Source organism: Kitasatospora sp. MAP5-34, assembly GCF_029894335.1.
Taxonomy (GTDB): Bacteria; Actinomycetota; Actinomycetes; order Streptomycetales; family Streptomycetaceae; genus Kitasatospora.
In genome coordinates this window covers 55,909-112,507 of the sequence record NZ_JARXZC010000024.1, presented here as the reverse complement: position 1 = coordinate 112,507, position 56,599 = coordinate 55,909, and the positions used below count along the sequence as shown (strand labels likewise).

Here is a 56,599-nt window from a genome sequence, read left to right as displayed (position 1 = left end):
ACGACGTCGGCGTTGTAGAACTGGCTGTCCGCGCGGACGATCACCGTTCCGGTCGCGCCGGCCTGCCGGGCGGCCGCGAGGGCCTCGGCGGTGAACGGCCCGGCGCCGCGGGCGTCGGCGGCCTTGCCCCGCCGCAACCGGACGGCCGCGATCACCGGGCGGGCCAGCGGCGTGCTGAGGGTGGCCAGGATCGGGTGCAGCGTCCGCACACCCTTGAACCGCCCGACCTCGGCGCCCCGCTTGGCGCGGCCGTAGACGCGCCGGTGGGTGGGGTCGATGTCGACGAACGCGACCTTGTCCGCGCCGGGCAGCAGTGGCGTGGTCCGGGCCAGGCGGGCGAGGAAGTCCCGGTGCACCGCGTGGAGCTGCCGGTTGTGGCCGTGCGTGAAGGCGCGCAGGAAGGTGCCCAGCGTCGAAGGCGCGCGCACCCCGCCGGACAGCAGGCGCATCGCGCCGTGCCGCAACCGGTCGGTGTCGTCGATGGAGTCCGCCCCGGCGCACATCGCCGCGATCAGCGTCATCGCCTTCGCACCCGGGTGGGCACCGCCGCTGTTGCCCGCGCCCTCGATGCGCAGCCGCTCTGCGACGAGACCGTGCAGGCCGGCGCGTTCGGCCAGGCGAACCAGCGGGACCAGCCCGGCGTCCGCGATCAGGTTCGGCGCGTCGAACGCGACGGAAACCGCTCGCGGCGGCATGAGAGACTGCATCCCGGAGATGCCCCTCCAGATCAGTTGGATGTAACCCTAGACAAGTCACATCTTCCCTGGTCAGGGGGCATCTCCGCTTTCATGTCCGGACCCTGGACCGGCTATTGACCGGTGGATTCGGGCTGAGCCGGTCCACGACAGGCCGACGCAGAACAGCCGGAGCCCTGGCAGGGCTCCGGCTGTTCCAGCTGTCCCGCTCAATTCCCCTTGGCCGGTCGATACACAGCCACCCGGTCACGGATTTCTCGAACTTCCTGATCGCTGAATCGGGCGGCTGCCCGCAAGGGCAGCTCGCGGCCATCCGTAAAGTGCAGAACGAGCATCGAGAACTTGGCTCCAGCATTTCCGCTGCCCCGGGTGACCGTCAGCTCCTTGACCTCTTGCCAGGCCACCCGGCGGGTTCGCCCCAGCGATCTCTCGGAAATTCCCTGCTGATCCACCGTCAAGCCGAGACGGGCACCTCGGTAGCACCACCACAGGGACGCCACGAGAATAGCGCCGTAAAAGATTCGCGCCGCCACCGAGCCCCGCATCATGGACGCGGAACTGATCAGGAGAAACCCCACCCCCACGGCGACGAGGGCTACTCTCTGACCCTTCGGATAGATCCTCATCTGCTTCTTCAAGGTTGATCCTCACCGAGTACTGTGCGGGCTGCCAATCGCCTGTCCTACAGCTGTGCAAATCGAGAACAGTCGGCCGATGCCCGGTCCAGGCTGATTCCTTTCGCGGAGCATCGGCCGACTGCGGACCGACTACCTCAGATCAGCTTACGGCAGGGAGGCCGCCCACCCCAGACCAGCCCCCACGGGAGTAGTCATGAAGGTCTTGACGCTGGAGGCTACCTGCGGAACCCGCCCTTCGTACTTTCGAACCTGATTCAGGACGGTCGGCGCAATGGTGGCCACCTTTATCGACCATTTTGCCACCGGCAAATTGTCGACCGCTTGCCAGTTGGCGGTTTCGCCAACATTCCAGAGGTTCTTGACGCCTCCGACAATCCCGGGAGCAGCTTTGCCGGTAGCTTGTGTGAGCGTCAGAGCCGAACCGTATTTGGCCACCGATACCGCGCCGCTGATTCCGAGAGTCCCCGCCGTGAGCACGCCGTCCAGCAGGATGGAACTCGAGTTCTTGTCCCATCCGCCATCGTCTGCGATCGTCTGCTGTGTCCGGACTCCGTACGCCAGCGCTTGAAGGCCGGCACATGCGGCCCAGCCGACTGCGGGGACAAAGCATCCTGCCGTGGCGACCACGGTCGCCAGCATTCCTCGGTGGTCATCAATCCAGCTTCCGGTCGCCTCGGCATAGTGCCCGGCGCAGCCCCAGAAACCATGGCACCCCGACTTCTTGTGCTTGGACTGATCAGTCTTGCCACCACCGCCACCACCGCCGTCGTCGCTGCTCGTGGTGCAGGTGAAGCACGGCGCCGGATCCTGGTAGTCAGGGTTCGACCTGGTCTTGTTGACCGCGTCCTGCAGTTGCTGCGTCGTCCCACCAGTGTCACCGGTCTCGGGGTCGTAGAGCATCAGGCCGGTGGGGTCGCTGCCGGTGACGGGGTTGCTGCCTGCGTAGTTGTAGCCGCCGAGTTGGCGGGCGTCAGCGGCCTCGAAGACCGGGTCGACGCTCAGGAAGCGGCCGATGGTCGAGTCGTACTGGCGGACGCCCAGGGTGGTGAAGCCGGTGCTGGTGTCGGTCGGGGCGTTGAGGAAGGTGCGGTTGTCGGACCAGGTGGTGGCCGTTCCGCGTGCGGCGCCGTAGGGGGTGAACTGGCGCCAGGTCGGGGTCTGGCAGGTCGAGTCCAGGGCCAGGCCGGCGGTGCCGTGCTGGTCGGGGATCTCGAAGGTGTAGGTGGAGGTGGGGCCGCCGAGGGTGCCGGTGCGGACTGCGGTGCCGCCTCCCGGGAGGGTGTAGTAGCGGGTGCCGCTGAGGGCGCCGGTGGAGGTGAGGGTGAGCTGCTCGCCCGGGAGGTAGAGGGTGGTGGCGGTGGGGTCCTTCTGGAGGAGGACGGTGCCGTCGGCGCCGTAGACGTAGTTGGTGGGCCCGGCCGTGCCGCCGGTGACGCCGGTGAGGCGGTCGGCGTCGTCCCAGGACAGGGTCTGGGTGCCGCCGGCGGGGGTGGTGCGCTGGGTGGTGTTGCCGGCGGTGTCGTACTGGTAGGAGGTGGCGGCCGGCGAGCCGCCGGTGGCGGTGGTGGAGGTCAGGGTGTGGGCCTGGCCGGTGCCGTTGCCGTTGTAGGTGTAGCTGGTGCTGGTGTCGGTGCCGCCGGTGGTCGAGTGGTCGACCTGGCTGGTGCGGTTGCCGAGGGCGTCGAACGACCAGTTGGTCCAGTACGCGCCGCCGCTGACGCCGTCGCCGACGTTGGAGTGGGCGGCGGCGGTGGGTGTGGCCGCGCAGGAGTCGGAGGCCGTCCACGCCTGGGAGAGGCGGTCGAGGGTGTCGTACTGGTAGCACTGGGTCTCGACCGTGCTGGTCGAGCCGAGGCGGGTGGAGATCTGCTTGGTGATGTTGCCGGAGAGGTCGTAGGTGTATGCCTGCTCGTCGACGTTGGTCGGGGTGGCGAGCTGGCGGGTGACCAGCTGGTCGGTCAGCCGACCGGTGTGCAGGTCGTACTGGTCGGTGATGTACCCCTCGCTGGTGGCCGATCCGATGGTCTGCTGCTGGACCCGGCCGTAGGCGTCGTGGATCACGCCCTGGGCGTAGCCGTACGTGCTGCCGAGCGAGTTGGGCAGGTCGAGGTTGCCCGCGTAGCCGTGGGTCACGACCTCGGGCGGCAGGCCCGCGCCGCCCTGGTAGACGTCGCGGAACGGCAGGCCGGTGGTGCTGGTGTAACTGTGCGTGAAGGTGTAGCTGGTGCCGAGCGTCGAGCCCTCGGTGCTGGCCGGGATGGTGACGGTCTGTCCGAGCGGCTCGCCGAAGACGTTGAAGCCCTTCTCCTGCGTCTGGTACGCCGCGCCGTTGCTGTAGCTGGTGGTCGTGGTCAGGTGGCCGACCGGGTTCGTCACGCCGGGCACGCCGTTGGAGTTGTCGTAAGCCCAGCCCGCCAGCTGGTTGCCGCTGGTCTGGCCGGTGCTCGGGGCGTCGTACGAGGCGGTCTTGCGGTCCAGCGCGTCGTACGTGTAGCTGACGGTCTTGCCGCGCGAGTCGACCGCCTGGGTGAGCAGGCCGCCGGCGTCGTACTGCATGGCGCTGTGGCCCGCGTCCGGGTCGACCTTGTCGGTGACCTGGCCGAGCAGGTTGTACGTGGTGGTCCAGGTGGAACCGCCCGCGTTGACCTGGTTCTGCTTGCCGCGGTTGTCGTAGCCGTAGGTGATGGGCTGCGTGGTGCCGCCGCTGACGGTGTACGTCCCGGCGAAGGTGTCGGCCGGGGTGTTGAGGGTCGGCGGGGTGGTGTAGTCGTCGAGCTCGACCGTGCGGCCGAGCGGGTCGGTCACCGTCGTCTTGGGCGTGCTGCCGGTCGGCGGGAGGACGGTGGTGCGGTCACCGTTGTAGACGGTGGTCGTGGTGGAGACGACCAGGTTGTTCTGCTCGGACTGGTCGACGGTGACGCGGCCCTGGCCGTCGTACGTCAGGTAGTCCTGGTTCGGCACCTGGTCCTTGAGGCTGGTCGCCGACACCAGGGTGGTGTTCGGCAGGGTCGCCGAGTCCCACCAGCCGTTGTAGGTGGACGTGGACCACCCGTGGGTGTCGTAGAAGGTGTCGGTGACCATGCGCCCGCTCTGCGGCGTCGGGTTCTGGGTCTGACGCGGGCGGAGCAGCGCGTCGTAGATCACCGTGCTGACCTGGTAGGCGGCCTCGTCGTTCATCTTGCTGGTGGTGACCGCCGTGACACCCGTGTTGGAGACCGTGTAGGCGAAGACGTAGTTGGCCGGGTTCGTCGCGGGGGCCCGCGAGGCCAGCCAGACGCCGGTGGTGCGGCCCAGCGTGTCGTACTGGTTGGTGGTGACCACCAGGTTGGCGTCGGTCGCGGTGAGCACCGAGCCGCGTGTCGGGTCGACGGTGCTGGTGGTCTTCTGGCCCAGCGGGTTGGTGACCGTGACGCCGGTCGGGTTGCCGGCCGAGTCGGACGCGTAGTCGGTGTGGGTCTTGGCGCCCTTGGCGTCGTACACGTCCTGCGGCCGGCCGAGCGAGTCACGGACCTGGGTGCTGGTGGTGACGTACGTCAGCGCGCCGCCCGACGCGCCGTTGGCCGTCTGGACCACGGAGGGGTCGCCGAGGGTCGGCGCACCGGTCTGCGGGAAGGTCGGGGCGGCCGGCTGCGGCCAGGTGGCGGCCGTGGTCGGGTCGTCATAGAAGATCCGGCCGGCCGTGACCACCTGGTCGGGACGGGTGACGCTCGTGGGCGCGACCACCGTGTTGACCGAACCCGGGACACTGCTCGGGCTGCCCTGGGTGAAGCCACCGCAGGCGACGGAGTCGGTCTCGGTGCTCGCAGCCAGGCCGACCAGGTTCAGCGTGGTGTTCGGCTGCGCGTACGCCGTGGTGGCGCACTGGTCGTACGCCGTGTTGACCGGCACGGTGTGGGTGTAGGTGGCCGCAGCCAGGCCGAAGTCGGGGTCGGTGGTGTCCGTCACGTAGGACTTGTCGGTCTCGTTGATCCGCCAGGTGGTCGCGCCGGTGCCGGTCAGCGCCTGACGCTTCCAGCTCTCCACCGGCTCGATCGCGTTGGCCGTCAGGTCGGGCAGCCCGGTGCGCGAGCGGGTGGCGGTGGCCGCCGAGACCCAGTAGGACGTGATGTCCGAGTGGTCGACGCTGCCGCCCTTGCCGGTCCAGGTCGTCTCCTCGAGCGGCTTGCCGGAGAGCTGGCTCAGGTCCTCGTGGGCGCCGCCCTGGGAGTCCGTCAGCATCCTGGTGCCGGAGCCGTTGTCGTTGGACATGCCCTGGTAGTAGACCGACTCGCTCTCGGTCTGCCTGTCGTTGACGCCGTCGCCCGTGTACGTCCTGACGTCGCCGTAGCCGCGCGACTGGCCGTACGTGCGGTACTTGGACTGCACGACCTCGTTGTCGTCGTAGTGCCAGGCCGCGTTGAAGTAGTCGTACGAGGTCGCCTTGACCGGCGCTCCGCCCGTCGGGTCGGTCTGCGTGACCTTCTGCACCACGTACTTGTTGAACCAGTCGAGGATCTGGCTGGTGTAGCCGCTCGGCGTCCAGTAGACGGGGTAGCAGGACGAGGTGTTGGCGGCGGGGTTGATGGTCACCGGCGCTGTACACGGGGTCGGCTGGGTGTACTGCACGCCGATAGCGGACCCGGTCTCGGTGGTGATCGAGCTGACGCGGAAGCGGTAGAGCGGGGGCAGCCCGTCCGTGGTGGAGTCGACCCGGTTCTGCAGGTCCAGCTTGCCGAAGGTGATCGGCGGGAGGGTGAGCGCGGTGGTGTTTCCGCCGCCCTTGAGGTCGTTGCCCGTACGGGTGATCGAGTCGAGCCAGAGGGTGGCTCCGCCGTCACCGTTGGTCGGCATGCTCTCGCTCAACGCCCAGGTGTCGACCGGCTTGTAGCTCGTCGACGCGGGGTCGTACTGCTGGGTGGCGATCGAGGCCAGGCGGACCGTCGAGAAGAACGACGGGCTCTGCGCAGTGCAGGTCGCACCGGAGGCGCAGACCATGTCGAACGGGACGTCGGGCCAGCTGGAGCTGGTGGCCGCAGTCAGCGGACCGCACCCGGTGGTGTTGCAGCGGTTGCCGGGGGTGAAGGCGACCCGGTCGGGGGCGGTGCCGTACGCGTTGCCGTCGGTGAAGCCGTAGTCGATGTGGTTGAGGTGCGAGTCACGGATGTACGAGACGTTGCTCGCACCCTTGTTCTCGCCGTAGTAGTTGGTGTCCTGGTCGTAGTAGTAGGACATCGCGTTGCCGCGCACGTCCTTGACGTAGTCGAGGTTCCACCGGTACGCCATGGTGCAGACGGAGGACGAGAAGCCGGACGAGTTGTAGCACGGGTCGCCCGCGTGGGCGGAGTAGACCGGCACGGAGTCCACCGAGTTGGTGGTGGCCTTCCCGGAGCCCCAGCCCGGCAGCTCGTTGCGGCCGAACGAGAACGCGGTGCCCGTGCGGTCGGTCACCGTCCAGTAGTCGGTGTTGTAAGTGCCCGAGCCGTTGGACGAGTTGGTGACGTGCGTGACCACCGCACCGCTGTCGTCCGCCGCCTTGTAGACGTTCTTGGCGGCGTCGTAGACCAGGGAGGTCGAGGCGCCGTTCAGCGAGATGGTGAGCACCTCGCCGCCGTAGCACTCGTCGTACGTCGCGGACGGGGAGGCCGAGCCCTCGGGGCTGTCCGCGCACGGGACGTAGGTGCGCTCGATGTACGACTGCGGCATGCTCCAGCCGTCACCGACCCAGGACGACTGCGACTGGGAGGCGGAGGTCTGGCCGTCCACCGAGCCCGAGTCGTAGTCCAGCGAGAGCTTCGGCGCCAGGGCGGACGGGGCCGGCGGCACCGCGAGCGGGTATCCGTAGGTGAAGGAGCCGGTCGAACCGCCGGTGGCCCAACTGCCGGAAGCACTCAGCGTGGTGGCTGAGTACGTACCAGACGGGCCGCCGCCGTCGGCGGGCGAGCCGGCGGTGGCCGCGAGGACCATCGGCACGGCAGCCACTGCGGACTGCTGGTTCTGCAGCAGCGACTTCCCCTTGACGGACGGGATGCTCGCTGCCAGCTGGACCTGTGCCGAAACGGTCTTCCTGGTGGGGTTGTTGGTGGAGCTGAGCGGGGTCCGGGTACGGCAGGAGGCCAGTTCGGGCGTGGTCAGCGCGCAGGCTGGCAGCTGCACGAGCTGGAGGCGGGAGCCGAAGTCACCGCCGTTCGCCTGCGCGAAGGCCGAGTAGTCGAGGCTGACCTGAGCCGCCCCCTGGCCGGCCTTGGTCGGCGTGAGCGTGAACAGGACCCCGGCGATGCCGGCCTTGGCGGCGGCCGTCCGGTCCTTGACACTGACCTCGGCGGCGGCCGGGCCGGCGTACGAGGCGCCCTTAGGCGGTGCAGCCTTCAGTGACACCGGCACACTCGGGCCGGTCGCGGCCGCCGACAGCGTCGGCGCGCCCTGAACGACCGCCACGGTGGCGGTCGCGGGCTGCGGGAAAGCGACCTTCGTCGGCCGGTAGGCCGGCGCGGACTGGTCGGCAGCCTTCCCGAAGTGGCTCCCGACCGCCGAGACGCCCTTCACGGCAGGCGTCTTCCCGAGCTTCGGAGCGCCCGCGTGCACCGGCGCAGCCGCCCGCAGTGCCAGTGCCGGAGCCGCGCCCATCGACGACGCCATCACCGTCGCGCACGCCAGCGTGACCGTCAACAACCTTGCTATTCGGCGATCTCGCCGTTTTCCACCCAGTGTTTCCATCGCCCTGTCTCTCTCACTCCATGAGTTATGAGCACCCCGCCCGCAGGCCTGACTGGGCGGCCGAAGCCGGGCCCAGCGAAGCGACGATTCCAGTTGGTTCCATCCGGAGTGGCAAAGAGATGGCCAAAAGATCAAGATCGAATCTCGGAATATCGCGACAAAGCCCGATAAATTCGAGCGTGATCTGTGCCACAGGACGCCGAAGTGCCAGAACGGATGCCTAACGTGACCGTTGATCAGGGCCAGGGGGCCCTGGGGGCCCTCAACCAAAGGTCATGACCAGATGTCAACTTCTCCACCCGGACGACGGCACAGAGCGATACGCGGCGTCAGCGCCGCAGCCACACTGGCCGTCGTACTCACCGGCGCGGCGGTCCTGCCGGCCCACGCCGCAGTCACCGCCGCCCCGCACGCCGTCAGCCCGCCGGCCGACTCGCCACTCTCCCTGAGCCAGGCCCAGGTCAGGGCCGCGTCCAGCAACCAGGACGTCCTGGCGACCGCCGCGACCACCGACACCGAGACCCTGACCGCGCACCCGAACGGCACGTTCACCATCGCGCAGTCGCTCGCCCCGGTACGCAAGCGCGTGAACGGCACATGGGCCGACCTGGACCCGAACCTTCACAAGAACCCGGACGGCACCATCTCCCCTGCCGTCACGAGCAGCTCGCTGACCCTCTCGGGAGGTGGCAAGGGCCCGCTGGCGACCATGGCGGCACCGGGCGGCAAGCTGGCCGTGAGCCTGCCGGTGGACCTGCCGGCGCCCACGCTGAGCGGACCGACCGCCATGTACGCCAACGTTCTCGACGGTGTCGACCTCAAGGTCACGACGGACTCCCGGGGCACCTTCTCCGAGGTCCTGATCGTCAAGAACGCCAAGGCAGCGGCCAACCCCGCGCTGAAGCAGCTGCGGCTCGCCACCAAGACCGACGGCGTGACGCTGAGCGCCGACAAGGGCGGCAACATCACCGCCAAGGACCGGCTCGGCCGCGCGGTGTTCACCGCTCCGGCCCCGCAGATGTGGGACTCGGCCGCAGCCGGCGTCACCGCTCAGGCTCAGACGAAGACGGTCAAGGACCCGCGCACCGGACAGGCCGTCAATGCCCGGACCGGAAACTCCGTCAACTCCTCCGAGGCCGGTCCGGGCGAGAGCGCACACCTCGCACGCATCGCCACGAAGGTCGACGGCGGCGGGATCGACCTCACCCCGGACCCCTCCCTGCTGACCGGGCCGATCACCTCGTACCCGCTGTACATCGACCCGACGTTCTACGCGCCGTCGGCGTCCAGCTCCCGGCAGGGCTGGGCCTGGATCGGCAGCGCGTTCCCCAATCAGGCGTTTTACGACACCAGCGACCAGCTGAAGATGGGCGACAACACCTGGCAGGCGCCGTACTACGTCGCCCGCTCGTACATGCAGATCAGCGTGGACCCGAGCAGCTACGACTCGCAGGTGATCAGCTCACAGCTCAACTTCACCGGGGCCTGGTCGGCGGACTGCACGCAGACCAACACCGAACTGTGGCTCACGCCTGCGGGCTCGACCATCGGCAACGGCACCACCTGGAGCAACTCACCGCAGCCGCAGACGTACATCGCCAGCGACAACAAGGTGTTCTGGGGCACGAGCCTCCCGTGCGCACGGCAGGGCGTGGGCTTCGACATCACCGGCGTGATGGGCAACGCCGCCTCGCAGCACACCTCGAGCCTGCTGTTCGTCCTCAAGGCGCAGGACGAGTCGAACTCGGACAGCTGGAAGAGGTACGAGAACACCGTCTCGGTGTCGACGACCTACGACCACGCGCCGGACAGGTCCACCGGCCTGTACACCTCGCCGGCCACCTCCTGCGGCGGCGGCACCTACGCGGGTGACGGCGACGTCTGGCTCTACGCCGGCGTCTCGGACCGTGACGGCGGCACGCTCGGAGCCACCTTCCACGTCTGGAAGGACGGCACCGGCACGACCATCGTCCCGGACAGCGACCCGAACCAGCTCACCGCCCAGTCCGGTTCGACGCTCGCCTTCAAGCTACCCAAGTCCACGCTGGAGGCCATCGCGGGCAATCAGCTGCTGAAGATCGACTGGACCGTCACCACCACGGACTTCTACCTGTCCGGCCCGACGTCGACGACGTGCACGTTCACGTTCGACAACTCCCGGCCGGGCGCACCGACCGTGGCCCTCCCGGCCAACGGCAACAACCTCGGTACCGTCGGCACCGCCGTCAGCCTCGCGATCAGCCCGCAGTGCGGCAGCACCTGCCCGGCCGGATCGATCCCGAGCAGCTACCAGTACCAGCTCAACGGGGGTGCCCCGCTCACCGTCACCGCGAGCGCCACGGGCACCGCGTCGATCACCGTCACACCGACCCGGCGGACCAACCTGTTGAGCGTCGTCAGCATGTCGCCGAGCGGGAACATGGGGCAGCAGTCCTTCGGCGGTTACTTCAACTCGAAGGCCGCGGCACCCGCAGCCGACGGGGACCTGACCGGTGACGGCCAGCCCGACCTGCTCACCGTCGGCGGCAAGAACGGCCTGCCCTCCGGCCTCTGGCTCGGCCGGGGCCGTGGTGACGCAGCCGCCCGCGCTATCAGCGCCGCGAACAACATCGGGGCGTACGGCAACGGCTACAACGGCGACAACCTACCCTCCGACTTCGACGGAGCGCAGGCCGTGGTCGGCCACTTCACCGACAACAACTTCCAGGACGTACTGGCCTACTACCCGGCCACCGGCCGCGCTTCGATCCTGGAAGGCAGCGGCGACGGCTCGCCGATCCAGGCGCAGCTGAACGGTAACCAGATCAACGTCACGAAGGACACGCTCGCAGACATCAACGGCAACAAGCCGATCCAGCTGGCCGCAGCCGGCTCGGCCACGAACGGCCCGTCCAGCTACGCCGACCTGATCGGCACCAGTGGCAACACCGCCCAGGGCTTCACCCTGGACTTCTACCAGGCGCAGGGCACGGCGGCCAACTACGTCCCGATGGCCACCAACACCATCAACTCCCCTGACGGGAAGCCGGACTGGGACCAGTGGACGATCGCCACCTGCCAGCTCCCCACCGCTGCGGGCCCCAGGACCGCGATGTACCTGTGGAACCAGAGCTCCGGTGAACTCGACCTCTGGACGAACCTCAACCTCGACGCGACGGGCACTCTGAACTACACCTCGTTCCAGATGTCCACCAACTGGAGCAAGGACCCGTCCCTGAGCCTGCAGGCCGCCGACATCGACGGGAACGGCAATCCGGACCTCTGGACCGTCGGCTCCGGCGGCGCGGTCACGGCGTACCTGTCCCCGGTGGACCTGACCAAGTCCACCACGTTCGCCAAGGGCACCGACACGCTCGTCGCACCGACCCACGCCTGGGTCCTGAACAGCGGCACCAGCGGCGCGATCACCACCGCGACCGACACCGCCGGCGGCCAGCCGCTCGGCACGACGGTCACGACGGTCACGACCCCGCCGACCGGCCCGGTCTGGAACACCGGCGACATGTTCGACCCGGACGCCCGGTTCGACACCAAGGGCGCGCTGGTGTCCGCCGCCGGCCAGAGTGCGATCACGCCGACGGCCGACTTCAGCGTCTCGGCCTGGGTGAAGGCGGACACCCTCAGCACCGGCGGCGCCTCGGGGAGCGTCGTGCTCAGCCAGGACGGCTCCAAGGCGAGCAGCTTCGCCCTGTGGGCGGACTCGCAGGACAAGACCTGGCGTTTCCAGATGCCGCAGAGCGACACCGCGACTCCGGCGCAGGACGTCGTGACGTCCGGCAACACGCCCGCACAGGTCGGGGTCTGGACGCACCTCACGGCCACCTACCAGGTGTCCACGGGCCTGCAGACCCTTTACGTGAACGGCGTGCCGGTCGGCACGGGCACGCACGCGAAGGCCGCCTGGGCGACCAACGGCAGCTTCAGCGTGGGTTCGTACCTGTACAACGGCGGGCGCAGCCTGCTGTTCAACGGTCAGATCGCCAACGTCCAGACGTGGCAGCAGGCTCTGACCAGCAGTCAGGTCGGCGCTCTGGTCGACCTTCCGCCGTCACCGTCAGAGCTGCAGCTGACGACTCTGGACAGCACCGGGAACCTGGACCACACGGTCCGGGCCATCAACGGCACCTTCACGCCCTGGGACGCCGTCCCGGACATGGCGTACGTCCCCATGGGTACCAACTCCGCCACGCAGGCCGAGTACCAGGGGACCACGTACATCGCCAAGATGAGCAGCGCGCTGGAGTTCCAGGTGCGACCGTTCGGGTCGTCGACGTGGGGCTCGCCGACAGGGACGAGCGCACCGCTTCCGTCGACGGTCGGCAGCACCACGGTGTCCATCACCGCGGTCGACGCGTCCGCCATCGTCAACGGCGATTTCGACCTGATCGGCACCGGCAGTGACGGGCACCTGTACGAGGCGCTCCGCCACCCGAACGGCGTGTGGGTGAGCTGGAGCGATCTCACCGCGCAGATCAGTGCCGCCGGAATCGGTGGCAGCCTGGGCACCGTCCAGGAGGTGGCCGCAGCCACCACGACCGGCGGAGACCTGCAGGTCCTGGTGATCGCCGGGGGCAAGCTGTACCACGCGGTTCGCGGCGCGGCGGGCGGCACCTGGAGCGGCTGGGGCGACGTGTACGCCAATTCCAGCAACCCCGGCACGCCGAACCACGTGTCTGCCGCCGGTGTGGCGGGCGCTCTCCAGGTGATGGTGAGCACCAACAACGGCTCCGGCCTCTACCACTCGATTCGCGACACCACCGGGCACTGGGGGGCCTTCGGTGACGTGGAGGCGGCCACGGCTACCAACCCCGGCACGGTGGTCAGCATCGGCATGAGCTGTGTCGGCACCGGCGCGTCGAGCATGATGCAGGTCGCGATCGTCAACAGCGCGGGGACGATCTACCACACGATCCGCTACCCGAGCGCGTCCTGGGCGACCATGGGCAACGTCACGTCCTACGTCCAAGGCACCCTGTACGGCACCCCGAAGACGATCACCGTCGCCGGTGACTGATCTCCGTAGGTGAGCAAACGAGTGGGCCCCGGCAGCTGCCGGGGCCCACTCGTTTGTGGCGGTACGTCAGCCTCCGTACGTCAGATCTCCGTGCGGCGGAGCGCGAAGAGGATGTTGTTGCGCTTCGGCGGGACGCGGGTCTCGCAGACCACGGAGAGGCCGGGCAGGGCACGGCCGACGGTGGCGAGCAGCTGGTCGCGGTCGGCGAAGGCGACGTTCTTGTCGCCGGAGACGTAACGGTCGGAGGTGTAGGCCATCAGGTGGGCGAGGTCCTGGCGGCGCTCCCACTCCTTGACGATCAGGGTGCCACCCGGGGCGAGCATCGCCTCGGCGTCGTGCAGGAGGGCGTCGCGCTGGGCGGACGGGACGTGGTGGAGGACGTCCACGACCAGGACGAGGTCGAAGAGGGCGGGCTCTTCGGCGCGCAGGTCATGGGAGTAGACGGAGCGGAACTCGGCGCGGCTGCGGTCACCACGGAAGAGGCGGCCCGGCTCGGCCATGACGTCGATTCCGACGTACTCGGCGTCCGGAAGCGCGCCGACCAGCCGCTCGGCGACCGCGCCGTCGCCGCAGCCGATCTCCAGGATGCGCTTCGGCTGACTGAGGCTCAGCAGCGTGGTGGCCATGTCGTCGAGGTCGATGAACACCGAACGGTAGAGCTCGGCTGCCGGTATCTCGTACTTGCCAAGGCGACGGCGGACGGCGGTGGTGATTCCCATGCGATCTCTCCGAGACATTCGGCGTGCTCCTGACCGAGGAAGTCTCGCAGTCGGCGTACGGGAGATCTGCGGCGGGGGGTGGTGCGGCCGTCGCCCGGAAGGCTGAGCTGCTACGGCGCGTGATTGTCCAAGGTGGGCGTCCGGCGTGGCCAAGGGATGCACACGAGCGCCGGCTCGCCCCGATCGCTCAAGAGGCGCGTACCGCAGGAGCCTGCTGCGCTGCCGAGGTGTCGTCCGAGCGGGTGGCCGATGCGGCGCGACGGGTGAGGGCCCACAGCATGGCGAGCGCGGTGGTCGCGGTGCCGGCGGTGAAGGCGACGGTCACCCGGATCGCGATGCCTCCCGGGAGGAAGGTCGTCCCGCAGAGCACCGCTGTACCGACCAGCCAGCTGGCGAGCTGCGCACGGTGGCGGTGCTGCACGATCAGCCCCTGGCCGAGCACCTGGGCCAGGAGGTAGCAGAGCGTGCCGAGCGAGAGCCAGAGGAAGTCCACCCGGGTCAGGACGTCAGGCGCGGCGAACAGGAGGTGGATCAGCCACGGCCCGATGAGCACGGCCGGTACGCCGCCGCAGCACGAGAGCAGGGTCACCACCAGGCAGGCCTTGCGGAGCATCTGGCGAAAGCCCCCGTGGTCTCCGGCCGCCACCGCGCTGGCGAGCCCTGAGAGCAGTGAGGCCTGCAGGGCGGCGAAGACGAAGAGCGGTACGCGGGCCAGGACGAGCGCGTTGAGCAGGGCCGCGACCAGGGCCACTTCGGTGGGCGCCAACAGCTGCGTGCTCACCACCACGGCGTTGACCATCATCTGCGCCAACAGGGTGCTGCCGATCAACGGGCCGAATCCACGGACCAGGTCGGGCCAGCTGATCGGTGGGCCGGGCAGTGAGGCGCGCACGGTGGTGGGGAGGGTGACCGCAAAGGCGACCAGCGGGGCGATCACGAGGATCAGGCTGAACGCAAGCGCTGAGTGCAGTCCGGCGATGCCGCAGACGAGCGCCAGCAGTATCCGCAGGCCGCCGTCGATGGCCAGCTGGGCGCCGTACGCGTTGAAGCGGCCCAGACCCGCGAGCACACCTCGGGTCATGAAGGTGAGCGCCAGCCCGACGAAGGCTCCGCCGAGCGCCCAGACGAGCTGGAGATCCCCATGGAAGAAACGGTCCGCCAGCGGCCGGGCCAGCCCTGCCACCAGACCGAGCACGACCGCGAGGAACCCGCAGGTCAGCACAGCCGCGCGGCGAAGTACCGGAGCAGCCCCTTCGCCATGGACGGCTCGCGCCGCGACGATCCGCGTGAGCTCCTGCTCCAACGGGAAGAAGAGGCCCATCCCGATCGACATGACTATCGTCCACAGGACGGAGAGCCCCGCCATGTCCTTGGTCGAGAGACTGTGACCGGCCACTGCCAGGTGGACGTACGAGGCGGCGCCGAGCACCACCGTGCCGGCCGCGACGAGTTTGATACCTGGCGGCAGAGCTCTGCCGAGCTTGGTCATGGGGTTCATCGCGGGTCTTTCAGGTGGGCGGGGTTCGGTCAGCGGGTCGCGTGCCGGAGCATCGCGGAGAGGCCGGGGCGGCCCGCGTGGCGTACGGCGCCGGGGAGCAGGGTGAGGGCGTGCAGCCGGGAGGAGAGGTGCAGGCGGGCGACTCCGGCGGCCTGCGGCCAGCCGAACGCCTCCAGGCGGTCGGCGGTCTCCAGGAAGAAGCGTTTGGCCTCCTCGAAGCGGTCGCCGGTGAACGCCTTGGCCGAGGACTCGCTTCCGGCGTGCCTACGGTAGCTGAAGCAGATTTCGGGGGTGGTGGCCAGGGACTCCCCCGCGACGAGCAGGTCGATGACCAGGGCGAGGTCCTGGATCACGCCGAGGTCGGCCCGGAAGCCGAACCGCCGGACGGCCCCGGTGCGCCAGCAGATGGCGGGGAAGTAGAGCCAGTCGCCGCGCAGCAGGCTGACGGCGAGCGGCTCGCCGGTGTGCAGGGCCCGGGCGGCGCCCTTCGGTGCGTACAGCCTGCGCTTGGTGCGGTCGGCCAGGGTGTCGTACGGGCGGCCGTCGCCGCCGATCACCGCGACGCCGGGCTGGATCATCGCGGCCCCGGGTTCGCGGTCGGCGGCCTCCCGGACGACGGTGAGGTAGTCGCGGTGCATCAGGTCGTCACAGCCCATCAGGACGACGTACTCGTACTCGGCGAGGTCGAGGCAGCGGTTGAAGTTGCCGGTGACGCCGAGGTTCCGGTCGTTGCGGTAGTACCGGACCCGGGGGTCGTCGAGCGCGGCGAACCACTCGGGCACGCCGGGCTCGCGGCCGTCGTCGACGACGGTGAGCCGCCAGTCGTCGCCGTCCTGGGCGAGGACGCTGTGGACGGCGTCCTTCATCAGCCGGACCTCGCCGTAGTACGGCAGCATGATCTCGAAGCGGGACACCAGGGTCTCCTAGGCCTCGGCCTCGGCCACGTACTCGGCCGGGTACGGGTGACGTACCGGTCGGGCGGCGAAGGCGGTGTAGTAAGGGGAGCCGGGGGCCAGGTTCTTCAGCTCGCGGGGCATCCGGCGGATCATCGCGAGCAGCAGCACCAGGCCGGCCCGGACCAGGTAGATCATGGCCTTCGCCGGTGAGGCGCTCGGCCGACCGGTGGTGCGGACGCGTATGGCGACCGGGACCTGGCGGACGGTGAACCCGCAGCGGGCCGCGCCGACCAGGCTCTCCACGGTGTCGCCGAGGTACTCGACCGGGTACCAGCGGGCGAAGAACTCGATCAGCGGCCGGTTGCAGGCGCGGAAGCCGGAGGTGGTGTCGGTGAGCCGGGTGCCGGTGATCCAGGAGAGCACCAGCGAGAGCAGCCCCATCGCCCAGCGGCGCGGACCGCGCACCTGGTAGTCGCCCTCGCCGTCGAAGCGGGCGCCGATCACCAGATCGGCCTCACGGAGGCCCGCCAGCAGCGACGGGACGTACGCGGGGTCGTGCTGCCCGTCCGCGTCGACCTGGACGGCGACGTCGTAGCCGTTCTGCTGCGCGTAGCGGTAGCCGAGCCGCATCGCCCCGCCGACGCCGAGGTTGAACGGCAGCCGGGCGACGGCGGAGCCGGTCGCGGCGGCGACCTCGGCCGTCCGGTCGGTGGAGCCGTCGTCCACCACCAGGGTGTCCACGTACGGCAGTTGACGCTTGATCTCGCCGAGGACGGCGGGCAGGCCGTCGGCCTCGTTCCAGGCCGGGAGGATGATCAGGATGCGGCGGCCGTCGGGCGCGGGGTGGGCCGTGCGGTCGGTGACGCCGTCGGCCAGGCCGTCGCTCACGGGCCGGCCTCCCCTTCGTCGACCGGCGCCGCCGAAGGGGCGGGCGGGGTGCCGGGCGGGGTGCCCTGCTTCGCGAGCTGGGCCCGGATCAGCGCGACGTCCTCGGCGAGCGTCCGGGTCTCGGCCTCCAGCCGACTGGACTCCCAGCTGAGGTGGAGGCTGACCAGCAGGACCAGCACGAAGCCCACGAACAGCACCAGACTCGCCCCCGACGCCACGCCCAGCCTGCGGGCGGTGGAATCCAGCAGATCCGGGAAGAAACCGAGCGGAGCGATCACCACCCCTATGCTCAGCCAGATCGCCGCGTACTTCTCGCGGAGCTGCTGCCTGCGCAGCAGCTCCAGGATGTAGCCGAGCAGAACGATTCCGGTGATCGACGTCAGGATGGAGAGTTGCACTGACGGTGGCGCCTTCCGTGCGCGGGGCGGCCCTCGCGGAGGCCGTGGTGTGCCTGGTGTGCCGGTATGCCTGGTGCGACGCTGTCCGAGTTGTCTCTTCTGGGTGGGAATGCCGTGGTTCAACAGCGTAGAGCAGTCACCGGCCCGGACGGCTTACCGTTCCCTGCTCCCCTACTACGCGTCCTTCGGGGCGAGGGCGGTGAAGGCCGGGCGGCCGAGCGCCTCGGCGAGCGACTCGCGCCAGTCCGGCAGCGGGGGCAGTCCGGCGGTGGCCCAGCGGTCGTGGCCGAGGACGCTGTACGCGGGCCGGACGGCCGGGCGGACGAAGGCCGCCGAGTTGGTGGGGCGGATCCGCTCCGGGTCGAGACCGCTCAACTCGTAGGCAGCGCGGGCGAGTCCGTACCAGGTGGTCCGTCCGGAGGCGGTGCCGTGGTAGACCCCGGCGGGGGCCTCGGGGGCGCGGCCGAGGGCGACGAGCCGCTGCGCCAGTGCGTACGACCAGGTGGGCTGGCCCTGCTGGTCGTCGACCACGTCTAGGGTCTCGCGCTGGGCGGCGAGCTTCAGCATGGTGGCGACGAAGTTGCCGCCGTGCTCGCCGTAGAGCCAGGCGGTGCGGACGATGTAGCCGTGCTCGGGCAGCAGTTCGGCGACGGCGCGCTCGCCGGCCAGCTTGCTGCGGCCGTACGCGTTGACCGGGCCAGTGGCGGCGTCCTCCGGGTACGGGTGCCCGGCGTCGCCGGGCAGTACGTAGTCGGTGGAGACGTGCAGCAGGCGGGCGCCCGTCTCGGCGCAGGCGGCGGCGAGGTGACGGACGCCCGTGCCGTTGACGGCAGTGGCGGCCTCCTCGGCGGTCTCGGCGCCGTCGACGTCCGTCCAGGCCGCGCAGTTGACGACCACCGAATGCCCGGCGACGGCGGCGCGGACGGCCGCCGGGTCGGTGATGTCGAGGGCGGCACGGTCGAGCGCGGTGACCTGCTCCCCCGCGAGGACGGTCAGCAGGTCCCGCCCGAGCATGCCGCCCGAGCCGGTCACCAGCCAGCCCGGCGTCATGCCTGCGCCTGCGCCGTCTGGGCCTTGAGGCCGTCCTTGAGCGGTTCCCACCAGGCGCGGTTCTCCCGGTACCAGGCGACGGTCGCGGCCAGGCCGTCCGCGAAGGCGATCCGCGGCTCGTAGCCGAGCTCGGTGCGGATCTTGCTGATGTCGAGCGAGTACCGCAGGTCGTGGCCCTTGCGGTCGGTGACGTGCTCGACCCGCTCCCAGCCGGTGCCGGTGGCCTCCAGCAGCAGGCCGGTGAGCTCCTTGTTGGTGACCTCGGTGCCGCCGCCGATGTTGTAGACCTCACCGGCCCGGCCACCGCGCATCACCAGCTCGATGCCCCGGCAGTGGTCGGAGACGTGCAGCCAGTCGCGGATGTTGCCGCCGTCGCCGTACAGCGGCACGTTCCGGCCGTCGATCAGGTTGGTGGTGAAGAGCGGGATGACCTTCTCGGGGAACTGGTGGTGCCCGTAGTTGTTGGAGCAGCGGGTGACCACCACGTCCATGCCGTGCGTGCGGTGGTAGGCGAGCGCCAGCAGGTCGGAGGCCGCCTTCGAGGCGGAGTACGGGGAGTTGGGCGCGAGCGGCCACTCCTCCGTCCAGGAGCCTTCGGTGATCGAGCCGTACACCTCGTCGGTGGAGACGTGCACGAAGCGGCCGATCCCGTGCTTGCGGGCGGCGTCCAGCAGGACCTGGGTGCCGACCACGTTGGTCTGCACGAACGGCCCCGCGCCCTCGATCGACCGGTCCACGTGGGACTCGGCGGCGAAGTGCACCACCACGTCGTGACCGGGCATCAGGGCGTCGACGGTGTCCACGTCGCAGATGTCGCCACGGACGAAGGTGTAGCCGGGGTGGTCCGCCACCGGCGCGAGGTTGACCTCGACCCCCGAATAGGTGAGCTTGTCGAGGACGGTGATCCGGGCCGAGGCGTCTGCGCCCAGCAGCGAACGGACGAACTCCGAACCGATGAAGCCGGCACCGCCGGTCACAAGGATGTTCATAGTGCGCGAAGTGTACCGCCGTCGTACGCCTTTCCGGGGCGATCCGGCCACGGAGCGTCAGCGCTCGCATAGGGTGCTGCCATGCGAGGAATTCTGCTGGCCGGCGGCACCGGATCACGACTGTGGCCGCTGACCCGTGCGGTGTCGAAGCAACTGCTCCCGGTGTTCGACAAGCCGATGATCTACTACCCGCTGTCGACCCTGGTGATGGCCGGCATCAGCGAAATCCTGATCATCACCACGCCGGAGGACCAGTCCCAGTTCCAACGGCTGCTCGGCGACGGCTCCCAGCTCGGGCTCCGGCTGGAGTACGCCGTCCAGCAACGCCCGGAGGGGATCGCCCAGGCCTTCGTGCTGGGCGCCGAGTTCATCGGGGACGAACCGGTCGCGCTGATCCTCGGCGACAACATCTTCCACGGCAGCGGGCTCGGCACCCGGCTCGCCCAGCACTCCGGCGCGAAGGGCGGTCGGGTCTTCGCGTACCCGGTGGCGGACCCGACGGCGTACGGGGTGGTCGAGTTCGACGAGACCGGCCAGGTGATCTCCATCGAGGAGAAGCCGGCCAACCCGAAGTCCCGGTACGCGGTGCCCGGGCTGTACTTCTACGACAACCGGGTGGTGGAGATCGCCCGGGGTCTGCGGCCCAGCGCCCGGGGCGAGTTGGAGATCACCGCCGTCAACGAGGCGTACCTGCGCGAGGGCGAGTTGCACGTCACCAAGCTCGACCGGGGCACCGCCTGGCTGGACACCGGCACCTTCGTCTCGATGGTGCAGGCGTCGGAGTTCGTCCGGGTGATCGAGGAGCGCCAAGGCTTCAAGATCGGCTGCATCGAGGAGGCCGCCTGGCGGGCCGGCCTGATCGGCTCCGCCCAACTACGGGCACTGGCCGAGCCGTTGCTCAAGAGCGGGTACGGGCGGTACCTGCTGGACCTACTGGACGAGACCGGGCCCGCCTAGACCACCCGGCCCGCCGAGAGCACCCGGGCCACTGAGACCACCGAGACTACCGAGGAGAGAGACGCAGTGAAGTTCCGCGAGCTGGCGATCGAGGGCGCCTTCGAGATCACCCCGCAGCTGCACGGCGACCCGCGCGGCCTGTTCACCGAGTGGTACCGCTTCGACCGGCTGGCCGAGGTGGTCGGGCACCCGTTGCGGCTCGCCCAGGGCAACCTGTCCGTCTCGGCGCGCGGCGTCGTACGCGGCATCCACTTCGCCGACGTGCCGCCCGGCCAGGCGAAGTACGTGAGCTGCATCCGGGGCGCGGTGCTGGACGTGATCGTGGACCTGCGGGTCGGCTCCCCCACCTTCGGACGGTGGGAGGGCGTGCGACTGGACGATGTGGACCGGCGGGCGGTGTACATCCCCGAGGGCCTCGGGCACGGCTTCTGCGCACTGACCGACGACGCCACCCTGACGTACATCTGCTCGGAGACGTACAACCCGTCGGGCGAGCACGGGGTGCACCCGCTCGACCCGGACCTGGGCATCGAGTGGCCAGCCGACGTCCCGCAGCTCTCCGCCCGGGACGACGTGGCACCGTCGCTGGCGGAGGCCCTCGCGGGTGGGCTGCTGCCCTCGTACGAGGCGTGCAAGGCGTACGGGGCTTCGCTAAGCGTGTAGCGGCGGGGTTGGCCGGGGGCAGAGGACAGAGGACTAATAACAGGTGACGGCTGACAGATTTTGAAATCTGTCAGCCGTTTTCTGCCCCCGCCATCCGTTAGCCGCACACCACCACCAGCCACCCGTCACCCGTCAACGCGAAAAGGCCCGCCCTCCCCGTCCATACGGACGAAGAGAGCGGGCCTTCAGCTTGAGCCTGTCGCTACGACAGCTCAGGTCGGACCATCAAGAATTACTTGAGGATCTTGGTGACCTGGCCGGCGCCGACGGTGCGGCCACCCTCACGGATGGCGAACTTGAGGCCCTCCTCCATGGCGATCGGCTGGATCAGCACGACGTTCATGGCGGTGTTGTCGCCCGGCATGACCATCTCGGTGCCCTCGGGGAGGGTCACGACGCCGGTCACGTCCGTGGTACGGAAGTAGAACTGCGGGCGGTAGTTGTTGAAGAAGGGGGTGTGACGGCCACCCTCGTCCTTCGACAGGATGTAGGCCTGGGCCTCGAACTCGGTGTGCGGCGTGACCGAACCCGGCTTGATGATGACCTGGCCGCGCTCGACGTCCTCGCGCTTGATGCCACGGAGGAGCAGACCGACGTTCTCGCCCGCCTGGCCCTCGTCGAGCAGCTTGCGGAACATCTCGATGCCGGTGACCGTGGTGGTGGTCTTGGTCTGCTTGATGCCGATGATGTCGACAGTCTCGTTGACCTTGAGGACACCACGCTCGATACGACCGGTGACGACGGTGCCACGACCGGTGATCGTGAAGACGTCCTCGACCGGCATCAGGAACGGCTGGTCGGTGGCGCGCGGGGGGGTCGGGATGAACTCGTCCACCGCGGTCATGAGGCCGAGAAGCTTCTCGCCCCACTCCTTGTCGCCCTCGAGCGCCTTCAGCGCCGAGACGCGGACGACCGGAAGGTCGTCGCCCGGGAAGTCGTACTCGGAGAGCAGCTCGCGGACCTCGAGCTCGACGAGCTCCAGGATCTCCTCGTCGTCCACCATGTCGGACTTGTTCAGAGCCACGACGATGGAGGGGACGCCGACCTGGCGGGCCAGGAGCACGTGCTCCTTGGTCTGCGGCATCGGGCCGTCGGTGGCGGCGACGACGAGAATCGCACCGTCCATCTGGGCCGCACCGGTGATCATGTTCTTGATGTAGTCCGCGTGACCCGGGCAGTCGACGTGGGCGTAGTGACGCGCCTCGGTCTGGTACTCGACGTGCGCGATCGAGATGGTGATACCGCGCTGACGCTCCTCCGGTGCCTTGTCGATCTGGTCGAACGGCGTGAAGGGGTTGATGTCGGGGTACGCGTCGTGCAGCACCTTGGTGATGGCCGCGGTAAGGGTCGTCTTACCGTGGTCAATGTGACCGATGGTGCCGATGTTGACGTGGGGCTTCGTCCGCTCGAACTTCGCCTTCGCCACTGCAGTCCTCCTGAGGACAGTTCTGTACGCCGTGCTGACGTCAGTTGGTCTTTGATCGGGTTGGGTACGGGGTGCGCGTTCGCACTCCATGCCGTCCCGCGGGTGGGGCGGAGGAGTCCCGGGGGGATCTGGGTAGATCCCCCCGGTTCGCCTCCTAATAGCCTAAGGGTTCCGAAACGTCCCGATATGCGGGAGCCCGGACCTTGGCAAGGAACCAGCCGAGGCCAGTTCCTTACTCGCCCTTGGCCTTGGCGATGATGTCGTCCGCCACGTTCCGCGGAACCTCGGCGTACGAGTCGAACTGCATCGAGTAGCTCGCGCGACCAGAGGTCTTGCTGCGCAGGTCACCGACGTAGCCGAACATCTCGGAGAGCGGCACCAGCGCCTTGACGACGCGAGCACCGTGACGCTCCTCCATGGCCTGGATCTGGCCACGGCGGGAGTTGATGTCGCCGATCACATCGCCCATGTAGTCCTCGGGCGTGGTGACCTCGACGGCCATCATCGGCTCGAGCAGAGCCGGGGACGCCTTGCGAGCGCCCTCCTTGAAGGCCATCGATCCGGCGATCTTGAACGCCAGCTCGGAGGAGTCGACGTCGTGCGCCGCACCGTCGAGCAGCGTCACGCGGACACCCTGAAGGGCGTAGCCCGCGAGGACACCGAACTCCATGGCCTCCTGGCAACCGGCGTCGACCGACGGGATGTACTCGCGCGGAACGCGGCCACCGGTGACCTTGTTCACGAACTCGTAGCCCTCGCCGGACTCCAGCGGCTCGATCGCGATCTGGATCTTCGCGAACTGGCCGGAACCACCGGTCTGCTTCTTGTGCGTGTAGTCGATACGCTCGACGGCCTTGCGGATCGTCTCGCGGTACGCGACCTGCGGCTTGCCGACGTTGGCCTCGACCTTGAACTCACGCTTCATACGGTCGACCAGCACCTCGAGGTGCAGCTCGCCCATACCCGCGATGATGGTCTGGCCGGTCTCCTCGTCCGTGTTGACCTGGAAGGAGGGGTCCTCCTCCGCGAGGCGCTGAATAGCGACGCCCAGCTTCTCCTGGTCGGACTTGGTCTTCGGCTCGATCGCGACGCGGATGACCGGGGCCGGGAAGTCCATGGACTCCAGGATGACCGGGTGCTTGTCGTCGGACAGGGTCTCGCCGGTGGTGGTCTGCTTGAGACCCATGACGGCGACGATGTCGCCGGCGCCCACCGAGTCGATCTCCTCACGCTTGTTCGCGTGCATGCGGTAGATCTTGCCGATGCGCTCCTTCTTGCCCTTCACCGAGTTGAGGACGGCGGTGCCGGCCTCAAGACGCCCGGAGTAGACGCGAACGAAGGTGAGCTTGCCCAGGTGCGGGTCGGACATGATCTTGAACGCAAGTGCCGACAGCGGCTCCTCGTCGGAGGCCTGACGGGTGATCTCCACCGACTCGTCGCCGGGCTTGTGGCCCTTGATGCCCTCGATGTCGAGCGGCGACGGCAGGTACTTGACGACCGCGTCGAGCAGGGGCTGAACGCCCTTGTTCTTGAACGCGGTGCCACAGAAGATCGGGGTGAACGCAGAGGACAGGGTGCCGCGGCGAATACCCGCGACCAGCTGCTCCTCGGTGGGCTCGGTGCCCTCGAGGAACATCTCCATGAGCTCGTCGTCGCCCTCAGCGGCCGTCTCCAGCAGCTGCGCGCGGTACATCTCCGCCTGGTCGACCAGGTCGGCCGGGATGTCGACGACGTCGTACATCTCGCCCTTGAGCGCCTCGGCGGACCAGACCAGTGCCTTCATGCGGACCAGGTCCACAACGCCGGCGAAGTCGCCCTCGGCACCGATCGGGAGCTGCATCACCAGCGGGGTGGCGCCGAGGCGGTCCACGATGGTGTCGACGCAGAAGAAGAAGTTCGCGCCCGTGCGGTCCAGCTTGTTGATGAAGCAGATGCGCGGAACGCTGTAGCGGTCAGCCTGCCGCCACACGGTCTCGGACTGGGGCTCGACACCGGCGACGCCGTCGAACACCGTCACCGCACCGTCGAGCACGCGGAGCGAACGCTCCACCTCGACGGTGAAGTCGACGTGACCCGGGGTGTCGATGATGTTGATGGTGTTCTCGACATCGTCGAGGGTCCAGTGACAGGTCGTCGCGGCCGACGTGATCGTGATGCCGCGCTCCTGCTCCTGCTCCATCCAGTCCATGGTGGCAGCGCCATCGTGGACCTCACCGATCTTGTACGAGACACCGGTGTAGAACAGGATCCGCTCGGTGGTGGTGGTCTTGCCCGCGTCGATGTGCGCCATGATCCCGATGTTGCGGACCCTGGCAAGGTCAAGGGAGGTTGCAGCCATGGTGGCTCGTTCTCTCTCTGTCTAAGGTGACGGGGTTCGGACTACCAGCGGTAGTGCGCGAAGGCCTTGTTGGACTCGGCCATCTTGTGGGTGTCCTCGCGACGCTTCACGGAAGCACCGAGGCCGTTGCTGGCGTCGAGGATCTCGTTGAGCAGACGCTCGGTCATGGTCTTCTCGCGACGGGCGCGGGAGTAGCCGACCAGCCAGCGCAGCGCCAGGGTGTTGGCGCGGCCCGGACGGACCTCGACCGGCACCTGGTAGGTGGCGCCACCGACGCGGCGGGACTTCACCTCAAGGGTGGGCTTGACGTTCTCAAGCGCGCGCTTGAGGGCGACCACGGGGTCGGCGCCGGTCTTCTCACGGACGCCCTCGAGGGCGCCGTAGACGATCCGCTCGGCAGTGGAACGCTTGCCGTGGAGCAGAATCTTGTTGACCAGCGAGGTCACGAGCGGCGAGCCGTAGACCGGGTCGATGATGACCGGGCGCTTCGGGGCAGGACCCTTACGAGGCATTCTTACTTCTCCTTCTTGGCGCCGTAGCGGCTACGAGCCTGCTTGCGGTTCTTGACACCCTGGGTGTCGAGCGAGCCGCGGATGATCTTGTAGCGGACACCAGGAAGGTCCTTCACACGGCCACCGCGCACCAGCACGATGGAGTGCTCCTGCAGGTTGTGGCCCTCACCCGGAATGTAGGCGGTGACCTCGATCCCGCTGGTGAGGCGCACACGGGCGACCTTACGGAGAGCCGAGTTCGGCTTCTTCGGGGTGGTCGTGTACACACGCGTGCAAACACCGCGGCGCTGGGGCGAACCCTTGAGCGCGGGCGTCTTGTTCTTCTCGACCTTGTCCTGCCGGCCCTTTCGGACCAGCTGCTGGATCGTAGGCACCGTTTCTCCGTTTTCTGTGTGCCAAGGCTGCGTAAAACTAACCTGCGGTGACCCCAACCCTCCGACCCACGCGGTCGGGTGTGTTGAGCCTCTTCCGTTCTGCGGCGCCGACCGTGAGGCCTGCTCGCGCAGTGGGAGGAATCGCGGAATCCCATGATGCTGATGTGCAGCGACGGCACTCGCGCGCGCGGGGCGCTTTGAGACGCTCCGGTTTGGCGCGGCGGCCGGTGTGCATGCACGCACAAGGACCCGGGGACACCCCAGGCACAAGGTCAGAGCGTACCTAGCGCATCGAGCGCGGTCAAAACAAATGCAACGCCGCAGCTCAACACCGGCGGGGCCGGGACACCCGGACGGCCGAACAGCCTGCTGCCGTCTTACCACAGATGGCGGCGGACGGCAGCAGCGAGGGCCCGATTCGACGCCCGGACGTCCCCGCCACGGGAGACCGGCGCTGATGAGGTACTCCGGGACCCCCCGAGCACTTCGGGGAAGTTCACCCGTCCGGCCCAAACACGCCGGTCCTGCCGCCCTTGATCACCACGGTCGCCCGGCCGGTGAGAGGCTGGCTGCCGCACGTACGCCCGCCGGCCCACCCGACTCGTTCCCGTGCTCGTCCCATCAGTCAGCAGCCAGTAGTCAGCAGGAGACCCCCGCTATGCAGGCCACCCCGCAGGGCACCACCCCGCCGTCCACCCAACCGCCCACCGCCGTGAGCATCCACAACCTGTGGAAGCGCTTCGGGCAGCAGGCCGCTGTGGCGGGCCTCACCCTCGACCTCCCGGCCGGCTCGTTCATCGGGCTGGTCGGGCCGAACGGCGCCGGCAAGACGACCACGCTCTCGATGGTCACCGGGCTGCTCCGGCCGGACCACGGCACCGTGCTGATCCACGGCGCGGACGTCTGGTCGGACCCGGTCGCGGTCAAGGCCAGGATCGGGATCCTGCCCGAGGGCCTGCGGATGTTCGAGCGCCTGAGCGGGCGCGAACTGCTCCAGTACAACGGGCGGTTGCGCGGCCTGCCGGGCGCCGAGGTGGACCGCAGGGCCGAGGAGCTGCTGACCGTCCTCGACCTGCTCGGCGCCGCCGACAAGCTGGTCGCGGACTACTCCACCGGGATGCGCAAGAAGATCGGCCTGGCCGCCGCCCTGCTGCACAACCCCGACGTGCTCTTCCTGGACGAGCCCTTCGAGGGCGTCGACCCGGTCTCCGCCCAGACCATCCGGGGCGTCCTCAAGCGCTACGCGGCAGCCGGCTCCACCGTGGTCTTCTCCAGCCACGTGATGGAACTCGTGGAGCAGCTCTGCGACTGGGTGGCGGTGATAAACGCCGGCCAGGTGATCGCCCAGGGCCCGCTGGACGCGGTCCGGGGCGAGCGCTCGCTGCACACCGTCTTCCTGGAGCTGGTCGGCGTCCGGGAGGACGACGGCCAGGCCCTCGGCTGGCTCGGCAGCTCCCGGGCCGACAGCACGCAAGCAGGCACCGCGCAGGCCGGTTCGCAGACCAGCTCACAGACCAGCTCGCAGGGCGGCGACCGATGACCGTCGCCGTTCCCGAGGACCGGGCGGTCGTCCGGGCCCTCGTCGCGCTGAAGATCCGGCTGCTGGCCAACGGCCTGCGGCAGAGCACCGAGCGCCGGGTCGTCTATCTCCTCGGTTCCGTGCTGGGCCTGGTGTTCACCGGCGCGGTGGCCCTGGCGCTCACGCTGCTGCACGGCCGTACGGGCGCGGCCGACGCCGCCGTGATGCTGGTCACCGGCACCACCGTCGGCTGGGCCGCACTGCCGCTCTTCCTCTTCGGCAGCGACGAGAGCGCCGACCCGACCAGGCTCACCATGCTGCCGCTGCGCCCCGGTGCGATGCTGCGCGGCACGCTGCTGGCCGCCCTGATCGGGCCCGGACCGGTGCTGTCGCTGGTGCTGCTCGGTGGCGCCGCCGTGGCCGCGTCCGGTGGCGTGGCCTCGGTGCCGTTCGCCGTGCTCGGCGTGCCGCTGGCCGCGATCACCCTGGTCACGCTCTCCCGGTCGGTGGCGGCGGGGAACGCCCGGCTGCTCTCCAGTCGGCGCGGCAAGGACTTCGCGATCTTCGGCGGTCTGCTCTTCGCCGTGCTGATCCAGGTCGGCAACCTGGCCTCGCAGAGTGTCTTCAGGCAGCACGGCGGGCATCTCGACCTCTCCCCGCTGAAGCCGTTCGCCTCGGTGCTGCGCTGGATCCCGCCGGTCAGCGCGGTCGACGCCGCCCGCAGCGCCGGGGACGGCGCGTACGGCGTGGCGGTGCTGCAGCTCGGGCTGACGGCCGCCCTGCTGGTGCTGCTGATGCGCTGGTGGCGCCGCAGCCTGGAGCAGCTGATGGTGACTGTGGACTCCTCCACCCTGATCGACACCAAGGGTGTCGGCCGGTCCCGGGCCGCCGCCTTCCTCCCCGAGGGCCGGGTCGGCGCGGTGATGCAGCGGCATCTGCGGTACGCGTGGCGTGAGCCGCGCGCCAAGGCGGCGGTGTTCACCAGCCTCGGGATGACGGTGGTCTTCTGTGTGCTCTCGGTGGTCCAGGGCTGGGCCTCGGTCTACGTGGTGGCACTGGCCGGGCTGATGCTCGGGCTGCAGATGGTCAACCTGTTCGGGATGGACGGCTCCGCGTTCTGGATGGTCAGCGCCACCCTGTCCACACCCGCGCACGCCCGCGAGGAGCTGCGCGGACGGGCGTTCGCGGTGCTCTCGTACGCAGTGCCGAGTGCGCTGGTGCTGGCGCTCGGGCTGAGTGCCGCCACCGGGCTGTGGGGCCAGTTGGCACCCGCGCTCGGCCTGACCTTCGCCGCGCTGGGCGCGGGGGTGGGCCTGGGCTCGCTGCTCAGCGTGCTCGTGCCGTACGCGATGCCCGCCGACGGCAATCCGATGCGCAATGCCGCTCCCGGGCAGAGCGGTGTGGTGCTGCTCAACAGTTTCGGCTCGTTGCTGGGCGTCGTACTGCTGACCCTGCCGGTCGGCGGCGTGCTCGCCTGGCTGCTGCTCGCGGCCGGCCCGGCCTGGCTGCTGCTGGCGATCGGCCCGCTGTACGGCGCCGCGCTCGCCGCGCTGGGCATCCGGCTGGCCGCCACCCGGCTGCTGGACCGGCTCCCGGAGATCCTCGCCACGGCGGTCGAACGCTGACGGCTGCGATCGAGTGCCGACGGCTCCGGCATCATGGGAGGGGGTTCCGGACCATCCGGGGCCATCCGGACGAAGGCAGAGACACACCGTGAGCAAGCGCAAGGGCGAGCGGGGTCCTGTCATGGGCGACCCGGCGACGGACGAGCTGGTCGAGCAGGCCGTGTACCAGGTGATCGGGGCACCGGCGGACCGGCTGGACCCGGCGCTGGACGCGTCGGCCTCGATACTGGCCGCCTCGGCGGACCGCTGGCCGGCGGTGAGCCTGGCCCTGATCGCGTTCGCCGAGAAGTCCGTCGGGCGGACCTGGGCGAACGGGTGGCGGCCCGCCGATCTGGTGCGGGTGGTGCGGCGCGGGCTCGGGCCGGTCCAGCTCGCGCTGGCGGTGGACCTGATCGCGGCCGAGGGCCGCCGGCACCCCGCCGTCACGCTCGACCGGCGCTGGCAGGAGCAGCTGCGCGAGCTGTCGGCCGAGGTCTGGTGGGGGACGGACGAGGAGTTCCTCGCGGAGTTCGCGACCAGGCACCGGCTGGACCGGTTCGCGCTGGCCACCGCCGCGCTGGAGCTGCTGCGGGTCTGGGGCCACCTGCCGACGATCACCCCCGTCGGCCCGGCGCCGGGTGCAACGCCGCTGCGGCCGAGCCGGCCGACCGGCCCGGTGACGGGTGAGCCGAGGATGCTGTCGCGGATCCGGGCACTGCTGGCCAAGGCCGAGTCCACCGAGTTCCCCGAAGAGGCCGAGGCGCTGACCGCCAAGGCGCAGCAGCTGATGACGCAGCACAGCATCGACGAAGCGCTGCTGGCGGTGGGCCAGCCGTCCAAGGACACGCCCGCCGCCCTGCGGATCGGGGTGGACAACCCGTACGAGGGCCCGAAGACCATGCTGCTGGACGCCGTCGCGGCGGCGAACCGCTGCCGGGCGGTCTGGGCGAAGGAGTTCGGCTTCTGCACCATCGTCGGTTTCGACGCCGCCCTGGACGGCGTCGAGCTGCTCTACACGTCGCTGCTGGTGCAGGCGACCTCCGCGATGCACCGGGCGGGCAGCCGCCAGCACCTCGGCGGGGCGTCCCGGACGAAGGCCTTCCGGCAGTCCTTCCTGGTCGCGTACGCCGCCCGGATCCGCGAGCGGCTGACGGTGGCGACCGAGCAGACCACCAGCGACGCGGCCGCCGGTAAGCACCTGCGCGAGGACGGTACGGCGGAGCAGCTGGTGCCGGACGAGCGGCTGCTGCCCGCGTTGGCGGCACGTGAGGAGGCGGTGGACCGGACGGTGGGTCAGATGTTCCCGAAGCTGACCGCCCAGCGGGTCCGGGTCAGCGACGGTGAGGGCTGGGCGGCCGGCCGCGACGCCGCCGACCGGGCCAACCTGCACGGCCGGGCCGGGGCCATCCGGGCCTGAGAGCCTCGCACCCCTATTGTGGTCACCCGGTTGTCCGAAGGGGGATCTTGCACGTGGTGGAGTATGCGGAGCGGGTGCGTGGTGCGTTGCTGGGCGGATCGCTCGGGGACGCGCTGGGCTGGCCGATCGAGTTCGACCAGCTGGAGCAGATCCGGCAGCGGTTCGGTCCTGACGGGCTGACGGATCTGCGGGCGGCCGGCCGGGGCGGGCAGGTCACGGACGACACCCAGATGACGCTGTTCACGGCGGAGGGGCTGATCCGGGGCCGGGCCGACGGCGCCCAGGTCCCGGTGGCCATGCACCAGGCATACCAGCGCTGGCTGCTGACGCAGAACCAGCAGGGGCCGGAGGCCGTACCGCCGACTCCGCCGAACGACGGCTGGCTGCTGCGGCAACCGTTCCTGTACGCATCGCGGGCCCCCGGGAACGCGTGCACGAGCGGGATCGCACACCACCGGACGTACCGGCGGCCGGCGCCGTTCGGACAGGACGGGCCGATCAACCCGAACTCCAAGGGCTGCGGGACGGTGATGCGTTCGGCGCCGTTCGGGCTGGCCCGGCTCGGGGTGGAGTGGTCCTTCTGGCTGTCCGCGCAGTGCTCGCAGCTGACCCACGGGCACCCGACGGGGTATCTGGCGGCGGGCGCGTTCTCGGCACTGATCGAGCGCGTGACGGCCGGGGTGCCGCTGTCGCAGGCGGTGACGGAGACGATCGAGCAGGTCGCGGCGTACCCGAGCAGCGAGGAGACGGTGGAGGCGCTGCGGCGCGCCGTCCGGGTCGCGGCGGAGGGCGTGCCGTCGGCCGAGGCCGTGGAGCGGGTGGGACTCGGCTGGATCGCCGAGGAGTGCCTCGCGATCGCCGTCTACTGCGCGCTGGCCGGGCGGAGCGCGGCGCAGGCGCTGGTCCTCTCGGTGAACCACTCGGGCGACAGCGACTCCACGGGCGCGGTCTGCGGCAACCTGGTCGGCGCGCTGTACGGCGAGGCCGCGCTGCCCGCCGAGTGGCTGGCGGTGGTGGAGGGGCGCGAGGTCGTGACGCAGGTGGCCGACGACCTGGTGGCCGCGTTCGGCGGGAACGCGGCGTCGTTGGGTGACCGCTACCCGGCCTGATCCGCCGGGTCGCTGTCGGGCCCGGGTGCAGGGGCGCCCATAATGCGAAGCATGGAACGCAACGCCGCCCGCACCCGGGCCGTCCGAGTGATCGCCGTACCGGCGGTCGCGCTGCTCGCGCTGCTGACCGGCTGCTCCTCGGGCGCCACTTCGGCGCCGACCGCCGCACCGAGCCCCGGCGCACTGGGATCGCTCTCCGTCCAGGGTCCGCGCTCACACCTGGAGCTGAGCGGCGGCGTCCTGCGGAGGAACCCGTCCGGTACGGCCGAGCTGGCGGTGACCGTCCGCAACGCCGGCAGCGTCCCCGAGCACCTCTCGCTGGTCAGCACCCCGGACAACGGCCGCGCGACGCTCCAGGGCAGCAAGGACAACACCCTCTCCACGGCGGGCGTCCTGATCCGCCCCGGCGAGACCGCCACCTTCGGCGGCGACCAGGGCCCGACGATCGCCTTCCCCGCCCACCCCGGGGCAGCCTCACCGAGCAGCACGGCCGACGCCATCCTGATCTTCAGCGTCACGGGCCTGGTCCACCTCCAGGTGGCCGTCACCGGCTGACCGAAAACCCTGCCCCGGCCATCGGTCGGCACCGAGCAGAAACCGGTCGACCGCACTGTCGAGGTGTGATCGACTGTGCGACGGCCTGCAGGCGGGACAGCGTCAGGTCCGGCCCTGAGCCCTGCTCAATGGTCGATCTTTCGACGGCCGTGGAGAGGGCTCATGTCCGCTGAAGAACCGAACATACCGGACGCCGACACACAGGCTCCGGCCCCGGCGTCAGATTCGGACCGGACCGACCCGCCCACGGAACGGCCCGAGCAGTCGGCGGCGTTCAAGTCCTTCGTCCTCGGCCAGGTCGAGAGCGATCCGGACGCGCGGCCCGGGTGGAGCCGTCTGGCGATCGCCTCGCTGGTCCCCGGAGTCGTCGGATTCCTCTGGCCGGTGGGTCTCGTGCTGGCCGTCGTGGCGCTGGTACGGATCCGGCGGACCAGGCAGGACGGCCGCTGGGCCGCGGTGACGGGCCTGGTCCTGTGCGCCATATGGGCGATCTTCGGAACGTCCCTGCTCTGGAAGGGAACCTCCGACGGCGAGCACATCCGGACCATCAGCGGGTACGACCTGAAGGTCGGCGACTGCTTCGGCCCCGAACCGGCCGGGGTGTCCCTGGGCCGGGAGGTGGCGACGGTCCCGTGCTCGCAACTCCACCACGGCGAGGTGTTCGCCTTGGCGGACATGGGCGACGCGGTCTATGGCAGCACGGCCGACCGGGCGGACGGAGCGGCCAAGGCCTGTGCCGCGACGGCGGCCGGCTACCTGCCACCGGACCGGACGGTCCCGGTCTCGGCGCGGATCGACTACCTCATGCCGCTGGGCAACAATGTGGTGCTGCGGCCGCACCGGACAGTGATCTGCGCCTTCGTGGACCCCGACACCGGTTGGACGGGCAGCCTGCGCGAAGGCACCACCTCCGCACCCGCCCCCACGCCCTGAGCCCGGTCCGGCCGTCCCTGCCACTCCAGCCGGGCGCAGTACGCGACCTCACGGGCCGGTACGCCTAGGTCCGGTCCCAGAGCGCACCGAAGGTGAGCAGCTCGTCGCGGTGCTCGATCCGTCGTACCCAGTCCTGCGGCCAGGCCGCCGCGCCGTGGTGCGCGCCGGCGAAGGCGCCGGTGAGGGAGGCGATCGAATCGGAGTCGCCCGAGGAGTACGCCGCCCGGCGGACTGCCGCGACCGGGTCATCCGGGAACAGCAGGAAGCAGAGCAGGCCGGTGGCGAACGCCTCCTCGGCGATCCAGCCCTCACCGGTGACCTGACACGGGTCCGCCTCCGGCTCGGGCCTGGCGAGGGCGGCGTCCAGCCGGTCGAGTACGAAGAGGCAGTCGTCCCAGCCGCGCGCGATGAACTCCGCCGCCGAGCTGTCCTGCGCGTGCGCGGCGAGGTCGCCGAGCCAGAACTCGTCGTACCGGGTGCGCGAGTCGTCGGCGTACGCCCGCAGCAGGGCGGGCAGTTCGCGCGGCTCGGCGCCCCGAACCAGCAGGCGGACAGTGTGCGCGGTGAGGTCGCTCGCCGCCAGCGCGGTGGGGTGGCCGTGGGTGAGCGCGGACTGCAGCTGCGCCGCGCCCGAGAGTTGATGATTCGTCAGATCGGACAGCAGGCCGATCGGGGCGACCCGCATGTTGGCGCCGCAGCCCTTGGAGCCGACGTCGCTCGCCTGCTGCCAGCGCAGCTCGGGCTTGCTCAGCCGCCAGCAGGACTTGAGGCAGGTCTGGCCGGGGGCGCGGTTGTTGTCGGGAGAGCGGTACCAGTCGACGAACTCCTCGCGCACCGGCCGCTCCAGGCTCAACGGTGTCAGCGGGCCGCGCTCCAGCGCGGTGCGCAGGCCGCGCGCGAGGGCCAACGTCATCTGGGTGTCGTCCGTCACCAGCACGGGTTCGGGCAGTGGGAGTTCGCGCCAGTCGGGGCAGTAGGACGCGATGTCCTCGATCTCCTCGAACTCGGTGCGGTGGCCGAGGGCGTCGCCGATCGCGAGGCCCAGCATCGTGCCCGTCGCGGACTTGCGCACGGTCCCCCCCCTACAGTTCGACGATCAGTTGTTCCAGCCCTCGGATCACGTACCCCGGGCGCCAGTTCGGCTCGCGGGCCGGCCGCAGGCCGGGGGCCCGGCGCAGCAGTGCTCCGTACGACTCGGTCAGCTCCATTCTGGCGAGTGGAGCGCCGAGACAGAAATGGATTCCGGCGCCGAAGGTGATGTGCGGGTTGTCGGTGCGGGCGAGATCGAGCTGGTCAGGGGTGGTGAAGCGGGCCGGGTCGCGGTTGGCGGAGCCGAAGAGCAGCGCGACCTCGGAGCCGCGCGGGATGGTCACCCCGGCCACCTCGATGTCGTCCAGGACCCAGCGTTCGAACATCTGCAGCGGGGTGTCGTACCGCATCAGTTCCTCGACGGCGGTCGGCAGCAGTTCGTCCACCGAGCCGCGCAGCAGGGCGAGTTGGCCGGGGTTGCGGAAGAGGGCCCACCAGCCGTTGCCGGTGGTGTTGACCGTCGCCTCGTGGCCGGCGTTGAGCAGCAGTACGCAGGTGGAGACCATCTCCTGCTCGGTCAGCGCGTCCGATCCCTCGGCCGCCGCCACCAGCGCGCTGATCAGGTCGTCGCCGGGGTTCGTCCGCCGTTCGCGGATCAGGCCGCGCAGGTAGTCGGAGAACTCGACGCTCGCCGTCACCGCCCGGCGGGCGGTCTCGGCGGAGGGGTTGAGCTCGAACATCCCGGTGATCTCCGCCGACCAGGGCCGGAGCAGCCCCCGGTCCGCCTCCGGGACGCCCAGCATCTCGGCAATCACCGCGACCGGCAGCGGCTCGGCGACGGCGGCGATCAGATCGCCGCCACCGTCCGCGAGCAGCCCGTCGACCAGCTCACCGGCGAGCCGGGTGACGGTCGGGCGGAGCGACTCGACCATGCGCGGGGTGAACGCCTTCGACACCAGGCGGCGGATCCGGGTGTGGTCGGGCGCCTCCAGGTCGAGCAGCCCGTGGTCGTTGAGGGTGTGGAACGGCTCGTACGCGGGGTCGGGCTCGGGCCGCCCGAACTCCTCGTGGGTGTAGCGGTGGGTGTAGGTCCGGCCGAGCCGGCGGTCCCGCAGCAGCGCGCTGACGTCCTCGTACCGCGAGACCAGCCACTGCCCGGTCGGCTCGTACCGGCTGACGGGCGCGTGTTCACGCAGCGCCGCGTACGCCTCGTACGGATGCGCGACGAACGCCGCCGACCAGGGGTCGAACACACTGCCCACGATGATCACTCCCAGCTCGTCGGGAGCGCCATCGTACGCAGCTCACGCCCCCGCGATGATCCACCCGATCAGGGCCGGCAGAGCCGTCGAGATCGGCTCGCGGATCAAATCGTCCTGCCGGGAAGCGCGAACGGTTTCCCGGGTGCCGCCCCCTGGCCGGGTGTTCTCCGTTACTGTGGGTGAGTGACCAGCGCCAATGCCCTGAAGACCTGGCTGACCACTCGTACTCCCGAGCAGCTGACCGAACTGCTGGAGCAGCGGCTGCTCCCCTACTCCGCCGGGCCCGGGCTCGACAGTGCCGCCCGGCTCGCCGAGCACCTGTTGAGCGCCAACTCGGTGCTGCTCGGGATGCGTTCGCTGGACCAGGCGGAGTTGCAGGTGCTCGCGGCGGTGGCCGTGCTGGCCGACCGGCTGCACGGGCCGGCCCGGGTGTCGGCGGCCCGGCCGGGGCCGGCGGGGTTCGCCGGGACCAATCTGGCGTCCCAGCCCGGCCTGTTCACCGTCCGGCCGCCGGAGCCGGCGGAACGCGCGGTGCCCCGGGCCGAGTTGCTCGCCGAGCTCGGCGAGCGGGCGCAGCCGGTACTGGAGCGGCTGGCCGAGCGGGCGTTGGTCCTGCCGCCGCACGGTGGGCAGTTGGCCGTACCGGCCGTGCTGCACCAGCAGACCGCCGAGCTGCAGGGGCTCGGCCGCCCGGTCGCGCTGCTGCTCTCCGACGCCTACAAGGCCGCCGAGATCCGCCGGATCGCGGACACCCTGGGCTTTCCGCCCGCCCGGACCAGGGAGGAGGCGCAGCAGTCGATCGTCGCCTTCCTCCAGGACGGTCCGGCCGTGCGCCGCCTGGTCGCCGACGCTCCGCCGGACGCGGTCGAGCTGCTGGACGCGCTCGTCCCCGGGCCGCCGCTGCTGCGCACCCACTGCTTCGTACCGGACACCGGCAGCTACTACGGTGCCAACAGCAAGTTCCACTTCCGGCAAGGGGGTTCGGGCGATCCGGGCACGGACTGGCTGGCGGCGCGCGGCCTGGTGATCCCGATCGGGGTCGATCTCGTCGAGCTGCCGTACGAGGCCGGGGCCGCGCTGCGCGACGCCGCCGAGGCGCTCCCGTTCGATCCGGAGCCGCCCGCCGTCGAGGCCGCCCGCCCGCTGCCGGACCGGGCCGCCGGTGAGGCCCAGGCCGCCGCCAGTTCGGCCGCCTCCCGGGTCGAACTGCTGCTCCGCGCCACCGCCGCCGATCCGCTCACCCTCCGCAAGGCGGGCGGTATCGCCGTCCGCGACACCCGTCGGCTGGCGAAGTCGATCGGTGCGAGCGAGCAGCAGACCCGGCTCTGGCTCGACCTCACCACCAACGCGGGCCTGCTCGCCCCGCACCGGGACACCCCGCCGCCCACCCGCAGCCGGAAGCCCGCCCCCGTGCCGCCCGCCCGGATGCTGCCGACCCCCCGGTACGACAGCTGGCTGGCCGCCCCGCCCGCCGACCGGCTGGTGCCGCTGATCGCGACCTGGGCGGTCACCCCGGAGGTGTTCAGCCACTGGCCGGAGGAGGAGGGGACGCCGGTCGCCCTGGTCACCCCGGAGAACCCGGACGCGGTGCCGCTGCGGCAGGCGCTGCTGGAGGTGCTCTCCCGGCTGCCCGCCGGGTACGGGCTGGGCGCGGCCGCGTCGCTGACCGACGACACGGTCGACGAGCTGATCGAAGCCGCCGCCTGGCACAGTCCGATGGGCCTGCAACTCGCGGACGATACAGCAGAGTTGACAACAGCCACGCTCACCGAGGCCGAGCTGCTGGGCGTGGTCGCGCACGGTTCGCTCACCCCGGTCGGGCACGCGGTGCTCGTGCTGCTGCGCGCGGGCGCGGACCGCTGGTTCCCCGCCGTGCCGGGCACCGGGCCCGACCTGGCGGAGTACCCGGCGCTCGCGAACGCCGTCGCCGGGCTGCGGACGGCGCTCGCCGAGCTGGTACCGGCGCCGCTGACCACCGCCCGCTTCCAGGCCGACCTCACCGTCGTCGTCCCCGGCTCCGCCACCCCCGAACTCACCGAGCTGCTCAGCTCGGTGGCGGACCGCGAGTCCGACGGACACGCCGTGGTCTGGCGGATCGGCGCGGCCTCCGTACGCCGCGCGCTGGACGGGGGCGCGGACGCGGGCGAGCTGCTGGAGCGGCTGGCCGAGGTGTCCGAGGGCGGGTTGCCGCTGCCGCAGACGCTGGAGTACCTACTCAAGGACACCGCCAGGACGCACGGGCGGATCCGGGTGGTGCGGTCCACCTGCTGCCTGCGGTCCGACGACGAGGCCCTGGTGCACGAACTCTCCAAGACCCGCTCCCTCGCCAAGATCGGCCTGCGCCGGATCGCCCCCACCGTCCTGATCAGCACCGCCTCCCCCGCCGACACCCTCGCCGCCCTCCGGCTGGCCGGCTACGCACCCGTCCTGGAGGCGGAGACCGGCACCACCGTGGTCGAACGCGCGGCGGACGAGCGCGCCGCCACCGACATGCCCGAACTCGCCGACGCCCGCCGCCACTACGGCCGGGGACCGGGCACGCCGGCGGCGCTGGCGGCAGCCGTGCTGCGGCAATGACCTGACGGCAACCACGACAGGGGCGCGGGGAACTGCGCGACCAGGGCACAACGTCCCTGCACGGTGCGCACGCAGTTCCCCGCGCCCCTGCTGTGGTTGCCCAGTGCGAAAACGGGATGCGCCTGTAAGGGCCACGCCGCAGACTGGCCGGGAATCCGAAACTCGAAGGAGTCCCGTGCAGGGTGCAGTCACCGTCTCGCCGTCCCAGGTCCCCGAGCTGCTGCTGGGCCTGGCCACCGTCAGGCCGGTGTTCCTGTGGGGCGCGCCCGGGATCGGGAAGTCCTCGCTGGTACGGGAGTTCGCCGACTCGCTCGGGCTGGAGTGCGTGAGCCTGATCGGGACGCAGCTCGCGCCCGAGGACCTGATCGGGGTCCCGCAGATCACCCCGGACGGGCGGTCCCGGTTCTGCCCACCGGAGTCGATCGCGCGGGACGAGCCGTACTGCCTGTTCCTGGACGAGCTCAACGCCGCGACGCCGGACGTGCAGAAGGCGTTCTACTCGCTGATCCTGGACCGCCGGATCGGCTCGTACGAGCTGCCGCCCGGCTCGATCGTGATCGGCGCGGGCAACCGGGCCACCGACGGCGCGCTGGCCCGTCCGATGGCATCCGCCCTGGTCAACCGGCTGGTCCACGTCCATCTGCGGGCCAGCGCCACCGACTGGCTGAGCTGGGCGGCGGGCAACGGCATCCACCCGTGGGTGGTCGACTACCTCACCGACCGGCCCGACCACCTGTGGTCCGCGCCGCCGAAGTCCGAGGAGCCGTTCTCCACCCCGCGCGCCTGGCACATGCTCTCCGACACGCTGCGCTCGTTCGGGCCGGCCCTGGACGAGCCGACGCTCAAGGTACTCACGTACGGGCTGCTCACCCCGCAGCACGCGGTGAGCTTCTGCGGGTACGCGAAGATCGTCCGCAACTCGTACGGGCTGGACGCGATCATCAAGGGCGACGCCCGCTGGCCGCACCGGCTGGAGGACCGCGACCTGCTCTACTACCTGGCCGACGCCTTCCGGGGGCGGCTGGTGAAGGAACTGCCCGCGCAGAAGGAGCAGGCCTCCAACTCGCTGCGCCAGACGGCCTTCCGGGCCAAGTCGCTGCTGGTGCAGCTGGCCGAGATCTCGGTCGAGGTCGCCCAGACCGTCATCGCCGACGGCTCGGACGGCAACCCGGTGCTGCCGTCCTGGTTCCTGATCGAGGCCGCCCGCGACATGCCCCGCCTGGTCGAGGCCCGCCGGTGAGGAAGCAGCAGCCGGCCAAGGACCATGCGGCGGAGGCGTTCACCGAGGGGCTCCAACTGCTGCGCCGCAACGCCGCGTTCACCTCCGTCAACGGCACCGTCTGCCGCAGCCCGACCTGTACGCGCTACCCGGTGGACGGCCTGGTCGCGGTCGACTCCAACGGCACCCTGCACGTCAACCCCAAGCGGCGGGCCGAACCGGCCGAGTGGGCCTGGGCGTTGGCGCACTGCCTGCTGCACCTGGGCTTCGGCCACCTGCCCGCCGTCCGGGGCTCGCGCCCGGCCCCGGACGCGTACGAGCTGGCCGCGCGCTGCACAGTGGTCAACCGCTTCCTGGCCACCTTCCCGATCGGCCGGGCCCCCTTCGAGCTGCCCGCCTCGTACCCGGCCGGGGACGAGGAGGAGCTCGCCGCCCGCTGGCGCCGTGACGGCCTGCCGCACGTCCCGAGCCTCGCCGGGCCCGAGCCCGACCAGCAGCTGATCCCCTGGAGCGCGCCCTACCGCGCCCCCGAGGACTGGACGGTGGCCTTCGCCGCCGCGCTCACCCGCACCATGTCCGCCGCCATGGACGTAGCCGGCGGCCGCCGCGACGAGCTCACCGGCCAGCGCACCCCCGAGCGCCCGTGGACCCGCGCACTCAACTGGTTCATCTCCTCCTACCCGCTGCTCGGCGGCCTCGCGGCCGGGATCACCCTGGTCGCCGACGCCGAACTCGCCCGCGCCCAGGGCATCGCCGTCGCCGCCGTGAACGCCGACGCGGGCGAGATCTACCTCAACCCGCTGCGCCACTACAGCGACGAGGAGTGGCGGTTCATCCTGGCCCACGAGATGCTGCACGCCGCCCTGCGCCACGGCGACCGCTGCGGCGCGCGCGACCCGTACCTGTTCAACGTCGCCGCCGACTACGTGATCAACGGCTGGCTGCTGGAGATGGGCGTCGGCGAGATGCCCGACGGGCTGCTGCACGACCCCGCCCTCAAGGGCCTCTCCGCCGAGGAGGTCTACGACCGGATCGTCCGCGACGAGCGCCGCATCCGCCGCCTCGCCACCCTGGCTGGCAAGGGCAGGCCGGACGTGCTCGGCGAGCCGCTCGGCCGCCGGCGCGACTACGTCGACCTGGACGACTTCTACCGGCGCGGCCTCCAGCAGGGCTTCGAGCTGCACCAGCGCGAACGCGGCCTGATCCCGGCCGGGTTGGTCGAGGAGATCCGCGCGCTCGCCCACCCGCCACTGCCCTGGGATGCCCAACTGGCCCGCTGGTTCGACGAGTTCGTCCCGTCCCCGCAGCCCGTACGGAGCTACTCCCGCGCGTCCCGTCGGCAGGCCGCGACACCCGAGATCCCGCGCGCCGGGCGGTACTTCCCGCCCGAGGAGGTGGCCCGCTGCACCTTCGGCGTCGTCCTGGACACCTCCGGCTCGATGAGCCGGACGCTGCTCGGCAAGTCGCTCGGCGCGATCGCCTCGTACGCCGCCGCGCGGGACGTCACGGCGGCCCGGGTGGTGTTCTGCGACGCCGCCCCGCACGACGCGGGCTTCCTCCCGACGGACGAGATCGCCGGGCGGGTCCAGGTGCGGGGGCGCGGCGGGACGGTCCTGCAGCCCGGGATCGACCTGCTGGAGCGCGCCGAGGACTTCCCGCCGGGCGCCCCGATCCTGCTGATCACCGATGGCGAGTGCGACGTCCTACGGGTACGGCGCGAGCACGCCTACCTCGTCCCGCCGGGCGCCGCACTGCCGTTCACCCCGCGCGGGCCGGTCTTCCGCGTGCGGTGAGGCTCCGCCAATGGGCCGGACGCCGCAGGGCGGCCACCCCGGATGGGGTGACCGCCCTGCGGATCAGGAGCTGACCGTCAGCTGTAGTAGCCGACCAGGTCGACGATCAGGTGGGTGGCGCCCCAGCTCCCGTTGTAGAAGCTGACCGTGGTCCCGGCCGGGACCGTCACCAGGTTCGCGACCGTCTGACCCGGCGCCCAGTTCAGGTTGGAGGCCGTCGGCCGCGCCTGTCCGTTCGCCTGCCAGACCGTGAGCCAGCCCCCGGCCTGCGGCTGGGTGACCGTCACGTTGAGCACGACGGCCTTCGCTGCGGCCATCGGGCCGTAGTAGTCGAAGGTCAGGGTGCTCTGCTGGTTCCCGCCCAGGGCCGCGCCGGGGGCGGCGGCACCGACGCCCGAGCGGGTGTCCATCACCCGGTGCGGCAGCGCGCTGTGGAACTTCGCACCGGTCGGGCTCGCGGAGAAGTACCCGAAGACGTCGGCCACCAGGTGCGTGGAGCCCCAGGCACTGCCGTTGTACAGGTTGACGTTGCCGTCCGCCCCGACCGGCACGATGACCAGGTTGGGGACGGTCTGGCCGGCCGTCCAGTTCAGGTTGGAGGAGGTCGGACGGGTGGTGCCCGACGGGTAGACCGTCAGGTAACCGTTCGCGGTGGGCTCGGTGACGGTGACGTTCAGGATCACCGCGCTGACTCCGGTGGCGGGCACGCCCGCCTGACCGGCGATCGGCAGCGAGACCTCGCTCTGCGGGGCGACCGGGTCCTTGCCGGTCCGGCCCACGGCCTGGCGGGTGTCGAGCACCCGGGTCGGGCCGGCGGCGGTGTACGTCGCACCGGTCGGGTCGCTGGTGTAGTAGCCGAACAGGTCCGCGACGAGGTCGGTGGAGCCGGGGCCGCCGTTGTACAGGTCCACCTTGCCGTCCGCCCCGACCGGGACGGTGACGAGGTTGGGGACGGTCTGACCGGCCGTCCAGTTCATGTTGGAGGCGGTCGGGCGGGTGCCACCGGACGGGTAGACCGTCAGGAAGCCGCCCGAGGTGGGCCTGGCCACCGTGACGTTCAGGACGACGGCCGTCACCTTGCCACTCGGCACGCCCGCCTGGCCGAGGATGTTCAGCGGGAGCGAGGTGTGCGAGGCGACCTGGCCGGCGGGAGCGCCGACGTTCGTGGCCGGCCGGGTGTCCAGCAGCCGGGTCGGACCGGCCGGGACGAACGTACCGGCCGCGCTCTGCGGCACGGCGTTGCACAGGACGGTCGCCACGATGTAGCCGTTGGGCGTCCCGAGGCCGGTGGCCAGGTCGTAGCCCTGGCCCGCCTGGTAGTTCCCGCCGGTGTACCCGGAGGCCGTCAGGTCGTTGTTGCCGACGGTGATGTCGCGCAGCCCGGCGCTGTGCGCCAGCTGCGAGTACAGCGCGTGGTTGATCTGGCCGACCGGGCCGTTGGCCGCGCAGTACACCGAGGCGTCGGCCACGGCGAGCACCGCTGCCCAGGCCGGCGCGGCACCGCTGGTGCCACCGATCGTGCCCCAGTACTCGTTGCCGTTCTCGACGCCGACCGCGACCAGGTAGCCGTGGGTGGGGTCGGCCAGGGCCGACACGTCGGGCACCTGGCGGCAGGCCTGACCGGCGGCCGCATGGCACGGGGTACCGCTGTACCCGGCGCCGGTGACCCCGGCCTGGAAGCCGGTGGCGCTGTCGAGCGACCAGACCTGCGAAACGCCGCCGCCGCTGGCGCCGGCGCCCCTGTTCCAGACCGACTCGGCGGGGTTGACGTAGCCGGTCATGGACGTGCCGCCGACGGCCGTGACGTACGGCTGGCTGGCCGGGTCCTCCGTGGAGAGCCGGGTGTCGGCCGCCTTGCCGGGCCGGTAGCAGTCGGTGGAGCCGCTGTCACCGGAGGATGCCACGACGCTCTGGCCCTGGGCCGCGGCCTGCATGAAGATCGTGTTCTCGGCGTTCAGCGTGGCGGTGTTGCCGAGCATCGCCGACTCGCAGATGCCCCAGCTGCTGGAGATCACCTGCGCGCGGTTGTCGGTGACGATCTGCCGGTAGGTGTCGAGGACGGCGGCGTCGCTCGCGTTGGCCGCGTCCGGGCCCTGGTAGACCAGCACGTTCGCACCCGGCGCCATGCCGACGACGGTCTCGATGTCGAGAGCGGTCTCCGAGCCGACGCCCGTGCGGAAGTTCGCGGGAGTGGTCGGACCGCCGTCGATCTTGATCCGGGAGACCTGGGAGTGCGTGCCGTAGCAGTTCTGGAAGGCCGAGATGGCGGCGTCCGAGTACTCCTCCAGCTCGAACACGGCGACGGTCGTGCCGGCCGCGCCATCGGGCAGCCCGCTGCTGTCGAGGCCGTACACGGCGCCCAGCGCACCGGTGCTGTAGTAGTCCTGCGCGTCGGTGCGGTGCAGCGAGTTGGCCTGCCAGTCACGGATCCGGCCGCACAACTGCGGGTAGGCGCCGGTGAAGTGCGGCTGCGTCAGCCCCGGGCTCGCGCCGGGGGCCGCACTGGGCTGGTCGTTGCCGGCCAGGTGCGAGTGGACGCGGGCCAGGTTGTCGAGACCGATCAGCCCGGTGACCGCACCGGCCATACCGGCCGGCAGCAGGGGCGCGGAGGTGTTCGCGTACGCGGTGTCACCGTTCGCCAGCCGGTAGCCGGCGAAGCCGGTGTGCAGGGCGCGCCCCGCCTCGGCGGTGGTGGTGCTGACGGGGATGGTCAGACCGTCGGCCTCGACCGGGCCGGGGTGCAGACCGGCGTCTGTCAGCGCCTTGCTCACTGCGGCGACGGTCGACTTGGACGCACCGAACCGCTGGGCGAACTGACCGGTCTTCAGGTACTGGTGATACTGCGGGGAGTGCGGGGTGGACACTGCGGCAACGAAGCTCTGCAGCGCGCCCGGGTCGTTCGGCGACAGCGTCACGCTGAGCTTCAGCGGCGTCCCGGCCGCCGGCTCGGCGGTCCGGACGGCACCGGCCGGCGCGACGGGCGCACTGCCGATCCGCTGGGGCGCCACCGTCGCGGCGGCCTGGTCAACAGCGGTCTGGTCGGCGGCGGCGACGCCCGGCACCAGCAGCCCGGCTATCAGGGCCGCCGTGGTGCCTCCGGCCAGACGGCGCCAGTGCCGCCCGGCGGGTCTCGGTCTGATCATCCGTGATCTCTCCTCCGTGCACGGAAAAGGTGACGTCGCTGTGGCGACGCCACCGTGGCGGCGGAGTCCGGTCGGTCGGGAATTCATGGAAGTTCGCTGAAGAATGGTCAGCCACATCGGGCATGCACGTGCGCACCGGCACCGCGCCGAACCTGCAACCCCCGGGCCCCGGACAACTGCCCCGCCTGCGAAGAGTTATATCAGCCCGCGAACCAGTGGTCGATCAGATATTCGATCCAGCGGGCCTGGGCCACCATCAGGGGCGCGGGGAACCGCGCGAAACCGGAAGGCAACAGCCCGCAGCCTCCGCTTCGCACTGCTCCCCGCCCTCCGGGGGAACGCCGCAGGGCGGCCACCCCTTTCGGGGTGACCGCCCTGCGGTTCAAGCAAGGACTACTTAGCCGGTGTAGGGGCCGTAGTCGTAGTCGTCCAGCGGGACGGCCTGGCCGGAGCCGGTGCCGAAGGGCGACAGGTCGTAGTCGTCGTAGCCGACGGCCGAGTACATCGCGGCCTTGGCCTCCTCCGTCGGCTCGACCCGGATGTTGCGGTAGCGGGGCAGACCCGTACCGGCCGGGATGAGCTTACCGAGGATGACGTTCTCCTTGAGGCCAAGGAGCGGGTCCGACTTGGCGTGGATCGCCGCGTCGGTGAGCACTCGGGTCGTCTCCTGGAAGGAGGCGGCCGACAGCCAGGACTCGGTCGCCAGCGAGGCCTTGGTGATACCCATCAGCTGCGGACGGCCGGAGGCGGGGTGACCGCCCTCGGAGACCACGCGACGGTTCTCGGTCTCGAAGCGGCCGCGCTCGACGAGCTCGCCCGGGAGCAGCTCGGCGTCGCCCGACTCGATGATCGTCACGCGGCGGAGCATCTGCCGGATGATGATCTCGATGTGCTTGTCGTGGATCGACACGCCCTGCGAGTTGTAGACCTTCTGGACTTCGGCGACCAGGTGGATCTGGACCGCACGCTGGCCCATGATCCGCAGGACGTCGTGCGGGTTCATCGTGCCGGCGGTCAGCTTCTGGCCGACCGCGACCGCCTCGCCCTCGCTGACCAGCAGCTTGATGCGCTTCGAGACCGGGTAGGCGATCTCGTCGGTGCCGTCGTCCGGCGTGACGACGACCTTGCGGGTCTTCTCGGTGTCCTCGATGCGGACCCGGCCCTGCGCCTCGGAGACCGGGGCCACACCCTTGGGGGTACGGGCCTCGAAGAGCTCCACGACACGGGGCAGACCCTGCGTGATGTCGTCACCCGCCACACCACCGGTGTGGAAGGTACGCATGGTCAGCTGGGTACCGGGCTCACCGATGGACTGGGCGGCGATGATGCCGACCGCCTCACCGATGTCGACCAGCTTGCCGGTGGCCAGCGAACGGCCGTAGCAGAAGGCACAGGTGCCGACCGCCGACTCACAGGTCAGGATCGAGCGGGTCTTGACCTCGGCGATGCCGTGGCGGATCAGCTCGTCGATCAGCACGTCACCGAGGTCGGTGTTGGCGGTGGCAAGGAGCTTGCCGTCCACCGTGATGTCCTCGGCGAGCATGCGGGCGTAGACGCTGGTCTCGACGTCGTCCGTCTTGCGCAGGACGCCGTTCTCGACCGTGCCGATCGCCAGCTTGAGGCCGCGCTCGGTACCACAGTCCTCCTCGCGAATGATGACGTCCTGGGAGACGTCGACCAGACGACGGGTGAGGTAGCCGGAGTCCGCGGTACGAAGCGCGGTGTCGGCCAGACCCTTACGGGCACCGTGGGTGGAGATGAAGTACTCGAGGACGGTGAGGCCCTCACGGAACGACGCCTTGATGGGACGGGCGATCGTCTCGTTCTTCGCGTTCGACACCAGACCACGCATACCGGCGATCTGACGCATCTGCATCATGTTTCCTCGAGCACCGGAGTCCACCATCATGAAGATGGGGTTGGTCTTCTCGAAGTTGGCGTTCATCGCCTCGGCGACCTCGTTGGTCGCCCGGGTCCAGATGCCGATGAGCTCCTGCTTGCGCTCGTCGTTGGTGATCAGACCGCGCTCGTACTGCTTCTGGATCTTCTCGGCCTGCGCTTCGTAACCCTCGAGGATCTGGGCCTTCTGCGGCGGGACGACGACGTCCGAGATCGAGACGGTGACACCCGAGCGGGTGGCCCAGTGGAAACCGGCCGCCTTCAGGTTGTCCAGGGTCGCCGCGACGACGACCTTGGGGTAGCGCTCCGCCAGGTCGTTGACGATCGCGGAGAGCTGCTTCTTGCCCACCTCGTAGTCGACGAACGGGTAGTCCTCGGGCAGCAGCTCGTTGAAGAGCGCGCGGCCCAGAGTGGTGGTGAGCCGGAAGGGCTCGCCCTCGAACCAGCTCGACTGGCCCTCCTCGTCGACCGGCGGGGTCCAGCCACGGGGCGGGACGGTGCCGATCGGCAGGCGGATGTCGATGACGGCCTGGACGTCCAGCTGCTTCGCATCGAAGGCCATGACGGCCTCGGCGGTCGAGGTGAACGAGCGGCCGCCGCCCTTGACGTTGTCACGGTCCGAGGTCAGGAAGAACAGACCGAGCACCATGTCCTGGGTCGGCATGGTGACGGGGCGACCGTCGGCCGGCTTCAGGATGTTGTTCGAGGACAGCATCAGGATGCGGGCCTCGGCCTGCGCCTCCGCGGAGAGCGGCAGGTGGACGGCCATCTGGTCACCGTCGAAGTCCGCGTTGAACGCGGTGCAGACGAGCGGGTGGATCTGGATGGCCTTGCCCTCGACCAGCTGGGGCTCGAAGGCCTGGATGCCGAGGCGGTGCAGGGTGGGTGCACGGTTGAGCAGCACCGGGTGCTCGGCGATGACCTCTTCGAGGACGTCCCAGACGACCGGGCGGGCGCGCTCGACCATGCGCTTGGCCGACTTGATGTTCTGCGCGTGGTTCAGGTCGACCAGGCGCTTCATCACGAACGGCTTGAAGAGCTCCAGCGCCATGGCCTTCGGCAGACCGCACTGGTGCAGCTTGAGCTGCGGGCCGACGACGATGACCGAACGGGCCGAGTAGTCGACTCGCTTGCCGAGCAGGTTCTGACGGAAACGACCCTGCTTGCCCTTGAGCATGTCGGACAGCGACTTCAGCGGACGGTTGCCGGGGCCCGTGACCGGGCGACCACGACGGCCGTTGTCGAAGAGCGCGTCGACGGCCTCCTGAAGCATGCGCTTCTCGTTGTTCACGATGATCTCGGGGGCACCGAGGTCGAGGAGGCGCTTCAGCCGGTTGTTGCGGTTGATCACGCGGCGGTACAGGTCGTTCAGGTCGGAGGTCGCGAAGCGGCCACCGTCCAGCTGCACCATCGGGCGAAGGTCCGGCGGGATGACCGGGACGCAGTCCAGCACCATGCCGTTGGGCTTGTTGGTGGTCTGCAGGAAGGCGGAGACGACCTTGAGGCGCTTCAGCGCACGGGTCTTCTTCTGGCCCTTGCCGCTGCGGATGATCTCGCGCAGCCGCTCGGACTCCTCGGCCAGGTCGAACGTCTCCAGGCGGTCCTTGAGCGCCGCGGCGCCCATCGAGCCGGAGAAGTACGTGCCGAAGCGGTCGCGCAGCTCGCGGTAGAGCAGCTCGTCGCCCTCGAGGTCCTGGACCTTGAGGTTCTTGAAGCGGGCCCAGACCTCGTCCAGACGGTCCAGCTCGCGCTGCGCACGGTCGCGCAGCTGCTTCATCTCACGCTCGGCACCCTCGCGCACCTTGCGGCGCACGTCGGCCTTGGCGCCCTCGGCCTCGAGCTCGGCGAGGTCGGTCTCGGCCTTCTTGGCGCGGTTCTCCAGGTCGGAGTCGCGACGGTTCTCGATCTGCTGACGCTCGACCGAGACGTGCGCCTCCAGGGACGGGAGGTCGCGCTGGCGACGCTCGTCGTCCACCCAGGTGATCATGTAGGCGGCGAAGTAGATAACCTTCTCGAGGTCCTTGGGGGCAAGGTCCAGAAGGTAACCGAGACGCGACGGCACACCCTTGAAGTACCAGATGTGGGTGACAGGCGCGGCCAGCTCGATGTGGCCCATCCGCTCACGACGCACCTTGGCGCGAGTGACCTCGACGCCACAGCGCTCGCAGATGATGCCCTTGAAGCGGACACGCTTGTACTTGCCGCAGTAGCACTCCCAGTCCCGGGTCGGACCGAAGATCTTCTCGCAGAAGAGCCCGTCCTTTTCCGGCTTCAGGGTGCGGTAGTTGATGGTCTCCGGCTTCTTGACCTCGCCGTGGGACCACTGGCGGATGTCGTCGGCGGTCGCGAGGCCGATGCGGAGCTCGTCGAAGAAGTTGACGTCAAGCACTGGTCGTCAAGCCCTCTTTCGTAAGTCGAAAGGTGTTCATCTGGTCTGAGGGGGCCTGGGGGCGGGCCGGCTGCACCTTGGGGCAGCCGGCCCAACCTCCGTCAGACCTCTTCGACGCTGCTCGGCTCGCGCCGGGACAGGTCAATGCCGAGCTCCTCGGCCGCGCGGAACACGTCCTCGTCCGAGTCCCGCATCTCGATGGACGAGCCGTCCGAGGACAGCACCTCCACGTTGAGGCAGAGCGACTGCATTTCCTTGATGAGGACCTTGAAGGACTCAGGAATGCCGGGCTCGGGGATGTTCTCGCCCTTGACGATCGCCTCGTAGACCTTCACGCGGCCCAGGACGTCGTCGGACTTGATGGTGAGCAGCTCCTGCAGGGCGTAGGCAGCGCCGTACGCCTCGAGGGCCCACACCTCCATCTCACCGAATCGCTGACCACCGAACTGCGCCTTACCACCGAGCGGCTGCTGGGTGATCATCGAGTACGGACCGGTCGAACGGGCGTGCAGCTTGTCGTCGACCAGGTGGTGCAGCTTGAGGATGTACATGTAGCCGACCGAGACCGGCATCGGGAACGGCTCGCCGGAGCGGCCGTCGTACAGCCGGGCCTTGCCGGTGGAGTTCACCAGGCGCTCACCGTCACGGGTGAGGGTGGTGTGGTCCAGCAGGCCGGTGATCTCGTCCTCGCGGGCGCCGTCGAAGACCGGGGTGGCGAGGTTGGTGCCACCCTCGACCGTGTCGGCGCCGATGACCTGCAGGCGCTTGGCCCACTCGTCGGCGAGACCGGAGACGTCCCAGCCCTGCTTGGCGAGCCACCCGAGGTGGATCTCCAGGACCTGTCCCGGGTTCATTCGGGACGGGACACCGAGCGGGTTCAGGATGATGTCGACCGGGGTGCCGTCCTCGAGGAACGGCATGTCCTCCACAGGGAGGATCTTGGAGATGACACCCTTGTTGCCGTGACGGCCGGCCAGCTTGTCACCGTTGGTGATCTTGCGCTTCTGGGCCACGTAGACCCGGACCAGCTGGTTGACGCCCGGCGGCAGCTCGTCGCCCTCTTCGCGGTCGAAGACGCGGACGCCGATGATCTTGCCGGACTCACCGTGCGGCACCTTCAGCGAGGTGTCGCGGACCTCACGGGCCTTCTCACCGAAGATGGCGCGCAGCAGGCGCTCCTCCGGGGTCAGCTCGGTCTCACCCTTGGGCGTGACCTTGCCGACCAGGATGTCACCGGTGGTGACATCGGCGCCGATCCGGATGATGCCGCGCTCGTCGAGGTCCGCGAGGACCTCCTCGGAGACGTTCGGGATGTCCCGAGTGATCTCCTCCGGGCCCAGCTTGGTGTCACGGGCGTCGACCTCGTGCTCCTCGATGTGGATCGAGGAGAGGACGTCGTCCTGCACGAGGCGCTGCGACAGGATGATCGCGTCCTCGTAGTTGTGACCCTCCCAGGACATGAACGCCACGAGCAGGTTCTTGCCCAGCGCCATCTCGCCCGCGTCGGTGCAGGGGCCGTCGGCGAGGACCTGGTGGACCTCGACCCGGGCGCCCTCGTCGACGAGGACCTTCTGGTTGAAGGCGGTGCCCTGGTTGGAGCGGGTGAACTTGGCGGCGCGGTACGTGGTGTACGTGCCGTCGTCGTTCGCCACGGTGACGTAGTCGGCAGAGACCTCCTGCACGACACCGGCCTTCTCGGCCACGATCACGTCGGCGGCGTCGACCGCACAGCGGTACTCCATGCCGGTGCCGACCAGCGGGGCCTCGCTCTTCAGCAGCGGCACCGCCTGACGCATCATGTTCGAGCCCATGAGCGCGCGGTTGGCGTCGTCGTGCTCGAGGAACGGGATCATGGCGGTCGCGACCGACACCATCTGGCGCGGCGAGACGTCCATGTAGTCGATCTCGGAGCCCGGGATGTAGTCGATCTCGCCGCCACGGCGGCGGACGAGGACACGGGGCTCGGCGAAGTGGAGGTCGTCCGTCAGCGGGGCGTTGGCCTGCGCGATGACGAAGCGGTCCTCCTCGTCGGCCGTCAGGTAGTCGACCTGCTCGGTGACGATGCCGTCGATGACCTTGCGGTACGGGGTCTCGATGAAGCCGAAGGCGTTCACCCGGCCGTACGAGGCCAGCGAGCCGATCAGACCGATGTTCGGGCCTTCAGGGGTCTCGATGGGGCACATGCGGCCGTAGTGCGACGGGTGAACGTCACGGACCTCGAAGCCGGCGCGCTCACGGGACAGACCACCCGGGCCCAGCGCGGACAGACGACGCTTGTGGGTCAGCCCCGACAGCGGGTTCGTCTGGTCCATGAACTGGGACAGCTGGCTGGTGCCGAAGAACTCCTTGATGGAGGCGACGACCGGCCGGATGTTGATCAGGGTCTGCGGCGTGATCGCCTCGACGTCCTGGGTCGTCATGCGCTCGCGCACGACGCGCTCCATACGGGCGAGACCCGTACGGACCTGGTTCTGGATCAGCTCGCCGACGTTGCGCAGGCGACGGTTGCCGAAGTGGTCGATGTCATCGACCTCGACGACGATGTCGCGCTGCTCGTCACGCCACTCGGTCTCGCCCGCGTGCAGCTTCACCAGGTACTTGATCGCACCGATGATGTCGGGCTCGGTGAGGACGCCGGAGTCCAGCGACTCGCCGTTGCCCAGCTTGCGGTTGACCTTGTAACGGCCGACCTTGGCGAGGTCGTAGCGCTTCGGGTTGAAGTAGAGGTTCTCCAACAGCGTCTGCGCGGCCTCGCGGGTCGGCGGCTCGCCAGGGCGCAGCTTGCGGTAGATGTCCAGGAGCGCGTCGTCCTGGCCCTGGGTGTGGTCCTTCTCCAGGGTGGCGCGCATCGACTCGTACTCGCCGAACTCCTCGAGAATCATCTCGTTGGTCCAGCCGAGGGCCTTGAGGAGCACGGTGACCGACTGCTTGCGCTTGCGGTCGATGCGGACACCGACCATGTCGCGCTTGTCGATCTCCATCTCCAGCCAGGCACCACGCGAGGGGATGACCTTGCAGGAGAAGATGTCCTTGTCGGACACCTTGTCGAGGGAGGAGTCGAAGTAGACGCCCGGGGAACGGACCAGCTGCGAGACGACGACACGCTCGGTGCCGTTGATCACGAACGTGCCCTTGTGGGTCATGAGCGGGAAATCGCCCATGAAGACCGTCTGAGACTTGATCTCACCGGTCTCGTTGTTGGTGAACTCGGCGGTGACGAAGAGCGGAGCCGCGAACGTGAAGTCGCGGTCCTTGCACTCGTCAATGGAGTTCTTCGGCGGCTCGAAACGGTGGTCGCGGAAAGTCAGTGACATCGACCCACTGAAGTCCTCGATCGGGGAGATCTCTTCGAAGATCTCCTCCAGACCGGACTTGGTGGGGACGTCCTGACCACTGTCCAACGCCGCCTCGACCCGGGACTTCCAGGCCGCATTGCCGAGCAGCCAGTCAAAGCTCTCGGTCTGCAGGGCCAGGAGGTTCGGGACCTCGAGGGGCTCCTTGATCTTCGCGAAGGAGACGCGAAGCGGGGCGGTGGATGCGGCGGGTGTGTTCGAGGCGTTGCGCGGCGCGGCCAAGAGGGGGGTCCTTCCGAGGGCTCGGAGCTCACTACGCGCGTACCGGCCGGGCCTGTCAGGGCTTGGAGCCGCCTCCGGCGCCGTTGGTCCCGGCCGGGAAGATCTCCCAGGTCAGAACCGCAGTGCGGAGGCGAAGCCAGACCCCATCAGGGCAACGCAAACTCCGGGCGACGAGTCACGGAGCAGCTAACAGGCAGCGCAAAGGGACAGTGTAGCCAAAAGGCACACTGCTGACAAGTCCTGATTCGGAGACCGAATCGGACACTCCCTCCGGTAGCCACCCGGCCGGCCCGGCCCCCCGGAAGGAGCCCTGCCGCAGGGTGGTCCCTGCCCTCGTACAACCATCGGCCCGGGGACTCCCGGGCCGCCGCACCTCACGAGGAGTCACTTCCCGCCGGGGCCACTGAATATGCATCCAGAGCCGCTCCAACTGGCAGTGCACTCCACACAGGGGCGCGCGCTTTGAGAATCGCGCCCTCGGTGCAGTTCGTCAAGGCCCTCCCCTGGGGGAAGGACCTCGGCCTGCTCATCGCTGCGGACCCCCCGGGCGTTACAGAACCCGTGGTGGGAGCCACTCCCGATGACAGCGATCACCATACCTGGCACCGCCGACAGTGGCCGAGTGCACAATCGGCCAGACTGGCGGAATCCGGGGCCGGCGCCTGGACGCGGGTACGAAAAAGGCCGGGCCGACCACCCGCAGGGGTGATCGGCCCGGCCCACGTGCCCCCTCAGAGGGGGCACTGAGTCACTTGACGGTGACCTTGGCGCCAGCGGCCTCGAGGGCAGCCTTGGCCTTCTCGGCAACGTCCTTGGCAACCTTCTCCAGGACAACGGCGGGGGTGCCGTCGACGAGGTCCTTCGCCTCCTTCAGGCCGAGGGAGGTGAGGGCGCGCACCTCCTTGATGACCTGGATCTTCTTGTCGCCGGCGCCGTCGAGCACGACGTCGAACTCGTCCTGCTCCTCAGCGACCTCGACCGCGGCGGCGGGGCCGGCCGGGCCGGCGGCGACGGCGACGGCGGCGGTGACGTCGAACTTCTCCTCGAAGGCCTTCACGAACTCAGAGAGCTCGATGAGGGTCATCTCCTCGAACTGCGCGAGCAGGTCGTCCTGGGACAGCTTCGCCATGATGGCGTCCTTCCAATAATCGGCAGGTGGTGCCGGATGTACGGATTGGCGGGCGTACGGGCCCGCAGCGAGGCGTTAGCCTGCCGACATGCCCCCGGAGGGGCATGTTGGTACTACTCGGCGGCGGCGTCCTCGGCGGCGGGAGCCGGCGTACCGGCACCGCCCTGCTCGACCTTGTCGCGAAGCGCGTCCACCGTGCGGACGAGCTTCGAGGGCAGGGCCTGGAAGACCGCGGCAGCCTGCGAGGGCTTGGCCTTCAGGGCGCCTGCCAGCTTGGCGAGCAGCACCTCGCGGGACTCGAGGTCCGCGAGCTTCTTGATCTCATCGGCGGTCAGTGCCTTACCGTCAAGGACACCGCCCTTGATGATGAGAGCGGGGTTCTCCTTGGCGAAGTCACGCAGAGCCTTCGCCGACTCCACCGGGTCACCGGTGACGAAGGCAACCGCCGTCGGACCCGCGAACAGGTCGTCCAGCGTGTCGATCCCGGCCTCGTTGGCCGCAATCTTGGTCAGCGTGTTCTTCACCACGGCGTAATCGGCGTTCTCGCCGAGCGAGCGGCGGAGCGTCTTGAGCTGCTTCACCGTCAGACCGCGGTACTCGGTCAGCACGGCCGCGTTCGAGGAACGGAACTTGTCCGTCATCTCCGCGACAGCAGCAGCCTTGTCAGGCCTTGCCATAGGCTTACGCCTCCTTCCGTGATGTCGAAGTCGGGCCGACCGCGAGTGTCGACCATTCCCACCTCGGACGCGCTGAGCGAAGGAAGCCCCTGCAGAAACAGTGAGAGCCCTCGTGCGCAGGCGCACGGGGCTCTAGGTGACCTCGACAGTCGCGCGGCAAGCCGCACGGACCGGAAGTCCAAGCTCCAAACACTCCTGCGCGGGCCGTCTGCGGCAATTCGCAGATCCTTCGGCTGCACCGACCCCTTACGGGCTCGGAACAACAACCAGCGGTCTTTGGCAGTGTTAACCGTACTCGACCCCGGGCGAATCGGCCAAATCCGCCGGGCGATCCGGTCGGTCTACGGGACGAAGGGCGGCAGCGCCTGGGTCCCGGCATCGAGCGTGTCGGTGTCGGCCGGGGCCTGCACCGAGAGCAGGCCGGCGAACTCGCTGTACCGGACGGTGTCGTCCAACCGGGCCGTGGCACCCGTCCCCGTCCTCGTCCCCGTACGGCGGAACTGGACCAGCTGGTCCTTGTCGTTCAGCCAGAGGTCGAGCGTCAGCTCCGTCAGCCCGCCCTGGCCGAGGGACGCCCGCAGCGCGTCCCGCCGGGCGACGGTGAGCTGGGTCTGCGCCGCGACGTAGGCGTCGACGCCGGTGACCACCCGGTAGTGCTGGACGGCGGTGTCACCGAGCTTCTCCTCCCCCAGCAGCTCCGGGGAGTCGGCGGCGGCCGCCGCGGTCACGGCCACCACGGGGTTGAGCCGGTCGACCAGCCCGGAGTAGGGGATGTCCCCGCCGGGCACCGCTCCGTAGCGCTCCCAGTGCCGGCCGCCCAGGCGCGCCGCCGTGGCCTGGTCGCCGCCCAGGTACGCGGTGGTGTCCAGCACCAGCAGCTGGTCGAGCGCGCCGGAGCGCTGGAGCTGGAGCACGGTCTTGGGCGCCCAGAAGAGCATCCCCGTCCCGCTGTCCGCCCCCAGCAGGTAACTGAACTTGGCCCGCCGGGCGGTGTGCATCGCGAGCTGGGCCGAGAGCAGCACCCCGTGCGGCGACCGGTCCGTCGGAGTCGCGAGCGGCGAGGGCGAGGTGACGGACGCCGTCGGCGAGGGCTGCGGGCTGCCACCGGAGGTGCCGGAGCCACCCGAGCCGCCGGAGCACCCGGTCACCCCGGCCAGCAGCAGGGCAGCACCCAGCACCGCGACCACTGACCGCCGCCGTACCGTCATCGCTTCCTCCTGCCGCCGTCCCCGCGCCTTACGCCCCCACACCATGCCATGCCACCCCTACGCACCGGACAGTCGCCCGGACGGAGAACGACGGCGGGCCCGTACCCCCGGTCAAGGGGGTACGGGCCCGCCGTACGAGATGAACTGCCCACCGGGCTCACGCCCGGGACGCGGCTACCCACTCAGAGCACGGAGGCTCAGAGGGCGGCCGGGTCCTCCTCGACGAGGAGGTTGCGGGTGCGGTTCGGGTCGACCGGAACGCCGGGGCCGATCGTGGTGGAGACCGCGGTCTTCTTGATGTAGCGGCCCTTGGCGGCGGACGGCTTGGCCCGGAGGACCTCGTCCAGCGCGGCGGCGTAGTTCTCGACCAGCTGCTCGTCGGTGAAGGAGGCCTTACCGATGATGAAGTGCAGGTTCGAGTGCTTGTCGACGCGGAACTCGATCTTGCCGCCCTTGATCTCGTTCACGGCCTTGGCCACGTCCGGGGTCACGGTGCCGGTCTTCGGGTTCGGCATCAGGCCACGGGGACCGAGCACGCGGCCGAGGCGGCCGACCTTGCCCATGAGGTCCGGGGTGGCGACGACGGCGTCGAAGTCGAGGCGGCCCTTGGCAACCTCGTCGATGAGCTCGTCCGAGCCGACGATGTCGGCGCCCGCAGCACGCGCGGCCTCGGCACGCTCGCCGGTCGCGAAGACCAGGACCCGAGCGGTCTTACCGGTGCCGTGCGGAAGGATCACGGTGCTGCGGACCATCTGGTCGGCCTTGCGCGGGTCGACGCCCAGACGCATGGCGACCTCGACGGTGCCGTCGAACTTGGAGGTGGAGGTCTCCTTCGCGAGGCGGATGGCCTCGAGGGGAGCGTAGAGACGGCTGCGGTCGACCTTGACGTCCGCGGCCTTCAGAGCCTTGCTGCGCTTCACTGCTTCTCCTGAAGGTGAATGGAGGAGTCGTGGTGTTGACGGGCCGCGCTGGGCCCTACCACGGTGGGACTTGGGGGCTGTCAGCCCTCGACGGTGATGCCCATCGACCGGGCGGTGCCGGCGATGATCTTCGCCGCGGCGTCCAGGTCGTTGGCGTTCAGGTCGGGGAGCTTGACCGAGGCGATCTCACGGACCTGGGCGCTGCTGAGCTTGGCGACCTTGGTCTTGTGGGGCTCGGCAGAGCCCTTCTCCACGCCCGCGGCCTTCAGGATGAGGCGCGCGGCCGGCGGCGTCTTCGTGATGAAGGTGAAGGAACGGTCGTCGTAGACCGTGATCTCCACCGGCACGATCATGCCGCGCTGCGACTCGGTCGCAGCGTTGTAGGCCTTGCAGAACTCCATGATGTTGACACCGTGCTGACCGAGCGCGGGGCCGACCGGCGGGGCGGGGTTGGCCGCGCCAGCCTTGATCTGGAGCTTGATAAGCCCAGTGATCTTCTTCTTCTTGGGAGGCATTTCTCTCCGGGTCCTTCTGAGAGGTGACAGTCGATGTGCGTACGGCCGGGGCGACACCCGGCCGGAACTACACACATCGAACCAGGCTAACGCGGATGCGCCGCTGGACCAAAACGAGTGGGGCGAGGCCCGAAGACCTCGCCCCGACCCGGTGGCTTTGGTTAGTTCTTCTGGATCTGGTCGAAGGACAGCTCGACCGGGGTCTCGCGGCCGAAGATCTCGACCAGGCCCTTGACCTTCTTCGAGTCCGGGTTGATCTCGTTGATGGTCGCCTGCAGGGTGGCGAACGGACCGTCGGTGACGGTGACGGAGTCGCCGACCTCGAAGTCCAGCACCTGGACCTCGACCGGCTTGCCGGAGGAAGGCCGGCCGGCCTCCT

At 69.8% G+C, this 56,599-nt stretch carries 37 protein-coding genes (1 of these 37 cut by a window edge); 12 read left to right on the top strand and 25 right to left on the bottom strand.

Annotated elements, in window-relative coordinates; translation table 11 throughout:
• The 3 genes from P3T29_RS20360 to P3T29_RS20350 all read right to left on the bottom strand — a co-directional run.
• A partial coding sequence (locus P3T29_RS20360) for a transposase (RefSeq protein WP_280717954.1) occupies positions 1-707 on the bottom strand: 707 nt, incomplete at its 3' end.
• Between the two features lie 197 nt (positions 708-904).
• A complete protein-coding gene (locus tag P3T29_RS20355) occupies positions 905-1,333 on the bottom strand; it encodes a PH domain-containing protein (RefSeq protein WP_280717953.1) in 429 nt (142 codons plus the stop codon).
• Between the two features lie 144 nt (positions 1,334-1,477).
• Complete coding sequence (locus P3T29_RS20350) at positions 1,478-7,978, bottom strand: RHS repeat-associated core domain-containing protein (RefSeq protein WP_280717952.1); 6,501 nt, start codon at positions 7,976-7,978, stop codon at positions 1,478-1,480.
• 331 nt (positions 7,979-8,309) lie between these two features.
• Here P3T29_RS20350 and P3T29_RS20345 point away from each other — a divergent pair, with 331 nt between their 5' ends.
• Positions 8,310-13,040, top strand: a complete 4,731-nt coding sequence (locus tag P3T29_RS20345) for a LamG-like jellyroll fold domain-containing protein (RefSeq protein WP_280717951.1) — start codon at positions 8,310-8,312, stop codon at positions 13,038-13,040.
• Between the two features lie 80 nt (positions 13,041-13,120).
• On the opposite strand, the gene P3T29_RS20340 is transcribed toward P3T29_RS20345, so the two are convergent.
• The 7 genes from P3T29_RS20340 to rfbB all read right to left on the bottom strand — a co-directional run bounded on the left by P3T29_RS20340 (position 13,121) and on the right by rfbB (position 19,478).
• The gene (locus P3T29_RS20340) at positions 13,121-13,759 is read right to left on the bottom strand and encodes a class I SAM-dependent methyltransferase (RefSeq protein ID WP_280717950.1); all 639 of its coding nucleotides are present in this window, start codon (positions 13,757-13,759) and stop codon (positions 13,121-13,123) included.
• Positions 13,760-13,946: 187 nt separating this feature from the next.
• Positions 13,947-15,257 (bottom strand): hypothetical protein, encoded by a 1,311-nt coding sequence (locus tag P3T29_RS20335; RefSeq protein ID WP_280717949.1) that lies wholly within the window; start codon positions 15,255-15,257, stop codon positions 13,947-13,949.
• Positions 15,258-15,286: 29 nt separating this feature from the next.
• The gene (locus tag P3T29_RS20330; RefSeq protein ID WP_280717948.1) at positions 15,287-16,171 is read right to left on the bottom strand and encodes a glycosyltransferase; all 885 of its coding nucleotides are present in this window, start codon (positions 16,169-16,171) and stop codon (positions 15,287-15,289) included.
• 9 nt (positions 16,172-16,180) lie between these two features.
• Positions 16,181-17,041, bottom strand: coding sequence for a glycosyltransferase family 2 protein (locus tag P3T29_RS20325; protein WP_280717947.1), 861 nt, complete (start codon positions 17,039-17,041; stop codon positions 16,181-16,183).
• Positions 17,038-17,439, bottom strand: a complete 402-nt coding sequence (locus P3T29_RS20320; protein WP_280717946.1) for a DUF2304 domain-containing protein — start codon at positions 17,437-17,439, stop codon at positions 17,038-17,040. Before P3T29_RS20320 ends, P3T29_RS20325 begins: the two co-directional genes overlap by 4 nt.
• Positions 17,440-17,613: 174 nt before the next feature.
• Positions 17,614-18,489, bottom strand: a complete 876-nt coding sequence (gene rfbD, locus P3T29_RS20315) for a dTDP-4-dehydrorhamnose reductase (RefSeq protein ID WP_280717945.1) — start codon at positions 18,487-18,489, stop codon at positions 17,614-17,616.
• A complete protein-coding gene (gene rfbB, locus P3T29_RS20310; RefSeq protein ID WP_280717944.1) occupies positions 18,486-19,478 on the bottom strand; it encodes a dTDP-glucose 4,6-dehydratase in 993 nt (330 codons plus the stop codon). The genes rfbD and rfbB overlap by 4 nt, the downstream gene beginning before the upstream one ends.
• Positions 19,479-19,559: 81 nt before the next feature.
• Here rfbB and rfbA point away from each other — a divergent pair, with 81 nt between their 5' ends.
• Both rfbA and rfbC read left to right on the top strand, forming a co-directional pair.
• Positions 19,560-20,435, top strand: coding sequence for a glucose-1-phosphate thymidylyltransferase RfbA (rfbA, locus tag P3T29_RS20305; protein WP_280717943.1), 876 nt, complete (start codon positions 19,560-19,562; stop codon positions 20,433-20,435).
• Between the two features lie 66 nt (positions 20,436-20,501).
• Complete coding sequence (gene rfbC / locus P3T29_RS20300; RefSeq protein WP_280717942.1) at positions 20,502-21,098, top strand: dTDP-4-dehydrorhamnose 3,5-epimerase; 597 nt, start codon at positions 20,502-20,504, stop codon at positions 21,096-21,098.
• Positions 21,099-21,330: 232 nt separating this feature from the next.
• Here rfbC and tuf read toward each other — a convergent pair whose 3' ends face one another.
• From tuf to rpsL, 4 genes are all read right to left on the bottom strand, one after another.
• Positions 21,331-22,524, bottom strand: a complete 1,194-nt coding sequence (gene tuf, locus P3T29_RS20295; RefSeq protein WP_280717941.1) for an elongation factor Tu — start codon at positions 22,522-22,524, stop codon at positions 21,331-21,333.
• A 232-nt stretch (positions 22,525-22,756) separates the two neighbouring features.
• Entirely contained in the window at positions 22,757-24,862 is a 2,106-nt protein-coding gene (fusA, locus tag P3T29_RS20290) for an elongation factor G (protein WP_280717940.1), read from the bottom strand.
• Positions 24,863-24,903: 41 nt separating this feature from the next.
• The gene (gene rpsG, locus P3T29_RS20285) at positions 24,904-25,374 is read right to left on the bottom strand and encodes a 30S ribosomal protein S7 (RefSeq protein ID WP_030457432.1); all 471 of its coding nucleotides are present in this window, start codon (positions 25,372-25,374) and stop codon (positions 24,904-24,906) included.
• 2 nt (positions 25,375-25,376) lie between these two features.
• Positions 25,377-25,748 (bottom strand): 30S ribosomal protein S12, encoded by a 372-nt coding sequence (gene rpsL, locus P3T29_RS20280; RefSeq protein WP_014144289.1) that lies wholly within the window; start codon positions 25,746-25,748, stop codon positions 25,377-25,379.
• A gap of 658 nt (positions 25,749-26,406) precedes the next feature.
• On the opposite strand from rpsL, the gene P3T29_RS20275 reads away from it, so the two are divergent.
• From P3T29_RS20275 to P3T29_RS20250, 6 genes are all read left to right on the top strand, one after another.
• Positions 26,407-27,288, top strand: coding sequence for an ABC transporter ATP-binding protein (locus P3T29_RS20275; protein ID WP_280717939.1), 882 nt, complete (start codon positions 26,407-26,409; stop codon positions 27,286-27,288).
• Complete coding sequence (locus P3T29_RS20270; protein WP_280717938.1) at positions 27,285-28,892, top strand: transporter; 1,608 nt, start codon at positions 27,285-27,287, stop codon at positions 28,890-28,892. Before P3T29_RS20275 ends, P3T29_RS20270 begins: the two co-directional genes overlap by 4 nt.
• 88 nt (positions 28,893-28,980) lie before the next feature.
• Positions 28,981-30,288 (top strand): DUF2786 domain-containing protein, encoded by a 1,308-nt coding sequence (locus P3T29_RS20265; protein WP_280717937.1) that lies wholly within the window; start codon positions 28,981-28,983, stop codon positions 30,286-30,288.
• Positions 30,289-30,341: 53 nt separating this feature from the next.
• Complete coding sequence (locus tag P3T29_RS20260; RefSeq protein ID WP_280717936.1) at positions 30,342-31,397, top strand: ADP-ribosylglycohydrolase family protein; 1,056 nt, start codon at positions 30,342-30,344, stop codon at positions 31,395-31,397.
• A 51-nt stretch (positions 31,398-31,448) separates the two neighbouring features.
• Positions 31,449-31,952: a hypothetical protein gene (locus P3T29_RS20255; RefSeq protein WP_280717935.1), complete on the top strand. Its 504-nt coding sequence runs from the start codon at positions 31,449-31,451 to the stop codon at positions 31,950-31,952.
• 162 nt (positions 31,953-32,114) lie between these two features.
• The gene (locus P3T29_RS20250) at positions 32,115-32,885 is read left to right on the top strand and encodes a DUF4190 domain-containing protein (RefSeq protein WP_280717934.1); all 771 of its coding nucleotides are present in this window, start codon (positions 32,115-32,117) and stop codon (positions 32,883-32,885) included.
• Positions 32,886-32,949: 64 nt separating this feature from the next.
• Here P3T29_RS20250 and P3T29_RS20245 read toward each other — a convergent pair whose 3' ends face one another.
• Both P3T29_RS20245 and P3T29_RS20240 read right to left on the bottom strand, forming a co-directional pair.
• Positions 32,950-33,933, bottom strand: coding sequence for an ADP-ribosylglycohydrolase family protein (locus tag P3T29_RS20245; protein WP_280717965.1), 984 nt, complete (start codon positions 33,931-33,933; stop codon positions 32,950-32,952).
• Positions 33,934-33,967: 34 nt separating this feature from the next.
• Positions 33,968-35,176, bottom strand: a complete 1,209-nt coding sequence (locus P3T29_RS20240) for a cytochrome P450 (protein ID WP_280717932.1) — start codon at positions 35,174-35,176, stop codon at positions 33,968-33,970.
• Between the two features lie 183 nt (positions 35,177-35,359).
• On the opposite strand from P3T29_RS20240, the gene P3T29_RS20235 reads away from it, so the two are divergent.
• The 3 genes from P3T29_RS20235 (at position 35,360) to P3T29_RS20225 (ending at position 40,765) form a co-directional block, all read left to right on the top strand.
• A complete protein-coding gene (locus P3T29_RS20235; RefSeq protein ID WP_280717931.1) occupies positions 35,360-37,753 on the top strand; it encodes a helicase-associated domain-containing protein in 2,394 nt (797 codons plus the stop codon).
• Positions 37,754-37,928: 175 nt separating this feature from the next.
• Positions 37,929-38,993, top strand: coding sequence for a MoxR family ATPase (locus P3T29_RS20230; protein WP_280717930.1), 1,065 nt, complete (start codon positions 37,929-37,931; stop codon positions 38,991-38,993).
• Positions 38,990-40,765 carry a hypothetical protein gene (locus P3T29_RS20225; RefSeq protein ID WP_280717929.1) on the top strand — a complete coding sequence of 592 codons (1,776 nt, stop codon included), beginning with the start codon at positions 38,990-38,992 and terminating at the stop codon, positions 40,763-40,765. Before P3T29_RS20230 ends, P3T29_RS20225 begins: the two co-directional genes overlap by 4 nt.
• Before the next feature lie 77 nt (positions 40,766-40,842).
• On the opposite strand, the gene P3T29_RS20220 is transcribed toward P3T29_RS20225, so the two are convergent.
• From P3T29_RS20220 to nusG, 9 genes are all read right to left on the bottom strand, one after another.
• Entirely contained in the window at positions 40,843-43,908 is a 3,066-nt protein-coding gene (locus P3T29_RS20220) for a S53 family peptidase (RefSeq protein WP_280717928.1), read from the bottom strand.
• A gap of 397 nt (positions 43,909-44,305) precedes the next feature.
• A complete protein-coding gene (locus P3T29_RS20215) occupies positions 44,306-48,196 on the bottom strand; it encodes a DNA-directed RNA polymerase subunit beta' (RefSeq protein WP_280717927.1) in 3,891 nt (1,296 codons plus the stop codon).
• Between the two features lie 101 nt (positions 48,197-48,297).
• A complete protein-coding gene (rpoB, locus tag P3T29_RS20210; RefSeq protein ID WP_280717925.1) occupies positions 48,298-51,771 on the bottom strand; it encodes a DNA-directed RNA polymerase subunit beta in 3,474 nt (1,157 codons plus the stop codon).
• Between the two features lie 748 nt (positions 51,772-52,519).
• On the bottom strand, positions 52,520-52,900 hold the full coding sequence (gene rplL / locus P3T29_RS20205; RefSeq protein ID WP_280717924.1) for a 50S ribosomal protein L7/L12: 381 nt from the start codon (positions 52,898-52,900) through the stop codon (positions 52,520-52,522).
• Positions 52,901-53,013: 113 nt separating this feature from the next.
• Positions 53,014-53,577 (bottom strand): 50S ribosomal protein L10, encoded by a 564-nt coding sequence (gene rplJ, locus P3T29_RS20200; RefSeq protein WP_280717923.1) that lies wholly within the window; start codon positions 53,575-53,577, stop codon positions 53,014-53,016.
• Positions 53,578-53,918: 341 nt separating this feature from the next.
• On the bottom strand, positions 53,919-54,785 hold the full coding sequence (locus P3T29_RS20195; protein ID WP_280717922.1) for a hypothetical protein: 867 nt from the start codon (positions 54,783-54,785) through the stop codon (positions 53,919-53,921).
• A 197-nt stretch (positions 54,786-54,982) separates the two neighbouring features.
• On the bottom strand, positions 54,983-55,705 hold the full coding sequence (rplA, locus tag P3T29_RS20190) for a 50S ribosomal protein L1 (protein ID WP_280717921.1): 723 nt from the start codon (positions 55,703-55,705) through the stop codon (positions 54,983-54,985).
• Between the two features lie 80 nt (positions 55,706-55,785).
• Positions 55,786-56,220: a 50S ribosomal protein L11 gene (gene rplK, locus P3T29_RS20185; protein ID WP_280717920.1), complete on the bottom strand. Its 435-nt coding sequence runs from the start codon at positions 56,218-56,220 to the stop codon at positions 55,786-55,788.
• 161 nt (positions 56,221-56,381) lie between these two features.
• Positions 56,382-56,599, bottom strand: partial view of a transcription termination/antitermination protein NusG gene (gene nusG, locus P3T29_RS20180; RefSeq protein ID WP_280717964.1) — the 3' portion only. It continues 622 nt past the right edge of the window; the window shows 218 of its 840 coding nt (coding positions 623-840); its start codon lies off the right edge, out of view; the stop codon is at positions 56,382-56,384.

What these genes read in the sequence shown, in the direction of transcription:
- rfbA (WP_280717943.1), top strand. Translation starts at nt 19,560, where the DNA reads ATGCGAGGAATTCTGCTGGCCGGCGGCACCGGATCACGACTGTGGCCG.
- rfbD (WP_280717945.1), bottom strand. Translation starts at nt 18,489, where the DNA reads ATGACGCCGGGCTGGCTGGTGACCGGCTCGGGCGGCATGCTCGGGCGG.
- P3T29_RS20220 (WP_280717928.1), bottom strand. Translation starts at nt 43,908, where the DNA reads ATGATCAGACCGAGACCCGCCGGGCGGCACTGGCGCCGTCTGGCCGGA.
- P3T29_RS20245 (WP_280717965.1), bottom strand. Translation starts at nt 33,933, where the DNA reads ATGCTGGGCCTCGCGATCGGCGACGCCCTCGGCCACCGCACCGAGTTC.
- P3T29_RS20275 (WP_280717939.1), top strand. Translation starts at nt 26,407, where the DNA reads ATGCAGGCCACCCCGCAGGGCACCACCCCGCCGTCCACCCAACCGCCC.
- rplK (WP_280717920.1), bottom strand. Translation starts at nt 56,220, where the DNA reads ATGCCTCCCAAGAAGAAGAAGATCACTGGGCTTATCAAGCTCCAGATC.
- P3T29_RS20255 (WP_280717935.1), top strand. Translation starts at nt 31,449, where the DNA reads ATGGAACGCAACGCCGCCCGCACCCGGGCCGTCCGAGTGATCGCCGTA.
- P3T29_RS20250 (WP_280717934.1), top strand. Translation starts at nt 32,115, where the DNA reads ATGTCCGCTGAAGAACCGAACATACCGGACGCCGACACACAGGCTCCG.
- fusA (WP_280717940.1), bottom strand. Translation starts at nt 24,862, where the DNA reads ATGGCTGCAACCTCCCTTGACCTTGCCAGGGTCCGCAACATCGGGATC.
- P3T29_RS20195 (WP_280717922.1), bottom strand. Translation starts at nt 54,785, where the DNA reads ATGACGGTACGGCGGCGGTCAGTGGTCGCGGTGCTGGGTGCTGCCCTG.
- rfbB (WP_280717944.1), bottom strand. Translation starts at nt 19,478, where the DNA reads ATGAACATCCTTGTGACCGGCGGTGCCGGCTTCATCGGTTCGGAGTTC.
- rpsG (WP_030457432.1), bottom strand. Translation starts at nt 25,374, where the DNA reads ATGCCTCGTAAGGGTCCTGCCCCGAAGCGCCCGGTCATCATCGACCCG.
- P3T29_RS20335 (WP_280717949.1), bottom strand. Translation starts at nt 15,257, where the DNA reads ATGAACCCCATGACCAAGCTCGGCAGAGCTCTGCCGCCAGGTATCAAA.
- rplJ (WP_280717923.1), bottom strand. Translation starts at nt 53,577, where the DNA reads ATGGCAAGGCCTGACAAGGCTGCTGCTGTCGCGGAGATGACGGACAAG.
- P3T29_RS20270 (WP_280717938.1), top strand. Translation starts at nt 27,285, where the DNA reads ATGACCGTCGCCGTTCCCGAGGACCGGGCGGTCGTCCGGGCCCTCGTC.
- P3T29_RS20340 (WP_280717950.1), bottom strand. Translation starts at nt 13,759, where the DNA reads ATGGGAATCACCACCGCCGTCCGCCGTCGCCTTGGCAAGTACGAGATA.
- rplL (WP_280717924.1), bottom strand. Translation starts at nt 52,900, where the DNA reads ATGGCGAAGCTGTCCCAGGACGACCTGCTCGCGCAGTTCGAGGAGATG.
- P3T29_RS20345 (WP_280717951.1), top strand. Translation starts at nt 8,310, where the DNA reads ATGTCAACTTCTCCACCCGGACGACGGCACAGAGCGATACGCGGCGTC.